47 protein-coding genes and 3 tRNA genes are annotated in these 57,671 nt (G+C 56.9%); 21 read left to right on the top strand and 29 right to left on the bottom strand.

Features of this window, described 5'->3' with window-relative positions; genetic code table 11:
- Positions 1-205: 205 nt before the first annotated feature.
- Positions 206-433, bottom strand: coding sequence for a YgdI/YgdR family lipoprotein (locus HX778_RS01875; protein ID WP_038479329.1), 228 nt, complete (start codon positions 431-433; stop codon positions 206-208).
- Between the two features lie 196 nt (positions 434-629).
- On the opposite strand from HX778_RS01875, the gene csdA reads away from it, so the two are divergent.
- Together csdA and csdE are read left to right on the top strand one after the other, a co-directional pair.
- Positions 630-1,835: a cysteine desulfurase CsdA gene (gene csdA, locus HX778_RS01870; RefSeq protein WP_176981167.1), complete on the top strand. Its 1,206-nt coding sequence runs from the start codon at positions 630-632 to the stop codon at positions 1,833-1,835.
- The gene (gene csdE, locus HX778_RS01865; protein ID WP_176981166.1) at positions 1,836-2,267 is read left to right on the top strand and encodes a cysteine desulfurase sulfur acceptor subunit CsdE; all 432 of its coding nucleotides are present in this window, start codon (positions 1,836-1,838) and stop codon (positions 2,265-2,267) included. It abuts the gene before it with no gap.
- Here csdE and tcdA read toward each other — a convergent pair whose 3' ends face one another.
- Complete coding sequence (gene tcdA / locus HX778_RS01860) at positions 2,268-3,077, bottom strand: tRNA cyclic N6-threonylcarbamoyladenosine(37) synthase TcdA (RefSeq protein ID WP_176981165.1); 810 nt, start codon at positions 3,075-3,077, stop codon at positions 2,268-2,270.
- 71 nt (positions 3,078-3,148) lie between these two features.
- Positions 3,149-4,255 (bottom strand): murein transglycosylase A, encoded by a 1,107-nt coding sequence (gene mltA, locus HX778_RS01855; protein WP_038479315.1) that lies wholly within the window; start codon positions 4,253-4,255, stop codon positions 3,149-3,151.
- A 210-nt stretch (positions 4,256-4,465) separates the two neighbouring features.
- Between mltA and HX778_RS01850 the strand changes: the two genes are divergently transcribed.
- From HX778_RS01850 to HX778_RS01840, 3 genes are all read left to right on the top strand, one after another.
- Positions 4,466-4,542 (top strand) — tRNA-Met (locus HX778_RS01850).
- Positions 4,543-4,601: 59 nt separating this feature from the next.
- Positions 4,602-4,678, top strand: a tRNA-Met gene (locus HX778_RS01845).
- A gap of 62 nt (positions 4,679-4,740) precedes the next feature.
- Positions 4,741-4,817 (top strand) — tRNA-Met (locus tag HX778_RS01840).
- Between the two features lie 85 nt (positions 4,818-4,902).
- On the opposite strand, the gene amiC is transcribed toward HX778_RS01840, so the two are convergent.
- Positions 4,903-6,153, bottom strand: coding sequence for an N-acetylmuramoyl-L-alanine amidase AmiC (gene amiC, locus HX778_RS01835; protein ID WP_038479312.1), 1,251 nt, complete (start codon positions 6,151-6,153; stop codon positions 4,903-4,905).
- 226 nt (positions 6,154-6,379) lie between these two features.
- On the opposite strand from amiC, the gene argA reads away from it, so the two are divergent.
- On the top strand, positions 6,380-7,711 hold the full coding sequence (argA, locus tag HX778_RS01830) for an amino-acid N-acetyltransferase (RefSeq protein WP_061274842.1): 1,332 nt from the start codon (positions 6,380-6,382) through the stop codon (positions 7,709-7,711).
- A 36-nt stretch (positions 7,712-7,747) separates the two neighbouring features.
- On the opposite strand, the gene recD is transcribed toward argA, so the two are convergent.
- From recD to rppH, 12 genes are all read right to left on the bottom strand, one after another.
- Entirely contained in the window at positions 7,748-9,589 is a 1,842-nt protein-coding gene (gene recD, locus HX778_RS01825) for an exodeoxyribonuclease V subunit alpha (RefSeq protein ID WP_176981164.1), read from the bottom strand.
- Positions 9,586-13,131 (bottom strand): exodeoxyribonuclease V subunit beta, encoded by a 3,546-nt coding sequence (gene recB / locus HX778_RS01820; RefSeq protein ID WP_176981163.1) that lies wholly within the window; start codon positions 13,129-13,131, stop codon positions 9,586-9,588. Before recB ends, recD begins: the two co-directional genes overlap by 4 nt.
- Entirely contained in the window at positions 13,131-16,016 is a 2,886-nt protein-coding gene (ptrA, locus tag HX778_RS01815) for a pitrilysin (protein ID WP_176981162.1), read from the bottom strand. The genes recB and ptrA overlap by 1 nt, the downstream gene beginning before the upstream one ends.
- 149 nt (positions 16,017-16,165) lie before the next feature.
- Positions 16,166-19,537, bottom strand: coding sequence for an exodeoxyribonuclease V subunit gamma (gene recC, locus HX778_RS01810; protein ID WP_176981161.1), 3,372 nt, complete (start codon positions 19,535-19,537; stop codon positions 16,166-16,168).
- A 7-nt stretch (positions 19,538-19,544) separates the two neighbouring features.
- Entirely contained in the window at positions 19,545-19,886 is a 342-nt protein-coding gene (locus HX778_RS01805; protein WP_038479294.1) for a prepilin-type N-terminal cleavage/methylation domain-containing protein, read from the bottom strand.
- Positions 19,868-20,302, bottom strand: a complete 435-nt coding sequence (locus HX778_RS01800; protein ID WP_038479291.1) for a DUF2509 family protein — start codon at positions 20,300-20,302, stop codon at positions 19,868-19,870. The genes HX778_RS01805 and HX778_RS01800 overlap by 19 nt, the downstream gene beginning before the upstream one ends.
- Positions 20,299-20,859, bottom strand: coding sequence for a prepilin peptidase-dependent protein (locus HX778_RS01795; RefSeq protein WP_176981160.1), 561 nt, complete (start codon positions 20,857-20,859; stop codon positions 20,299-20,301). Before HX778_RS01795 ends, HX778_RS01800 begins: the two co-directional genes overlap by 4 nt.
- The gene (locus HX778_RS01790; protein WP_176981159.1) at positions 20,853-21,320 is read right to left on the bottom strand and encodes a prepilin peptidase-dependent protein; all 468 of its coding nucleotides are present in this window, start codon (positions 21,318-21,320) and stop codon (positions 20,853-20,855) included. Before HX778_RS01790 ends, HX778_RS01795 begins: the two co-directional genes overlap by 7 nt.
- A 186-nt stretch (positions 21,321-21,506) precedes the next feature.
- Positions 21,507-22,301 carry a thymidylate synthase gene (thyA, locus tag HX778_RS01785; RefSeq protein WP_008458459.1) on the bottom strand — a complete coding sequence of 265 codons (795 nt, stop codon included), beginning with the start codon at positions 22,299-22,301 and terminating at the stop codon, positions 21,507-21,509.
- Between the two features lie 6 nt (positions 22,302-22,307).
- The gene (gene lgt / locus HX778_RS01780; RefSeq protein ID WP_038479282.1) at positions 22,308-23,180 is read right to left on the bottom strand and encodes a prolipoprotein diacylglyceryl transferase; all 873 of its coding nucleotides are present in this window, start codon (positions 23,178-23,180) and stop codon (positions 22,308-22,310) included.
- A gap of 175 nt (positions 23,181-23,355) precedes the next feature.
- Positions 23,356-25,602, bottom strand: a complete 2,247-nt coding sequence (ptsP, locus tag HX778_RS01775) for a phosphoenolpyruvate--protein phosphotransferase (protein ID WP_176981158.1) — start codon at positions 25,600-25,602, stop codon at positions 23,356-23,358.
- A 12-nt stretch (positions 25,603-25,614) separates the two neighbouring features.
- The gene (rppH, locus tag HX778_RS01770; protein ID WP_008458467.1) at positions 25,615-26,145 is read right to left on the bottom strand and encodes an RNA pyrophosphohydrolase; all 531 of its coding nucleotides are present in this window, start codon (positions 26,143-26,145) and stop codon (positions 25,615-25,617) included.
- Positions 26,146-26,831: 686 nt separating this feature from the next.
- Here rppH and mutH point away from each other — a divergent pair.
- From mutH to HX778_RS01755, 3 genes are all read left to right on the top strand, one after another.
- The gene (gene mutH / locus HX778_RS01765) at positions 26,832-27,518 is read left to right on the top strand and encodes a DNA mismatch repair endonuclease MutH (RefSeq protein ID WP_176981157.1); all 687 of its coding nucleotides are present in this window, start codon (positions 26,832-26,834) and stop codon (positions 27,516-27,518) included.
- Positions 27,519-27,677: 159 nt separating this feature from the next.
- Positions 27,678-27,896, top strand: coding sequence for a YgdI/YgdR family lipoprotein (locus HX778_RS01760; protein ID WP_008458470.1), 219 nt, complete (start codon positions 27,678-27,680; stop codon positions 27,894-27,896).
- A 139-nt stretch (positions 27,897-28,035) separates the two neighbouring features.
- A complete protein-coding gene (locus HX778_RS01755) occupies positions 28,036-29,079 on the top strand; it encodes an NADP(H)-dependent aldo-keto reductase (protein WP_038479271.1) in 1,044 nt (347 codons plus the stop codon).
- Between the two features lie 33 nt (positions 29,080-29,112).
- On the opposite strand, the gene lplT is transcribed toward HX778_RS01755, so the two are convergent.
- Entirely contained in the window at positions 29,113-30,309 is a 1,197-nt protein-coding gene (gene lplT, locus HX778_RS01750) for a lysophospholipid transporter LplT (RefSeq protein ID WP_176981156.1), read from the bottom strand.
- Entirely contained in the window at positions 30,302-32,461 is a 2,160-nt protein-coding gene (gene aas, locus HX778_RS01745) for a bifunctional acyl-ACP--phospholipid O-acyltransferase/long-chain-fatty-acid--ACP ligase (RefSeq protein WP_038479266.1), read from the bottom strand. Before aas ends, lplT begins: the two co-directional genes overlap by 8 nt.
- A gap of 661 nt (positions 32,462-33,122) precedes the next feature.
- On the opposite strand from aas, the gene galR reads away from it, so the two are divergent.
- Positions 33,123-34,133 carry an HTH-type transcriptional regulator GalR gene (gene galR / locus HX778_RS01740; RefSeq protein WP_038479263.1) on the top strand — a complete coding sequence of 337 codons (1,011 nt, stop codon included), beginning with the start codon at positions 33,123-33,125 and terminating at the stop codon, positions 34,131-34,133.
- 113 nt (positions 34,134-34,246) lie between these two features.
- Positions 34,247-35,278, top strand: a complete 1,032-nt coding sequence (locus HX778_RS01735) for a LacI family DNA-binding transcriptional regulator (RefSeq protein WP_176981155.1) — start codon at positions 34,247-34,249, stop codon at positions 35,276-35,278.
- Here the strand turns inward: HX778_RS01735 and lysA are convergent.
- Positions 35,270-36,532, bottom strand: coding sequence for a diaminopimelate decarboxylase (gene lysA, locus HX778_RS01730; RefSeq protein WP_176981154.1), 1,263 nt, complete (start codon positions 36,530-36,532; stop codon positions 35,270-35,272). The two genes, HX778_RS01735 and lysA, sit on opposite strands and share 9 nt — an antisense overlap.
- Before the next feature lie 249 nt (positions 36,533-36,781).
- On the opposite strand from lysA, the gene HX778_RS01725 reads away from it, so the two are divergent.
- Positions 36,782-37,705 carry a LysR family transcriptional regulator gene (locus HX778_RS01725; RefSeq protein WP_176981153.1) on the top strand — a complete coding sequence of 308 codons (924 nt, stop codon included), beginning with the start codon at positions 36,782-36,784 and terminating at the stop codon, positions 37,703-37,705.
- A gap of 1 nt (position 37,706) precedes the next feature.
- On the opposite strand, the gene HX778_RS01720 is transcribed toward HX778_RS01725, so the two are convergent.
- The 3 genes from HX778_RS01720 to HX778_RS01710 form a co-directional block, all read right to left on the bottom strand.
- Positions 37,707-38,873 carry an MFS transporter gene (locus HX778_RS01720; protein ID WP_038479251.1) on the bottom strand — a complete coding sequence of 389 codons (1,167 nt, stop codon included), beginning with the start codon at positions 38,871-38,873 and terminating at the stop codon, positions 37,707-37,709.
- A gap of 203 nt (positions 38,874-39,076) precedes the next feature.
- Positions 39,077-39,775, bottom strand: a complete 699-nt coding sequence (locus HX778_RS01715) for an aspartate/glutamate racemase (protein WP_176981152.1) — start codon at positions 39,773-39,775, stop codon at positions 39,077-39,079.
- A gap of 78 nt (positions 39,776-39,853) precedes the next feature.
- Complete coding sequence (locus HX778_RS01710; RefSeq protein WP_255483315.1) at positions 39,854-40,792, bottom strand: LysR substrate-binding domain-containing protein; 939 nt, start codon at positions 40,790-40,792, stop codon at positions 39,854-39,856.
- Positions 40,793-41,035: 243 nt separating this feature from the next.
- On the opposite strand from HX778_RS01710, the gene HX778_RS01705 reads away from it, so the two are divergent.
- Genes HX778_RS01705 through HX778_RS01690 form a run of 4 tightly spaced genes read left to right on the top strand, consistent with a single transcriptional unit; the run spans position 41,036 to position 45,422 of the window.
- The gene (locus tag HX778_RS01705) at positions 41,036-42,397 is read left to right on the top strand and encodes an MFS transporter (RefSeq protein WP_176981150.1); all 1,362 of its coding nucleotides are present in this window, start codon (positions 41,036-41,038) and stop codon (positions 42,395-42,397) included.
- Positions 42,398-42,423: 26 nt separating this feature from the next.
- Positions 42,424-42,927, top strand: a complete 504-nt coding sequence (fae, locus tag HX778_RS01700) for a formaldehyde-activating enzyme (protein WP_176981149.1) — start codon at positions 42,424-42,426, stop codon at positions 42,925-42,927.
- A gap of 9 nt (positions 42,928-42,936) precedes the next feature.
- A complete protein-coding gene (locus tag HX778_RS01695; RefSeq protein ID WP_038479242.1) occupies positions 42,937-43,980 on the top strand; it encodes an aldo/keto reductase in 1,044 nt (347 codons plus the stop codon).
- Positions 43,977-45,422: an NAD-dependent succinate-semialdehyde dehydrogenase gene (locus HX778_RS01690; protein ID WP_176981148.1), complete on the top strand. Its 1,446-nt coding sequence runs from the start codon at positions 43,977-43,979 to the stop codon at positions 45,420-45,422. Before HX778_RS01695 ends, HX778_RS01690 begins: the two co-directional genes overlap by 4 nt.
- 391 nt (positions 45,423-45,813) lie before the next feature.
- Here HX778_RS01690 and HX778_RS01685 read toward each other — a convergent pair whose 3' ends face one another.
- The gene (locus HX778_RS01685; protein WP_255483318.1) at positions 45,814-46,899 is read right to left on the bottom strand and encodes a multidrug effflux MFS transporter; all 1,086 of its coding nucleotides are present in this window, start codon (positions 46,897-46,899) and stop codon (positions 45,814-45,816) included.
- A 135-nt stretch (positions 46,900-47,034) separates the two neighbouring features.
- Here HX778_RS01685 and HX778_RS01680 point away from each other — a divergent pair, with 135 nt between their 5' ends.
- The gene (locus HX778_RS01680) at positions 47,035-47,808 is read left to right on the top strand and encodes a helix-turn-helix transcriptional regulator (protein ID WP_176981146.1); all 774 of its coding nucleotides are present in this window, start codon (positions 47,035-47,037) and stop codon (positions 47,806-47,808) included.
- Here HX778_RS01680 and HX778_RS01675 read toward each other — a convergent pair.
- A complete protein-coding gene (locus HX778_RS01675; RefSeq protein ID WP_038479230.1) occupies positions 47,805-48,425 on the bottom strand; it encodes a LysE family translocator in 621 nt (206 codons plus the stop codon). The genes HX778_RS01680 and HX778_RS01675 overlap by 4 nt on opposite strands.
- Before the next feature lie 64 nt (positions 48,426-48,489).
- Positions 48,490-49,128 (bottom strand): TetR/AcrR family transcriptional regulator, encoded by a 639-nt coding sequence (locus tag HX778_RS01670; RefSeq protein WP_176981145.1) that lies wholly within the window; start codon positions 49,126-49,128, stop codon positions 48,490-48,492.
- Positions 49,129-49,193: 65 nt separating this feature from the next.
- Between HX778_RS01670 and HX778_RS01665 the strand changes: the two genes are divergently transcribed.
- Complete coding sequence (locus HX778_RS01665) at positions 49,194-50,387, top strand: TCR/Tet family MFS transporter (RefSeq protein ID WP_176981144.1); 1,194 nt, start codon at positions 49,194-49,196, stop codon at positions 50,385-50,387.
- Here the strand turns inward: HX778_RS01665 and HX778_RS01660 are convergent.
- From HX778_RS01660 to HX778_RS01645, 4 genes are all read right to left on the bottom strand, one after another.
- Complete coding sequence (locus tag HX778_RS01660) at positions 50,384-51,061, bottom strand: NAD(P)H-binding protein (RefSeq protein WP_176981143.1); 678 nt, start codon at positions 51,059-51,061, stop codon at positions 50,384-50,386. The genes HX778_RS01665 and HX778_RS01660 overlap by 4 nt on opposite strands.
- A gap of 25 nt (positions 51,062-51,086) precedes the next feature.
- Positions 51,087-51,656, bottom strand: a complete 570-nt coding sequence (locus tag HX778_RS01655) for a TetR/AcrR family transcriptional regulator (RefSeq protein ID WP_176981142.1) — start codon at positions 51,654-51,656, stop codon at positions 51,087-51,089.
- Between the two features lie 104 nt (positions 51,657-51,760).
- Positions 51,761-52,612: an SDR family NAD(P)-dependent oxidoreductase gene (locus HX778_RS01650; protein WP_176981141.1), complete on the bottom strand. Its 852-nt coding sequence runs from the start codon at positions 52,610-52,612 to the stop codon at positions 51,761-51,763.
- Positions 52,613-52,968: 356 nt separating this feature from the next.
- Positions 52,969-54,132 carry a methyl-accepting chemotaxis protein gene (locus HX778_RS01645; protein ID WP_038479211.1) on the bottom strand — a complete coding sequence of 388 codons (1,164 nt, stop codon included), beginning with the start codon at positions 54,130-54,132 and terminating at the stop codon, positions 52,969-52,971.
- A gap of 276 nt (positions 54,133-54,408) precedes the next feature.
- Between HX778_RS01645 and HX778_RS01640 the strand changes: the two genes are divergently transcribed.
- The 3 genes from HX778_RS01640 to HX778_RS01630 are packed head-to-tail and all read left to right on the top strand — an operon-like array spanning position 54,409 to position 57,553.
- A complete protein-coding gene (locus tag HX778_RS01640) occupies positions 54,409-54,951 on the top strand; it encodes a helix-turn-helix domain-containing protein (RefSeq protein ID WP_038479208.1) in 543 nt (180 codons plus the stop codon).
- Complete coding sequence (locus HX778_RS01635) at positions 54,951-55,994, top strand: HlyD family secretion protein (RefSeq protein WP_255483314.1); 1,044 nt, start codon at positions 54,951-54,953, stop codon at positions 55,992-55,994. The genes HX778_RS01640 and HX778_RS01635 overlap by 1 nt, the downstream gene beginning before the upstream one ends.
- Positions 55,991-57,553, top strand: a complete 1,563-nt coding sequence (locus HX778_RS01630; RefSeq protein ID WP_176981140.1) for a DHA2 family efflux MFS transporter permease subunit — start codon at positions 55,991-55,993, stop codon at positions 57,551-57,553. The genes HX778_RS01635 and HX778_RS01630 overlap by 4 nt, the downstream gene beginning before the upstream one ends.
- Positions 57,554-57,671 lie beyond the last annotated feature (118 nt).

Here is a 57,671-nt window from a genome sequence, read left to right as displayed (position 1 = left end):
TCGGAACGAAAAGTTGTCTGGAATGCGTGTTCTGGAGGGCTTTTGGCTTACGGTTGTGATGTTGTGTTGTTGTGTTTGCAATTGGTCTGACATTTCGGACCACGGTAGCTTAGCTACCCCTTTTCACTTCCTGTACATTTACCCTGTCTGTCCATAGTGATTAATGTAGCACCGCCGAATGCGGTGCTTTTTTTTGCCTGCAGTTTTACTTCTTCAGTTCAACCATCTCTTTCACATCCGAGCGGTTAATCTGCTGCATATTGCCGTTAGCATCCTTGTACTTGATCATCCCGGTTTCGTCATCGGTCTTCGGTTTACCTTCGGAGACAATGGCGCGCCCGTCATTGGTATGCATGATGTAGTTCGGGCTGGAACAGGCTGCAAGTGCAAAGGTCATCATACAGGCAGAAACGATAGCGGTTGCTTTGTTCATTATTCTTCTCCTTGTGGATAGAGTTTAATGCTACTTAAATCTCTTCTACTAACATGCTTAAATATTAGTCCAACAATAATTAGCATAACCTGCTTTCCCGATTCTGCCAGGAGAAACAGACGATTCCGAGAAAGACGGAAACCTTGTGCCAACGTCAGTTTTGCGCGACGATCTGTGCATTGAACAGAGGATCACCATGACAGCATTTAACCCCTCCCATTTTCGCGCCCAGTTTCCCGCGCTGGCAGACGCAGGCGTCTATCTCGACAGCGCGGCCACGGCGCTTAAACCCCAGGCAGTGATCGATGCCACCCAGCAGTTTTACAGCCTGAGCGCCGGTAACGTTCACCGCAGCCAGTTTCCCGAAGCGCAGCGTCTGACGGCTCGCTATGAAGCGGCGCGCGACCTTGTGGCCCGTTTGCTCAACGCCGAAAGCGGTAAATCCGTGGTCTGGACTCGCGGCACTACTGAAGCTATTAATCTGGTTGCGCAGTGCTACGCCCGCCCTCGCCTGCAGGCCGGGGATGAAATTATCGTGAGTGAAGCAGAGCATCACGCCAATTTTGTGCCGTGGTTAATGGTGGCCGAACAGACCGGTGCGAAAGTGGTGAAACTGCCGCTGGATAGCCAGGCTTTGCCTGACCTGAGCCTGCTGCCAGCGTTGCTCAACGACCGCACGCGTATTCTGGCGTTGGGACAAATGTCTAACGTGACAGGCGGCTGCCCTGACCTCGAAAAAGCCATCAAGCTGGCACATGAAGCGGGGGCAGTCGTGATGGTCGACGGCGCGCAGGGCATCGTTCACTGCCCGCCGGATGTCCAGGCGCTGGGTATCGACTTTTACGCCTTCTCCGCCCATAAACTGTATGGCCCAACCGGCATTGGGGCGCTCTATGGCAAGGCTGAGCTGCTTGAACAGATGTCGCCGTGGCTCGGCGGCGGCAAAATGATCACCCATGTCTCTTTCGACGGTTTTAAAACTCAGCCGGTGCCTTATCGCTTTGAAGCCGGGACGCCAAACGTCGCGGGCGTCATCGGCCTAAGCGCCGTGTTGGAATGGCTTGAGGCTATCGACCTGCAACAGGCGGAAAGCTGGAGCCGCAGCCTGGCAACGCTCGCCGAGTCCGAACTGGCGAAGCGCCCTGGTTTTCGCAGCTTCCGCTGCCAGGACTCAAGCCTGCTGGCGTTTGATTTTGCGGGCGTGCACCACAGCGATATGGTCACGCTGCTGGCAGAATCTGGCATTGCGCTTCGGGCGGGCCAGCACTGTGCTCAGCCTTTAATGGCGGCGTTAGGCGTCAGCGGCACGCTGCGCGCTTCTTTTGCGCCGTACAACACGCAGCAGGACGTGAACGAGCTGCTCTCAGCGGTCGACCGCGCCCTCGACATTTTGGTGGACTGAATGCTGGCTAACCATCCTTTTGGCACAACCCTTAACGAAGAGACCCTGCGCGCCACGTTTGCAACGCAGCAGCAGTGGGAAGACAAATACCGCCAGCTGATTTTATTGGGAAAAAAACTCCCCGCGCTGCCGGAGACGTTAAAAACCGAGAGCATTGAAATCAGCGGCTGCGAAAACCGCGTCTGGCTGGGCCACGAACGCCTGCCGGACGGCACGCTGCACTTCTATGGCGACAGCGAAGGACGCATCGTTCGCGGATTATTGGCGGTGCTGTTGACCGCAGTAGAAGGGAAAACTGCTCAGCAGTTGTTGGAAAACGATCCGCTCAGCCTGTTTGACGAGCTGGGGCTGCGCCATCAGCTAAGCGCTTCCCGCAGCAGCGGGCTTACGGCGCTAGCTGCGGCCGTTCAAGAGGCCGCGCGCCAGGCGTGATCAGGAGGCGGTTCGCGCCGCCTTCGCCATCATCTTCTTCAGCACATGGGACACCGCCACAAAACCAAAGCTGGCGGTCACCATTGTTGCCGCGCCAAACCCCGAAGCACAGTCCATGCGTTTTGGGCCTTCAGCGGTGCTTTTCATGGCGCAAACTGAACCGTCAGCCTGCGGGTACACCAGCGCTTCGGTGGAAAATACGCAGTCCACGCCCAGCTTCCCTTTGCTGTTTTTCACCACGCCAAAGTCACTTTTCAGGCGCTCACGCAGCTTGGCTGCAAGCGGATCCTGAATGGTTTTCGCCAGATCGCTAACCTGGATCTGCGTCGGATCTATCTGCCCGCCTGCGCCGCCGGTGGTCACCAGCGGGATCTTGTAGCGACGGCAATACGCGATTAACGCCGCTTTTGGGCGAACGCTATCAATCGCGTCAATAACATAGCTAAACCCTTGATTCAGAAGCTCAGCGGCGTTATCGGCGGTAATAAAGTCATCCACCACCGTGACGCGGCACTCCGGGTTAATCTCTTTAATACGCGCCGCCATAACTTCCGTTTTCGCCTGGCCAACGCTGCTCTTTAGCGCGTGGATTTGACGGTTAGTGTTGGTCACGCAAACGTCGTCCATATCGATAAGCGTGATGGCCCCAATGCCGGTACGCGCCAGCGCCTCTGCCGCCCATGAACCCACGCCACCGATGCCAATCACGCAAACGTGAGCCTCAGCAAAAAGCTGTAGCGCCGCCTGGCCATACAGACGAGCGGTGCCGCCAAAGCGTTGCAGCCAGGCATCAGAGAGAACGACAGACATCGGGGAATTCCTCAGAAATAAAAAACGGGCTGATTATACAGCCCGCAGTAAAAGGTGGAAACGTTGCAGCATTAACCGCTAAAAACGTTACCGCTGCTGCCAGCCCCCGGTGCCGGCTTCAGCACCCAGACGCGGCCGTAGTGGTTGTACCAACCCGCGCGATGCCCGGCATCCGGGCCAATGCCCTGATAGATATCGAAATGTTGGCCTTTAATCGCGCCGCCAACGTCCAGCGCTACCATCACGCGCAGCTCGTACTGGCCGGTGAATTTGCCGCTGTTATCCAACAGTGGGACTTCAGTCAGCAGCGTGGTGCCCGCAGGGATAATAGAGCGGTCAGACGCTACGGAGGCGCGGCCAATCAAAGGTACCGCGCTCGCGCCTTTAACCGGCGCATAGCTTGCGGGCTTGAAGAAGACAAAAGAAGGGTTCTGCTCAAGCAGCTCGCGCACTTGTGCTTCGCTGTGGGTTTCCCCCCAATGGCGAATCGCCTGCATAGACATATCTTCTTTCTTCACTTCGCCACGGTCGATAAGCACCTTGCCGATGCTGCGGTAGGCGTGGCCGTTTTTCCCGGCATAGCCGAAGAAGGTCAAAGGCTGGCCGTCGCCAAAATCGATATAGCCGCTGCCCTGCACGTCCATAATGAAGTTATCCATCAGGGAGTTGCTGTAGGCGAGGATGTAGCTGTCGCTCAGCGCGCCGCTGTAAATTTCCGCGCGAGAAGGCAGGCGGCCACGTTTGGGCGGCATGCGGTAAATCGGGTACTGGAATTCGCCCTGGCGGGTATGGCGAGCCTGGATAACCGGCGTGTAGTAACCGGTAAACTGGACGTTGCCATAGTTGTCAGCCCCTTCCATCTGCCAGGCATCAAGGCCAAACTGCTTTAGCTGACGAGTATCGCCGCCCGCGCGCAGCCATTGCTGCACCGCGTTATAGATATCGCTGCCATTATTATAGAGGCGCGGAGAAGCGGAACGAATCTGATTAACCTGCTCAGCGTAGTCGCCGCCATTTATCGGCGCACCAACCGCATCAGGCTGATTCACCAGTGAGAAAGGCTGGGAGAATTTCCCGTCTTTATATTGTTGACCGCGATCGGTCGGTTTTGATGAACAGGCGGCCAGCATGGTTAACATGGCTCCCGCTGCTATATATTTAATCCAACGTCCTTTCATTACTCTCTAGCCCTGCTGGTTGCCTCTGTATGCCTCGCCGAAGATAGCAAACGCGTCGCGAGAATTAAACGAGTTGAACGGCCTGGGCAGCAAAAACGTCTGTTTAGGGCCATTGTGCGGGTAAATTCAACAACCAATGGGAAATTCAGGCATTTCTGCCAAAAAAGGGTTGCAACAAAAAGCGAGCAGAGTATAGTGCGCATCCACGGACGCGGGGTGGAGCAGCCTGGTAGCTCGTCGGGCTCATAACCCGAAGGTCGTCGGTTCAAATCCGGCCCCCGCAACCAACTAAAAAGTCGCTGATTAAACGGCGCAATGATGAATAATCATTAAGAAGTATGACGGACGCGGGGTGGAGCAGCCTGGTAGCTCGTCGGGCTCATAACCCGAAGGTCGTCGGTTCAAATCCGGCCCCCGCAACCAATTAAAAGTCGCTGGTTTAACAGCGCAGTGATGAAAAATCATTAAAAAAGTAGTATGACGGACGCGGGGTGGAGCAGCCTGGTAGCTCGTCGGGCTCATAACCCGAAGGTCGTCGGTTCAAATCCGGCCCCCGCAACCAACATTGAGAACACCCTTACGGGTGTTTTTTTGTTTCTGCCGTTGATAAAAAATAAGGCAGGTTTTCCCCGCCCTTATCAGATATTTTAGCCTCGTCTTGCCAGCCGTGAGCTGTCCGAGAAGTAGGCCTTAATCCCCGCAAGGATCGACTCCGCTACCTCCTGCTGGAACTTCGCCGTGCGCAGCTTACGCTCCTCCTCCGGGTTACTGAGGAAGGCGGTTTCCACCAGAATGGACGGGATATCCGGCGCTTTAAGCACCGCGAACCCGGCCTGATCGACGCTGTTTTTATGCAGTTTGTTCACCCGCCCCAGCCGGTTAAGCACCTCTTTGCCAAACTTCAGGCTGTCGTTGATGGTCAGCGACTGCACCATGTCGAACATCGTGTGGTCCAGATAGCGATCCCCGCTCTTGCCCACGCCGCCAATTAAGTCCGCGGCGTTCTGCGTTTGTGCCAGATATTTCGCCGCCGTACTCGTGGCTCCTTTCGTGGATAACGCAAAGACCGACGAGCCGCGAGCTGCCGCGGTGGTGAACGCATCCGCATGAATAGAAACAAACAGGTCGGCACGCTGCTTTTGCGCCTTGGCAACGCGCACTTTCAGCGGGATAAACACGTCTTCGTTACGCGTCATGTAGGCCTTCATATTGCCCTCTTTATCGAGCAACGCCTTCAGCCTGCGCGCAATGCTGAGCACAATATCTTTTTCGCGGGTCTTATTCGGGCCAATGGCTCCCGGATCCTCGCCGCCATGGCCGGGGTCAAGCATGATGACAATCGGGCGATCTCTACCGGCCTTGCCCGGCTGCGGCCCTTTCTCCGCCGGCATTTTCTTATCCAGCTGGCCGTTGTTGTAATCTTCCAGTAACGCCAACAGCGGATCTTGTTCGCTATTCATATTGGCGGGATAAAGATCCATCACCAGGCGCTCTTTAAATTCGGCGACCGGTGCCAGCCCGAACAAATGCGGCGTTACGTTTTGTTTCAATTCAAAAACCATGCGTACGGTCTTTGGATCGAACTGGCCCACGCGAGCGGACTTAATAAACGGATCGTCGACGCGAACCTGGCTGCCGATACCTTTTAAAACTGAATTTAAATGCGCCCCTTCGATATCCACCACCACCCGCTCCGGGTTACTGAGGGCGAACTGGCGATATTTCAGCTGATGGTTCGACTCCAGCGTCACGCGGGTATAAGACGAGGCCGGCCAGACGCGCACGGCAATCACCTGGCTTGAGGCAGCAAAACCGACCTTGCTGACGCTCAACAGCCACATTGCTCCTGCACCCTGAAGTAAACGGCGGCGACTCATTAACGAACTGGAATCTGGCATGGCTCCCCTGAGAGGTTGTCACTAAATATGATGAAATTTTTTTTGAGCCAAAAACTTTAGCGAAACACGCGGTTACTGTCATCTATAAAAGGGTAAACGTTCGGAAAAGGTCATAAAAAGCCGGGAGCAGGGAATTTTATCCTGGATGAAAATTGGCGCTTGCACCTGGCGCCATAAAAGAATAAAAATACACAAATTACGAATAAAAATGCAATGAGGGTGTGCCGTGGTAAAGGAACGTAGAACCGAACTGGTCCAGGGATTTCGCCATTCTGTTCCCTATATTAATGCCCACCGGGGAAAAACGTTTGTCATCATGCTCGGCGGCGAAGCCATTGAACATGAAAACTTTTCCAGCATCGTCAACGACATCGGCCTGCTTCACAGCCTGGGCATTCGCCTGGTGGTGGTGTACGGAGCACGCCCGCAGATTGATGAAAACCTGGCTGAGCACCATCACGAACCGGTTTACCATAAACACACTCGCGTCACCGACGCTAAAACCCTCGAACTGGTTAAGCAGGCTGCCGGGTTGCTGCAGCTCGACATCACCGCACGGCTTTCTATGAGCCTCGGTAATACGCCGCTGCAAGGTGCCCACATCAACGTGGTTAGCGGGAACTTCATCATTGCGCAGCCTTTGGGCGTGGATGATGGCGTGGACTACTGCCACAGCGGGCGCGTACGCCGTATTGATGAAGAGGCCATCCACCGTCAGTTAGACAGCGGCGCTATCGTGCTGATGGGGCCGGTGGCGGTTTCCGTGACGGGGGAAAGCTTTAACCTCACCTCTGAAGAAGTGGCCACCCAGCTTGCGGTTAAGTTGAAGGCAGAGAAGATGATAGGGTTCTGCTCCGCTCAGGGCGTGACCGACGATCTGGGTAACGTGATTTCCGAGCTGTTCCCGAACGAGGCCCAGCAGCGTATTGAAGCGCTGGAAAGCGCCGGCGACTACCACTCAGGGACCGTGCGGTTCCTGCGTGGCGCGGTGAAAGCCTGCCGCAGCGGCGTACGCCGCAGCCACCTGCTCAGCTATCAGGAAGACGGGGCGCTGCTACAGGAGTTGTTCTCACGCGACGGGATCGGCACGCAGATTGTGATGGAAAGCGCCGAGCAAATCCGCCGCGCCACCATCAACGACATCGGCGGTATTCTTGAGCTGATTCGCCCGCTGGAGCAGCAAGGCATTTTGGTTCGCCGCTCCCGCGAGCAGCTGGAAATGGAGATCGACAAATTCACCATTATTCAGCGCGATAACCTGACGATCGCCTGTGCCGCGCTCTATCCGTTCCCGGAAGAAAGCATCGGTGAAATGGCCTGCGTGGCCGTTCATCCTGACTATCGTAGTTCGTCTCGAGGTGAAGAGTTACTTAACCGCGTCGCTAACCAGGCGCGGCAAATGGGGCTAAGCAAGCTGTTCGTGCTGACCACCCGCAGCATCCACTGGTTCCAGGAGCGTGGTTTCCTGCCGGTGGACGTTGAGCTGCTGCCTGCGAGCAAAAAAGAGATGTACAACTATCAGCGCAAATCTAAAGTGCTGATGGCCGACCTGACTTAAAAAAGGGAAGGCCTTGATTGTGCCTTCCCTTTACTCTTATTCCCCGGAGAAAATCGCCATTAGCCCGCTGCGGCGCTCCGTACGCGTGGCTATAGCTTTATTCAAAACGCGTTCGTCGGCATACAGCGATAGCTGCTTACGGGCGCGTGTAATTGCCGTGTAAACCAGCTCGCGCGTCACCACCGGCACAAACTGGTTTGGCAGCACTAATGCGGCATGGTCAAACTCAGAGCCCTGAGACTTATGCACCGTCATGGCGAAAGCCGTGTCGTGTGCTGGCAGGCGGCTTGGCTGAACTGACTTCACCTTGCCGTCGGGCATCGGGAACCAGACCCGAAGCCCCTCTTCACGCAGCAAAGCAATCCCGATATCACCGTTAAACAGCCCAAGCGAGCTGTCATTACGGGCAATCATCACCGGACGCCCGTCGTACCAGCGCGAAAGCGCCTGAGAGGGCCGCTGAATCAGACGCGCCTGTACAAACGCCTGTTCAATGCGCTCATTCAGGCCGCTAACGCCAAAGGGACCTTCACGCAATGCACACAGCAGCTGATAACGACCGAAAGCGCTAAGAATTTCGGCTGGCTCGGCTTTCTGCCGCACCTGCTTTAAATACTCTCCGTAGCCGCTCACCACGTCGGCAATCATCGCCGTGTAATCTTCAGGTTCAAGCAGCGGCTGCAGCGAAATGTCGGTGAATCCCTGTCCAAACGCGGCCTTAACCTGCCTGCTGTCGCTCGCATTGACTGCAAATGCCAGCTGACCGATGCCGGACTGGCTGTCGAATCGGTAGCTTTTACGCAGCAGGCAAAGCCCGTCACGCAGCGAGCTTGCCCGGTCGCTATCGCCGACGGGCACCTCACAGCCCGTGAGCCGCTGTAATTGCTCCGCACGCTGCGCCGAATAACCGTCATTCACGTAATGGCAGATATCGCCCAGAACCGCGCCCGCCTCCACGGACGCCAGCTGATCTCTGTCTCCGAGGAAGATGACCCTTGCTCGCTCAGGCAGAGCATCGATAAGCCTGGACATCATCGGCAAGTCCACCATCGACGCCTCATCCACCACCAGCACATCAAGGTGCAGTGGGTTACCGGCGTGGTGCCGCAGACGCTGGCTGTTTGGCTGCGCCCCTAACAGGCGATGCAACGTTGAGGCCTCATCCGGCAGGCGCTTTTTCTGCTCGTCGCTCAGCGGCAGCTGGCGCAGCGCGCTGCCTAATGACTCCGTTAAGCGTGCGGCAGCCTTGCCCGTTGGGGCCGCAAGCTGAATGCGAAGTGGCTGACCATCGGTAAGCTGCACCAAAGCGGCCAGCAGTTTTGCTACCGTCGTGGTTTTGCCGGTGCCCGGCCCGCCGGAGATAACCGAGATACGCCGGGTCAGCGCGACCGCCGCGGCCACCTTTTGCCAGTCCGTCTGCTGGCTGCTGCCAAACAGCGCGTCGAGGCTATCCCGAAGTCGAGCTTCATCTACCGCGACCGGCTGATTATGCTCGCCAAAAAAGGCGGCTACCCGCTGCTCGTTACTCCACATGCGGTTGAGGTACAGACGATTGCCGATCAGTTTTAACGGCGTGGCTTCATCGTTCGAACTCACCGAATGAGAAGCCAGTAATGCGCTTTCCCAGCCCATGGCCGGCTCTGCCTCAGCGAAGAGTTGAGCCACCAGCTCAGGATGTTTGCCGGCGAAGACAAAGGCAGGCGTTATCCGCTCAAGCGGCAGGCACACGTGCCCTTCCCCTGACTCGTGGCTAAGCAGCGCGGCGGCCAGCATCACGGCGGGCTGCGCATCGTTAGCCACCATCATGGCAAACTGCGAGTCCAGCGGCCTGAGGGCTTTCAGCGTCACCGCCTGGTTGAGTAACTGTGACATGCTCACTGGCCCATCTCCTCTGCTGTCCCGGCAAAGAGCGCGTCCATCGCATCAATCAGCTTGATGTCCGGGCGCGTAGAAAAAATACCCTGTTCAGGTTTGCCCTGCTCCACGCCGCGCAGGAACAGATAAATTACCCCACCGAAGTGCTGCTGGTAGTCATAACCTGCCATGCGATGGCGCAGGTATCGGTGCAGCGCCAGCGTATAAAGCTGGTACTGCAGGTCATAGCGGTGGGACTGCATCGCCTGAGCCATGGCTTGCCGGGTGTAGGCGCTGCTGTCTTCGCCCAGCCAGTTAGATTTGTAGTCCAGCAGGTAATAACGCCCTTCCCAGCGGAATACCAGGTCGATAAATCCCTTCAGCATCCCCTTCACCTGGCGGAAGTCCAAAGGCGGACAACCGGCGGAAAGCGAATCGTAACGGCGAATCAACGCGTCCAGCGCAGGAGCCTGCAGCTCATGGTCGATCGGTAAATAAAACTCCAGCTCAACCTGTTTTTCCTTCGGCGGAAGCAGATTCAGCGCAACCCCGGTGTCATTGAGCGGCGCGGCGAGCACCTCTTCCAGCCAGCGGCTAACCACCGGGCACCATTCGCTGCCAAATCCGTTGGCAAGCAGCTGCTGTGCCGTTTTCTCGCTATCTACCGGCTGGGTAAAATCAACCTCTTCAAACAGGCTGTGCAGGAAAGTGCCTGGTGAAGCCCCGCGCGGGAATGTATGCGGCGTAAGTGACGGCTCACTTTGCTCCGGCGCTTCCCCCACGGCATCCACGTCAAGACGTGGCACCAAATCCAGCACCCGGCTGCTGCCGTGCTGCTGCAGCCCGGAGTAGCTGGTCACGCGCCAGTTATCGGCAATTCGCCGTTTAAGCTGGCGAGCGGCAAGCTCAGGCAACGCGCTGGAGACCGGCTGCCACGGAGAATCCTCACCCGGAGGCAGCGTTTCAACGTCAATGGCTTCGCTCTTGAGGACGTCCAGCGCCTGACGCAGCCCTTCGGCATCAAGCGCTTCGCCTTTTTGCAGCAAATAGCCCAGCGCGCTGAGGTGCAAGTCGCTGTTGCCTTTTTTTGCCCGGGAACCACGGAACAGCGGCGCCACGCCCAGGCTGCAGTGCCAGACGGAGCGGGTCAGCGCCACATACAGCAACCGGAGATCCTCGGCAAGGCGCTCTTCTTCGGCAAGCCCAAGGCTTTCCGCATCATTGCTTAAATCCAGCAGCGAGGTAAAAGTGGTTCGATCGTGATACAGGCCGCTGCTCTGCGGGCGATAGTTGGCCACGAACGGCAGCCAGACCAGCGGGTACTCCAGCCCTTTGGATTTGTGGATGGTCACCACCTGCACCAGATGTTTATCGCTTTCCAGACGCAGCTGCTGGCTGGAGGCATTGCTGTCCGGCTCGGCAATACGTTGCGCCAGCCAGCGCACCAGCGCGTGCTCGCTTTCCATTTCTGCCGAGGCTTCCTGCAGAAGCTCGCTGATGTGCAGGATATCCGTCAGCCGGCGCTCTCCGCCCGGCGTGGCCAGCAGGTTTTCAGCAATATTTCTCGCGCCGATCAGTGCTCTTAGCATCGGCATCACGCCGCGCTTCAGCCACTGTTCGCGGTAGCCGAAAAACTCTTCAACCAGGTTGTCCCAGGCTAGCTCGTCTTTGTTCAGCGCCTCAATAGTCAGCGCATCCAGCCCCAACATGCCCGTCGCAATGGCGCTGCGCATGGCGGTTTCAATTTCAGGCGTTAATACCGCCTGCAGCAGCCACAGCAGCTCGCGTGCCTCTACGGTTGCAAACACCGAATCACGGTTTGAGAGGTACACCGAAGGAATATTGAGCGCGCCAAGAGCATCGCGCACGATGGCCGCCTCGCCACGGCTGCGCACCAGAATCGTCATATCCGATGCCCTGAGCGGGCGGGAGTCATCCCCTCGCCAAAGCAGCGCGTCGCCCCGCTGCCCGGCGGTTAGCCAGTCGCGAATTTGCCGGGCGCACTGCGTGGCCATCGCTTGTTGGTAATCACTTACACCGACACCTTCGCCCGGCTGGAGCCACATTTTTACCGCAGCCTGGCTTTCACCATGGACGGTAAACCGCAGGCCGCCGTTGCGCGGCGCTGACTTGACTGGCAGGAACGGGATCTGACGGAATAAGAACGGATTCTCGACCTGCTGGAACAGCGTGTTCACGCCGTGGATCATCGCCGGAGCCGAGCGCCAGTTGGTGTCCAACGAGTAGTGGGCGCTCACCTCATGGCGTGCTTTCATGTAGGTAAAAATATCAGCGCCGCGGAAAGCATAAATCGCCTGCTTCGGGTCGCCAATCAGCAACAGTGCGGTGTCCTGCTGCCTGATATACAGCCGGCGGAAGATGCGGTACTGCTGCGGGTCGGTATCCTGGAATTCATCGATCATCGCCACCGGAAAACGCCCACGGATAGCCGCAGCTAAAGCATCGCCACCGGGCTGATGCAAAGACTCATCGAGCCGGCTCAGCATATCGTCAAAGCCCAGCTCACCGCGGCGGCGTTTTTCCTGCTGCACGATGTAGCGAATTTCGGCCATCGCCCTGGCTATCACCAGGTCGCGCAGGGTCAGCGGCTCGGCCAGCAGGGCGTCTATTGCATTGAACAGGCTGTGCCGGGGCACTTCACCTTTCCTGGTTTTTTCTTCCAGCGTGCTTTGTGCAAACTTAGCCAGCGCGTCAGGGAGCTGATAGCTGGTCGTTTCCAGCTGTGCCCACTGGCCCACAATCTCCAGCCAGTTCGGTAAATGTTTGCTACTGTAGCTGCGCTTATCCACGCCAGAATCGCCAATCAGGCTCGCCAGCTCACCTGCGGCAGCTCGCCACTGGGCTTTTACCCCGTCGATAGCGGCGATTATCTTTTCATGGCGGGCCAGCAGCGTTTCGTCATCGGCCGGCGGCTGTTTGAGCTGCGGCTGCTCGCCCTGGAGCCAGCTGTTGATGTCCCGCAGGAGCGCTTCCGGCCCCGACCACGCTTCACTCATTGCCTGAGCCACCGGTTTTGGCAGCGGATAGCAGTGACGGCGCCAGAAGTCTGCGCAGGCGTGGCGGCGCAGCACGGACTCATCTTCGAGAAGCTGCTGTTCAAACAGCATGCCGGACTCAAAAGCATTCAGGCTGAGCATCCGCTGGCAAAAGCCGTGGATGGTGAAAATAGCGGCCTCATCCATTTGCTGCTCGGCTAACAGCAGGGTACGGGCAGCAAGCTGCTTGTCCGCAATCTGGGCAAGCAGGCTCTGAATTAGTGGGTTTTTGCTTCGATTACGTATGCAGGCGATACGCAATTCGTGGATATTGGCCCGAATACGGCCACGCAGTTCTTCCGTGGCCGCTTCGGTAAAGGTCACCACCAGCAGTTCTTCTACGCCGAGCGGGCGAGGGAAAGCATTTTCTTCCCCCAACCCCAGCAGCAGCCGCAGGTAAAGCGCGGCGATGGTAAAGGTTTTACCGGTACCCGCGGAGGCTTCTATCAACCGTTCACCAAACAGCGGCAAACTTAAAGGATCAAGGGGCTGCGCGGTTACATCGGTCATTATTTCTCGCTTACTAGTGGTAACGTCTGCTGCAGACTGCGTGCCCCCTCCCAGGTTTTCCACCCTTTTGGTGCCGCATAGTCTGCTTTGCCGTTATGGCTGCCGGAAATTTGTGACAGCACCGCCATCCCCTGGGGAGCTATCACCGCCTGGTGGAAGAAATCAGCCAGCTTCTGCGGCGTTAATTTCTTAATTTCGGCGATCACTTTATCACGGGAATCAAACGCCATGTTTCGGCGATCGAAATCTTTGCTCAGCTGCGATGCCTCTTCCGCGAGGGTTTGCGGTGCCTGCTGCATCTGGGCAATCATCCCCTGCTGGATTTGGGCAAACTCGGCGTCGCTCATGCCGCGCAGCTTTTTCTCGATAACCGGATAAAACGCCTTAAATCGCTGATACAGATAGGCTGGCTGCTTGTCGCTGCTTTGCAGCAGGAAACCCACCCCCCACTGGCGGCCAATGGACATCGGGAAAGCAAATACCGCGTAGCCTAGCTGTTCCTGCGTTCTCAGCTGATTATAGAACCATGGCTGAATAATTTGCCCCAGCATTGAGCCATAGGCCGTGCTGGTCGCTTCGTTATAGCCTTTTGGTACATAAACCGCCGCCAGCGCTGAGTCCGTGCTGCTTCCGGCCTTTTCAAACATCGCCAGATGCTGCTTATCGATCAGCACATCATCATTGCGGCACCATTCGCCGCCCTTCGGTGCCAGCTGCGCTTTGACGTTTTCCGCCAGCCGTTTGGTCTGCTCTGGAGACATGTTGCCGATAACCATAAATTCAGGCCGGGAGTTGGTTTTCAGCCGCGCACGGTAATCAAGCACGTCTTTCAGCGTCAATTCAGGCAGCAGTGCGCGGCGGGTACTACGCTCAAAATAAGGCACCTGCGAAACCATCTGCACCGGCGAAATAGCCTGCTCAAAAGCTTTGCCTTTTTCCGCCGAGTCCATCATCTGCGCATACCAGGACTTCGCCTGATCCAGCTGTTCCTGCGTTGGCGTATAGCTAAAGTAGCCCTTCAGCAACGCCTCAAACAGCTGCGGCAAGCGTTGGGTATAGCCGTTGGCGTTGATCATCAATCCGCTATTGGCGTTTGAAGAGAAACTGATGCCACCGACCGATGCCTGATTGCTCAGCTCATCAAGCGCGATGCCCGCCAGATAATCGTTGATGGCAAACAGCACCTGATTCTTCGCGCTGTCCATCACCTGCGGATTACGCAGCACAAGGGTTACGTCCGCTTTTGGCTCGTTGCCAAAATAGCGGCTGGGCATATACACCACGCGCAGATCCGGCTCGTGTATCAGCAGCTCAGGATGCTCGTACTGCTTCTCCGGCTTATAAAGCGTGAAGTCGTCGGGAATGTAGGGGTTCAGCTGAGGCAGCTCAAGCTTGATGGCATCTGCCTTCTGCTGCCAGTCGGCAAAGGTCTGCGCAGGAATTTTGTCCACTTCATAAGGCGCATCGACGAAATAGGCCGTTTTATTGTGCGGCTCCTGCGGGCTGATAAACCACACGCGGGCATTTTGCGGCGTCATCATGTCCAGACGCGCTTTAATCGCATCAGGATCGTACTGGTCGGCAAGGTTAGCCGCATCAAGAGTATGGGCAACCGGGACGCGCAGCATGGTGTCCGCCAGCCATTCGATATAGTCCATATCACGGGTGATGGACGGGTAGCGGAAATCGAGATCCAGCACGTGGGCCAGCTCATCAAAATAACGCTTGTCGATCCCCTTAGCACGCAGCTGATTGAGATAGCTGAATACCGCCGCAACCACCTGATCACGGTTGGCCAGACCTTTGTCCGTCAGCGACACGGAAATAGCAAAGACGCCGCTATTGCCGGTAACCATCGGGTCAGAATCAGCCCGCACGCTCTCGGCAAGCCCCTGCTTTTGCAGCCAGTCTGACAGCGTATCGTGGCTGCGGTTGCCAATCAGGTAGCCGATAAGTTCATCGGTTTTACTGCGGAATTTATCGCTATCGTTATCAATGCGAAATTCAACCCGAACCACCTTACGCGGCATCACCGGCACATAGTGGATAAAAATCCCTTTTTGCGCGTCGGTCACCACCGGCACGTCGATAACCGGTTTTTCGATGTTTTTATTGGGTACGCGACCATAGGTTTCAGCGGCAATCTTCGCCAGCTCAGGCAAGGGCTTGTTGCTGTAGATAACGGCCTTCATCAGGTTTGCGGAATAGTATTTATTCCTGAACGTCACCAGCGCATCAAGCAACTTACTGCCGGGTTTATCACGCAGGGTTTCAAGATTACCGCCGGAGAAACGCGAACCAGGGTGAGCGGGGTTGATCGTTTCGGCGCTGACCTGCGCCATACGCATCCCGTCGCGCGCGCGGGCCATCGTCAGCTCGGCATTGACCGCATTACGCTCACGTTCGGCATACTGTGCCGCAAGGTTAGGCTCCGCAATCGCGTCAGCCAGGCGGTCCACGGCCCCGTCGAGCGCATCGTTTTCCACTTCCAGATAAAACGCGGTGCGGTAGGTCGCGGTGCTGGCGTTGTGGCTGCCGCCGTGTTTTTTGAGGTACTCAGACAGGCTATCCGGGTCCGGGTATTTTTTGGAGCCCATTAGCGTCATGTGTTCGAGGAAGTGAGCAAGCCCGAGATGGGTATCAGGATCTTCCAGCGAGCCGACGGGCACCACCAGCGCAGAGAGCGATTTCACCGCCTGCGGATCGGAAACCAACAGCACGGTCATACCGTTATCTAAACGAATAGCCTGATACTGACGAGGATCTTTTTCACTTTTACGGATGGTGTCCTGAATCGGTTGCCATCCGTTATCTGCCTGACTGAAAGGTGCCCAAAGAGCAACGAACAAGAAAAGCGCGGTAAACCAGGTGCTGCATTTAGGCATTCACAAACCTCGTCTTCACTAACTTACTCATCATTAACAACTTTTCGAAGCTATCCGTCGAACGCCGTTGTTATACTTCGCCAGCCCTGAGCAAGAAATCGCATCATAATTGAACTCACCGGGCTGTGCAATTTTTATACAACCCTTGTTCAGGGTTGGTTGAAACGGAACAGAGGAAGCAGGTAGCGCTCGGCCTCTGTAAGTATCGCTTCGTAGTACTGGGCATCAAGGGTACGGTACAAACGTTGCAGCCAAATATCAGCGCCTTCCCCTTCAACCATATGGTTTCCTTCCCACGCAGCCAGCAGCTTAGTGCGCGCCTTCTGCTGCGTCTCCTCATCCCATAAAATGGCATTATTTAGCGGGTCATAACAGGCTTTTATCCACGCCCCACCGCTGTTATGCAGCAGCAGCAATGGCTGACGAAGCCCTTCTTTATAGCCCGCAATCAGTTGCGACAGCCAGGCCTTTGCCTCACCACTTTCCATCGCAGGGAAGCGCCACTGCGAATCTTTGCGGCCGTACAGCCGGCTTTCGCCAGCATAGCCGCTGGCACAGTGGACCAGGTGCTCAATCCACAGCTGCATACCGTGGGCTACGTTCAGCACCGAAGGGCGCCAGCGTAATAGCCCATCTGCCTGTACGTCCGACAGCCAGCCCGTCACTCTGGTTCCGTCGATATGAAGATCAACTTCACGACTCTCCCCTTTTTGTCGCTCTGCCAGCACTTTCTCAGCCAGCGTGTTCATTTCATTGCGCTGATTTTCCCAAAGGATTTCACCAAAAGCACCGTACGGCAGAACACCTGCGGCCCTATAACGCACAAACAGCTGGTGCGGATCTTCTTGCTGGACAAGGGTATTAAGCAGGTGCTGGTTTAGCTGAAAACGATCGAGCACGTCGAGGGTAAAGGGCTCTTCATCCGGTAATTCCGTATCTTCCAGACGGAAATTAATCCCCAGGCGCATTTGGAAAAATGCCCGCACCGGGTGCCGCCAAAAGCGCTGTAGCTGCTCAAGGGATATTTCGTCGCAGGGCTCAGCAGCCAGAGGTTGAATAAAGTGAGCATGTGCCTGCCCGTTGCCGCTGGCCGCTGGCAGCCACTCCTGAGCAAAGCTCTGCTGCTCGCCTTCGGCAAAGTAGTTACTGCTGTCGAAAGGCGTGCGGGCATGAAGCGTGACCAGGTGCTTTCTAACATGCTCGCTGCTGTCATCGGCGTTGCATTCGGCATCACCGGGGAGGTAATGGCTGCGGGCTACATAGTCCAGCAACTCCTCCACCAGCACTGACGGGTAGCGCCGGCTGTTATCCTGAATCGAACGGCCGATATAGCTAATGTACAGCCGCTGCTGCGCGGAAATTAACGCTTCCAGGAACAGGTAGCGATCGTCGTCCCGGCGGCTGCGATCGCCGCGCTGCGGATGCTGGCTCATCAGGTCAAAGCCCAGTGGCGCAAGCGTTCGCGGGTAGACGCCGTCATTCATGCCAAGCAGGCAAACGACCTTAAACGGAATGGCACGCATCGGCATCAGAGTACAGAAGTTTACCGGCCCGGCGAGGAATCGCTGGCTGATACGTTCCTGATCGAGACGCTGAGCCAGTTCATCGCGCAGCAAGGTTAAAGGCACAGGCTGCTGGTAGGCGGCCTCGGTTCCTTTCTCAATCATCTCCTGCCACTGCTGCTCAATCAGCGCCAGCGCCGCTTCAGTTTCACCGTCAGGCAGGAAGAAGCTGCTCAGCATTTCCCGGCACAGCGGGAGCCATTCATCCAGAGGGCGTTCCTGAGTCAGCAGCAGACGCCAACGGTTAAGCTGCATCAGCAGTTCCGCAAGCTGCCCTACCAGCTCGGCAATCAGGCCGCTGGACTCATCGTAGGGCAGGACCGAATCCCAAACCCCGGCCTGGCTTTCCATGGCATAGCCGAGCAGCATACGGGTCAGACCAAAACGCCAGGTATGCTGCCCGGTAGCCGGCAGCTCTAACTCACGCACGTTGTCGTCGTCAATGCCCCAGCGAATACCGGACTCATTCACCCATTTACGCAGGTAGCGCAGCCCTTCTTCATCAATAGAGAAGCGCGCCGCCAGCGCTGGCACTTCCAGCAGCGCCAGCACATCCTCTGCCGCAAAGCGGCTTTCCGGTAGTCCGAGCAGTAAAATAAACGCCTGAAGCGCCGGGTGCGCCTGACGTGCCCGTCGGTCAGAAATAGCAAACGGCAGCCAGCGCTCATCACGTGCGCTGCCAAACACGGCCTGAATAAACGGGCTGTAGCTATCAATATCTGCCACCATCACGATGATATCGCGCGGCGTTAGCTCAGGGTCAGCTTCCAGCATCGCCAGCAGTTGGTCATGCAAAACTTCAACTTCGCGCTGCGGGCTGTGACATTCATGAAACGTCAGGGAACGATCTTTAAGGTCCAGCAGCCGTTTGCCGTCGCTGCGCTCGTACTCATCAACCGTCAGCCCCAGGACCTGCGAATCTTTCAGCTCCAGCAGATCGTGCTGCAGCCCGTGCAGGAGATTATCTGGCTCTAAATCGACAAAAACATCGACCTCTTCAAAGCGTTCCAGCTCGGAAAGCAGGAAGGAGTAGTCGCGCCCCAATTTCCCCCAGGAAGCCAGCAGGGAATTGCCCACATCCTGCTCGCCAAGTTCATTAAACAGCGAAGAGGCTTTGTCGTTATCTTTAAACAGCGTCTGTTTCCGATCGGCCTGATGCAGGCGACGACGACGGCTAACCAGGCGGGCAAGGAACGCGGGATCTTTGATGTCCCCCCAGTAGTAACGGCAGGGGTTGGTAAACAGCACGTGGACGTCAATATGCTTACCCAGCGCCTGCAGGGCCTGAAGGTAAACCGGCGGCAGAGCGGAAATACCACAAATAAAGACGCGAGGCGGAAGTCCCGAAGGGCAAACATCGCTGTTTCCAAGAGCACTAATGAAACGCTGGTAGAGGTTGGCACGGTGCCATTCGGGCTGACCCAGCTCGGCCGTGTAGCGTACAAGCTCTGCCCACAGCGGAGCCTGCCAGAGCTGAGACTCTCCCGCACCATCGACAAGCTCTCCCTTTTCCCAGAGGCTCAGCCAGCCGGGACGATAGACGAGGTACTGGTCATAGAGGTCGGCAATGCGGGAAGACAGTTGGAACAGCTTGCGGCTGCTGTCATCCTCCCGCAGATAGTGGCTGAGCAGGGTAAATTCCGGTTTGTCGAGCATGTTCGGGATAAGCGTCATCAGCTTCCAGCTCATACTCTGCTTGTTGAAAGCACTTTCTTTAGGGATATCCGGCAACACCCGCACGAACATGTCCCAGATAAAGCTGGCCGGCAGCGGGAATTCAATGTTTGCCGCGATGCCAAACTTTTGCGCCAGAGTCATTTGCAGCCACTGCGCCATCCCGGTGCTTTGAACCAGCACGACCTCCGGCTCAAAAGGATCCGGCAGCGGCTGGCGCTCTACAATGAACTCCATGATAGCTTCCAGCACATCAAGGCGGTTGGAATGGTAAACACGCAACATGAAATCGCTACTCCTGACGTTGTTCTGACCGTGGGCAATCCAGCCTCAAAAGCTGTGCGGCTCGGCCCTCTGGGCTTGTTACAGTAACGTCGATGCTGACACATCCCAGGGAAGATGTCTGCTGTTGGCGTACATTCCATGAATCAGAAGGTGGCAGAGCTTCAAGTTCAGTCTGCTCGCGGGCCACGCGCCAGAGCTGCCTTAGCTGCCATTGACTTGTAAAACCCTGCTGCAGGACGCGGTGGTAACCTAGCAGCGCAGTCATCACAACGCCAAACAGCGCGAGGGCGCACAGAACTTCAGGCAGGCTGAACCCGCCCTGCCGGGGAATTATCGGGGCAGCTTGCATAAGTCATCATCCGGTAAAGGGCAAAAGTCGAGCCAGCCCTGGGCTGAAGCCACCAGTTCACCTCCCTGAAGTACACCCCAGCGCCACAGCGTGAACGGCACTTCATTTCCGGGAATGGAGCCGAATGCAGCAAGCAGCGCTTCGCCTTTGTCGGTTTGATGAAGGCACGCCTGCCAGTTATTACGAGCCTCAAGCCGGCACTGCCACGTTCTCTGTGGCCGCCAGCTTTGCTTTTCCCCCCACGCCAGAGCGGACCTCGCGGCAGTATGGTTTTTGATAAACTGAATTTCAGCGGCAACCTCAAAGCGCTGGGCACTCAGTTGCTGAGATAGCCCGCTCAGGATCAAAGAGCCCACGGCTAGCAGCATCAATACCATCAGCAAGGACGCACCGCCTTTCTCACGTTTGCCGCTCATAAATTTTCCCCGCTCACCACGTAGTTCACTTCGGCAGCACGCCCGCCCTGTTTTAAACTCGATGCAAGCTTGATGAGAAATAAAGGTCTGCCAGTTTTGCGATTTTGACGAGTAACGGAGAAGTGCTGCACGGTCGACTGCGCCGGGTCAGACATTCTTTCCCAGCCGCTCCCCTCGCAATGCTCTACGCCTTTTTGCGTTTCCAGGTTGCCGTTACGTAGGCGATAGCCCGTCTGTTCATTTTGACTATCCTTCGCGGTGTCCCATCGACCATTATGGTTAGCATCCCACTGCACCACCACGCAGCCTCCCTGATTCGTTAACTTCACGCCTTCGCCCTGGCACTGGCCTCGGCAATAGCCAGCCCGCTGCAAATTCTTGCCAATCGCAAACGCCATCTGCCACAGCGCCTCCTGCTGAGCGACATAGCCGTACTGCCGTAAAACCTCCAGTTGTAAAGCCGGAAACAGGCGCGAAGTACCCAGCAACAGCACGCTGCTCAGGGCCATCGCAATAAGCATTTCCAGTAGCGTAAATCCTTTCTGAGCACTCAGCATGGCTTACCTCCGGACAGTTCACACAGCCGCGTGCGCCCCCAGACTGATACCGTCACCCTCCACCGCCCGGCCTGGCTTTTCAGAACAATATGGCCGGGCCAGGCAGTGCTGCGTACACCGTAAAAACCTAAACCAGCCGTCATATCCTCCACGATGATGTCGTCAAATTCAGGTATAAAAGCCAGTCGTGGGTTAGACGAACAGTTTTCAGATACGCCGCGGCTTGCCAGACACCAGCTTTTCCCGCTCTGGTGCAGCGCTAAAAGATGGGTCTGATTGTTCCAGTTTGCGTCATTTCTCAGGCCTGAGAGAAAGTGGCTCAGCCGCTGGGCTGTCTGCCAAAGCTGCACTTTCTGCTGCCACTGGTGCCAGCCATGAAGGCCTCCGGCGCTGAGTGCGGCAACGATGGCTATCACCACCATTAGCTCAATAACGCTAAAACCACGTTGATTAATGTTCATGGCCGACAGTGTGACCAGCCGCGTTTAGATGAGCCAGCAGGCATACGCGAGGATGCGGCAAATGCCGGAAGATAACTGGAGGGTTGCAGGAATTTTCACTGCGGCCGGAAGCCGTGCCGAAGAAAAGAAATCTGGGCAAAAAAAACCGGCGCACTCAGGCACCGGTTCTGTCACGCTGGCTGTGAACTATATGGCCACAGGCGCTTTGATAGCCGGATGCGGATCGTAGCCTTCAATCTCGAAGTCTTCGAAGCGGTAGTCAAACAGCGACTCGGGCTTACGTTTGATAACCAGCTTAGGCAGCGCGCGCGGCTCACGAGTCAGCTGCAGGCGAGTCTGTTCCAGATGGTTGCTGTACAGGTGCGTGTCGCCCCCGGTCCAGACGAAGTCACCGACTTCAAGGTCGCACTGCTGCGCCATCATATGCACCAGCAGCGCATAGCTGGCGATGTTGAACGGCAGCCCAAGGAAGATATCGCATGAGCGCTGATAAAGCTGGCAGGAGAGCTTGCCGTCGGCCACGTAGAACTGGAAGAAAGCGTGGCAAGGCGCCAGCGCCATTTTATCCAGCTCGCCCACGTTCCATGCAGAAACGATGATGCGACGGGAATCCGGGTCGTTTTTCAGCTGGTTCAGTACGGTGGTTAGCTGGTCAATATAGCGCCCGTCAGGCGTTGCCCAGGAGCGCCACTGCTTGCCGTAAACCGGGCCGAGATCGCCGTTTTCATCCGCCCATTCGTCCCAAATCGTCACCTTATTTTCTTTCAGGTAGGCGATATTGGTATCCCCGTTGAGGAACCACAGCAGCTCATGAATAATCGAACGCAGGTGACATTTTTTGGTGGTAACCAGCGGGAAACCTTCCTGCAGGTTAAAGCGCATTTGATGCCCAAAAATAGACAACGTGCCGGTACCGGTACGGTCCGCTTTCGGCGTGCCCTCTTCGAGCACTTTTTTCATCAAATCAAGATACTGTTTCATGTCACCTCACGAAAGTTGCTGCTGTGGACGGCGGTAAGCCCAGACCATCATGGCGATACCGGCAACAATCATCGGAATCGACAGAATCTGCCCCATGCTGATGTACTGCACCCAGGTGCCGGTGAACTGCGCGTCCGGCTGGCGGAAGAATTCCACGATGATGCGGAACGCGCCATAGCCGATCAGGAACAGGCCAGATACCGAGCCCATCGGGCGAGGCTTACGAATAAACAGGTTCAGAATGATGAACAGCACAACCCCTTCCAGCGCCAGCTCATAAAGCTGCGACGGATGGCGCGGCAGCACGCCGTAAGTATTGAACAGCGATTGCCATTCCGGGTGCGTTGCCAGCAGGCCAACGTCTTCACTGCGCGAACCAGGGAACAGCATGGCGAAGCGGAAGTTAGGGTCGACGCGGCCCCACAGCTCACCGTTGATAAAGTTGCCGAGGCGACCCGCGCCAAGACCAAACGGGATAAGCGGAGCAATAAAGTCGGAGACCTGGAAGAAGGTACGTTTGGTGCGGCGTGCGAACCAAATCATTACGCAGATAACACCGATAAGCCCGCCGTGGAAGGACATACCGCCGTCCCAGACTTTAAACAGGTACAGGGGATCGGCAAGGAAGACCGGCAGGTTGTAGAAGAAAACATAGCCCAGACGGCCGCCCAGGAAGACGCCAAGGAACCCTGCATACAGCAGATTTTCTACTTCATTTTTCGTCCAACCGCTGCCCGGACGGCTGGCGCGGCGTCCGGCAAGCCACATGGCAAACACGAACCCAACGAGGTACATGAGTCCGTACCAGTGCAGGGAAACCGGCCCGATGGAGAAAAGCACCGGGTCAAATTCAGGGAAACGCAGATAGCCACTATTCATCTGTCACCACAAGCTATTGTTACCCCGCCAAAAAATTAAAGGCGGGTTGCAAGTACGCACCGCTATCGATGCGCTCCGAAAGCAGCGGATCATAGCACAAACGGCCTGAGTGATTGATTATGGAAGTTGTAAAAGATGTGTAATGTCCCGGTGATGCCGGGACATCTTGAATAAATTAGCGCCCGCCGCGGATCAGGCCACCCATGCCACGCCGTTCCATAAACGCCGCGACCTGGTGGCGTACTTCCGTCGCCATTTGTGCCTCAAGGCTGCGCTGAGCAAGTACTTCGGCTTCTTCCAGATGGATATGGCGCAGCAGGTATTTAATACGTGCGACAGAGCGGCCGTTCATCGAAAGATGGCGGTAGCCCATCCCTACCAGAATCGCGACGCACATCGGGTCGCCGGCCATCTCACCGCACAGGCACAGGTCGATGTTATAGCGCTCCGCTTCGCGGGCAATCAGGTTTAGCGTGCGCAGCATTGCCGGGTGCAGGCTATCGTAAAGGCTAGCCACCCGCGTGTTATTACGATCGACCGCCAGCAGATACTGGGTAAGATCGTTCGTCCCCACGGAGATAAAATCAACGCGCCCGGCCAGGTGACCCAGCATGAACACCATCGAAGGAACTTCAACCATCACCCCAAGCCTTAGCCCGGGCAGTTGATAACCTAATTCTTCTTCAACTTCCCGGCCTGCGCGATCGATCAGCCTGCGGGCATCGTCAATCTCATCAATGCTGGTGATCATCGGCAGCAGAATGCTGAGATTCCCCGTCGCCGCGTTCGCCCGCAGCATCGCACGAACCTGGATCAGGAAGATCTCTGGCTGATCGAGCGTGATGCGGATCCCTCGCCAGCCAAGGCAAGGATTTTCTTCGCTGATGGGCATGTACGGGAGCTGTTTGTCGGCCCCAACGTCGAGCGTACGCAGCGTCACCGGCTTGTCGTTAAACATCTGCAGCATGCCCTGATACTGCGCGACCTGCTCTTCTTCTGAAGGGAAACCGCTTTGCAGCATAAACGGGATTTCGGTGCGGTACAGCCCGATGCCGTCGATACGGCTGCCAAGCTGTTCTTCATGCTCGGGGCTAAGGCCCGCATTAAGCATCACCTGCACACGCTCACCGCTTTTTAGCGCAGCGGGCTGCTCTACGTCGTCTTCCGCCAGGCGGCTGAGTTCGTTTTCCTCGCTCACCAGGCGCTGGTATTCCTGCAGCAGTACCTGCTCAGGATCCACCAGCAATTCGCCGCGATAGCCGTCCACCACCAGCATGCGGCGATGCAGCACCGAAGGCTGAATATCCGCCCCCATAACGGTCGGAATACCGAGCGCACGCACCATGATGGCAGCATGAGAGTTTGCCGCACCGTCGCGCACGACTACGCCCGCAAGGCGCTTCTGCGGCAGCTCGGCAAGGGTGGTGGCCGAAAGCTCATCCGCAACCAGAACAAAGCGCTCGGGCCAGGTATTCGGGCTCTGAATAGTGTCGTCGAGGTGGAACAGCAGGCGCTGCCCCAGGGTTTTGAGGTCTCCCGCCCGCTCTTTCAGGTAGCTGTCAGAGAGGCTGGCAAACTGTTCAGCAAACTTCTCAACAACCGTTTTTACCGCCCATTCGGCCACCGAGCCTTTGTCCACCTCGGCAAAAAGCTCACGGCGAAGGCGCGCATCGGTTAACAGGTGAGAGTAAAGATCGAAGATAGCCGCGGTCTCTTTCTGAGCCCCGGCGGCAAAACGCTTGCTGTAGCGGCGAAACTCCCCGGAAGCCTCTTCCAGCGCGGCGGTAAGACGCTCACGCTCAAGTGCGGTATCCAGGGTTGATGCCTCAAAGACCTGCTCCATCAGCGGGACGGTGGTGTCCATCCAGCCTTCTGCAATGGCAACGCCAGGCGATGCCGGAAGCGCGCGGATGCGGGTCTGGCGGTACTGCCCAAACAGCGCCGCTAACTGAGACTGGGACAAAATCCCGGCCATCTGCGTGGCCAGCGTAACGAGGAAAGACTCTTCGCTCTCATCGTACTGCCGGTGTTCACGCTGCTGGACAACAAGCACCCCCAGAAGCTGACGGCGCTGGATAATAGGCACCCCAAGGAACGCACGAAAACGCTCCTCTTTTACGGCGGGTACATATTTAAAGCTGGGGTGTTTTTGCGCATCGGCCAGGTTAATCGGCTCCGCGAGCCGCCCAACCAGGCCAACAATACCTTCATCAAAGGCAAGCGTAACGGTGCGACCACGCGGTTTTTTTAACCCACGGGTCGCCATAAGGTAAAAACAGCGGCGCTCATGATCGGCGAGATAAACCGAGCAAACCTCGGTATCCATCGCAAGGCAGATATCAGTCACCAGGATGTCCAACGCCTCATTGAGGCGCGGGGCACTAGCGACCTTTTCGACTATTTCTCGCAGACGGGTGAGCATTTTTCGCGTGACTTAACCTCTTTTACGTCGCCAGGCCGGCGAGTTATTGCGTGGTGGCGTAACTTCCTGCAGTGGCATAACCACGCTGGCAAACTCTTTCATTACGCGGCGGTAAACATCGCGCTTAAATGAAACAACCTGACGAACCGGATACCAATAACTGACCCAGCGCCAGCCATCAAATTCCGGCGTGCTGCTGGTTTGCATATTGATCTCACCGTCGCTGCTCAGCAGCTGCAAAAGAAACCATTTTTGTTTTTGGCCGATACAAACCGGCTTTGTGTCCCAACGCACCAAACGTTTAGGTAATTTGTAACGCAACCAGTTTCGGGTCGAGGCAAGAATGCGAACGTCTTTTCTCTGCAAACCGACTTCTTCGAAAAGCTCCCGGTACATTGCCTGTTCAGCGGACTCGCCAGGATTAATGCCCCCCTGAGGAAATTGCCAGGAATGTTGGCCAAAACGCCGCGCCCACATCACCTGTCCCTGCCGATTACATATTACGATCCCAACGTTGGGGCGGTAGCCATCATCATCGATCACCGGACTACCTCAAAACAAACTTAGATTGCATCGATTGTTTCATACAAGTGTCAGGCGGTAAACCACTCTCTCGGCGGCGTTTGCATGGAATAACATTTGAATAACTCACAAAAGATAGCCGGGTTATAAACAGGGGCAGCCAAAACCAGCCGTTTTATTCACTTTTTCTGTGGATATAACTGTGAAGAACTAACGAATTACATCGGGACAACTCGGGACAAGTAAAATCAGGAGCAATCCGAACACATATTAAAGTCTTTATATATCATAACCATAATACTATAAAAATGACACATCGCTTTCATAATGTGACGATCGTCACATACGAAGATCGTCGACTGATGAAAGATCGAACAATGTCGTTTTTATCCACAGATTGTGCAAACAAGTTAGGCACAAATCGGTGAAAAATTGGTTTTTACCGCCCCGTCAAGGCTGTAAATGGAACCAGTAGTCGAGCTTTTTCCCAGTTATCCCATTTTTCTGTGGATAACATGGTGTAAGATCCTGTTCATTGCCAGTGACCAGATTTGGAAAAGCTTTTTTCATGCCGCCACAACGAAACGGCTGACTTAAAAAAATCATTATAAATCAGAATATTGTTAATCTTATCCTCAGACGACTAAACTAAACTTTCGCTGTGAACAAAGTGCGTTCATTTTTTAACCAAAAAACATCAACGAGCTATGCAACCGATACGTCCCCTAATTACGCCCCCAAAGAGTGAAGCCGAACTGCTCCAGCAGGCCCAGCAGGTAGCCGGTTTTACCCTGGGAGAACTGTCGGCCTGCGCCGGGCTACAGACGCCGAAAGACCTGAAAAGAGACAAAGGCTGGATTGGCGTTTTGCTGGAGCTGTGGCTGGGCGCCAGCGCGGGCAGCAAGCCCGAGCAGGACTTTGCTAATCTCGGCATCGAGCTTAAAACGATCCCGGTGGATAGCCTTGGCCGCCCGCTGGAAACCACTTTTGTGTGCGTCGCGCCACTAACCGGTAATAGCGGCGTTGTCTGGGAAACCAGCCACGTGCGGCACAAGCTCAAGCGCGTGCTGTGGATCCCGGTGGAAGGTGAAAGGCAAATTCCACTCGCCGAGCGGCACGTTGGCTCTCCTCTGCTCTGGAGTCCCTCAGAAGAAGAAGAGCGGCAGCTGCGTCTGGACTGGGAAGAGCTGATGGACTTGATTGTGCTGGGCCAGGTCGAGCGTATTACCGCCCGCCACGGCGAAGTGCTGCAGCTGAGGCCCAAAGCCGCCAACAGCCGGGCATTAACCGAGGCCATCGGCGCCGATGGTGCGCCTATTCTCACGCTGCCACGCGGCTTTTATTTGAAGAAGAACTTTACGGCTGCGCTGCTCGCACGGCACTTCACGCTCTAAGCGCTGCGGTAGGGAAAGGCAATCCAGGTTTATGTCAGTACACGCCGGAGAATGTTACATTTCCCTCGCCCTAATAAGAATTTGCTGCTTTCCTTCCCCTGTTCATCAGGTTATTACTAGACTTATTAACGGGATCCCTTCCTGACGAGGAACACAACGATGACTAAATGGGCAGTAGCAATCTCCGCCATTGGTCTTGCCTTTGCCGTTTCAGGCTGCAGCAGTGACTATGTGATGGCAACCAAAGATGGACGAATGATTTTGACCGAAGGTAAACCTAAGGTTGATGAAGACACCGGTCTGGTCAGTTATCGCGACCAGCAGGGTAACGAAATGCAGATCAACCGCAACGACGTTTCCCAGATTATCGAGCGCTAATCTCAGGGTCAGCCCACCGGCTGGCCTGGTGACTTTTCTTGCCTCCCCTCTTTCGCTTTGCCTCGGCCTCTGCCATGTTTATAGACCTTTTGTCGGGTAACGATGCCTGACGTATCAAAAGAACAACAGGAAGCCGGCTATGCACTATCACCGTATCCCCCACAGTTCACTTGAAGTCAGCACGCTGGGGCTGGGAACCATGACCTTTGGTGAACAAAACAGCGAGGCCGATGCCCACCAGCAGCTCGACTATGCCGTCAGTCAGGGCGTGAATCTGATTGATGTCGCGGAAATGTACCCGGTGCCCCCGCGCCCGGAAACTCAGGGCTTAACGGAAAGCTATGTAGGAAGCTGGCTGAAAGCGCGCGGCAACCGCGAAAAGCTGGTCATCGCCTCTAAAGTTAGCGGCCCGGCCCGTAATAACGACGCGGGCATCCGCCCTAACCAGATCCTCGACCGCAAAAACATTCGTGAAGCGCTGGACGCCAGCCTCAAGCGCCTGCAAACCGATTATCTGGATCTTTACCAGGTTCACTGGCCGCAGCGCCAGACCAACATGTTCGGCAAGCTCGGCTACACCTGGAACGACACAACGTCGCTGCCGGTAACGCTGCTGGAAACGCTCGAAGCGCTTACGGAGTGCCAGCGTGCCGGGAAGATTCGCTATATCGGCGTCTCGAACGAAACGGCCTGGGGCGTGATGCGCTACCTGCAGCTTGCTGAGAGACACGATCTGCCGCGCATCGTCACGATTCAAAACCCGTACAGCCTGTTAAACCGTAGCTTTGAGGTTGGCCTGTCTGAAATAAGCCAGCACGAGGGCGTGGAGCTGCTCGCGTATTCTTGCCTCGCCTTTGGCGTACTGTCGGGCAAATACCTGAACGGGGCAAAACCGGCTGGCGCCCGCAACACGCTCTTTAGCCGTTTTACCCGCTACAGCAGCGAACAGTCACAGAAAGCCGTTGCGGCCTACGTCGAGATAGCGAAACGCCATAATCTGGATCCGGCGCAGATGGCGCTGGCCTTCGTTCGCCGTCAGCCGTTTGTCGCCAGCACGCTGCTCGGCGCCACCACGATGGAACAGCTTAAGACCAACCTTGAAAGCCTGAATCTGACGCTAGGTGAAGAGGTGATTGAGGAGATTGAAGCGGCGCATCGGATTTATACTTATCCGGCTCCGTAAGAAAGTTCGGCCCTCCAAAAGAGGGCCTTACTGCTATTTCTGCTTGATTTGCCACAGCCAAAGCGCGCTAATCGCCAGCGCAAACACCGCACCAAACCCGATCCCAATCCCAACAATCGACGCCCCGGTTTTCACCGCCAGCGAGAACAGACCGAGCATCAAAAGCATGGCGGTATTTTCGCCCAGATTCTGCACGGCGATCGCGTTGCCCGCGCCAACGGTGTGCTTGCCGCGTTCCTGGAGCTGCGCGTTAAGCGGCACCACAAAGAAACCACCCAGCAGGCCTATCAGCACCAGTAAGGCATAGGATGGAAGCAGAGCGTGCTGGAGAGCAAAAATAAGCACTCCGACGCCTATCAATATTCCGGCAGGCATGCAGCGGGCAACGGTTTCGAGCGTCACCAGCTTCGCTGCGGCCCCGGCCCCCACCACAATCCCGACCGCAACCATCGCATTCAGGTAGGTAGGCGTGGCGTTATCCGTGATCCCCAATGCAACCGGCACCCACAGCACCAGCAGGAAGCGCAGCGTCACGCCCGCCCCCCAGAACAGGCTGGTACCCACCAGCGAGAATCGCGTTTCCCCGCTGCGCCACAGGCTGCGGCAGGCGAAAAAGAAGCTGTGGGTCATCGGCTTAAAGCGCCAGGACTGACCGGGACGCGCCGCGGCAAGTTTAGGGATAAAGACGTTGGCTATCACCGCCCCGCCGTAAACCAGCGCACAGACCACCAGCGCCGCCGTCAGGTTCCAGTCCGCCAGCACCCCACCAGCCACCGACCCAAGCAGGATAGCGGCAATGGTCGAGGACTCCATCAGGCCGTTGGCTTTCACCAGCCTGTCCCCGGTCGTTAACTCGCCGAGAATGCCGTATTTAGCCGGGGAATAGGCCGCCGCGCCAATGCCTACGAGCGTGTAGCCGACAAAAGGATTCAGCCCCACCGCAATCACCGCTGCGCCGACAAGCTTCATGCTGTTGGCCAGCATCATCACTCGCCCTTTGGCGAAACTATCGGCCACCTGCCCCACAAAAGGTGCAAACAGGATGTAGGCGCCGACAAACACCATCTGGAGCACCGGCTGGCTCCAGTCCGGGTAGAACTGCTGCTTGAGCACCGCGAGCGTCGCAAACAGCAGCGCATTGTCGCCAAAGGCCGATAAAAACTGCGCCGCGGTCACCGCCATCATGCCCCGGGACCACAAAGAACCGCTATTGCCAGCCTGTTCAGCCATGGGCCTTCTCCGCTTCATCAACCTGTGCTTTCAGGGTGACAAAATCTGGTTTTCCGCTGCCCAGCACCGGCAGCTGTTTGAGGAAGCGAATATCGCGCGGCACCGCCAGCTCGGGCACGCCGTGCTCACGCGCATAGCGCAGAAGTTTTTCGCGGTTAAGCTCGCTGTCGGTGGTAAACATCACCAACGCTTCGCCTTTGGCCGCATCGTGCTTAACCACCGTGGCATGCAGTTTGTCAGGCGAAATACCGATCGCCATCTGCTCAACCATCTCAAGTGATACCATCTCCCCGGCGATTTTGGCAAAGCGTTTCGCACGCCCCTGAATCACGCAGTAGCCCTGCTCATCAAAGGTCACGATATCGCCGGTGTCGTACCAGCCTGGCTCCATTTCGCCGAGACTGTTCTCGGCTTCTGGCCGCTCCAGCACGCCTGGATTTTCAACGCGCAGATAGCCGTTCATGATGTTTGGCCCCTTGAGCTGCAGCCTTCCGCCCTGCTCAATGCCGGGCACCGCCAGCAGGCGAGCGTCCATCGCCGGGAGAATACGCCCCACCGTCCCCGGCTTCGCCGCCATCGGCACGTTAATAGAAACCACCGGCGCGCATTCGGTCACGCCGTAGCCTTCCAGAACGCGCAGGCCAAACTTGTCCTGCCACAGCTGTTTGGTGCTTTCCTGCAGTTTTTCTGCCCCGGCGACCACATAGCGCAGGCGGAAGAAATCATAAGGATTGGCAAAGCGCGCATAGTTACCGAGGAACGTCGAGGTGCCAAACACGACCGTACAGTTACGGTCATAGATAAGTTCAGGCACCACGCGATAGTGCAGCGGGCTTGGATAGAGGAACACTTCCGCGCCGGTCAGCAACGGCGTGAACAACCCCACCGTTAGCCCAAAAGAGTGGAACAGCGGCAGCGCGGACATAAAGCGATCGTCAGCGGTAAAGTCAGCGATGGTGCGAATCTGCTCGACGTTGGCCAGCAGGCTCTTATGGCTGTGCACCACGCCTTTCGGGTTGCCCTCCGAGCCGGAGGTAAACAGCACCATCGCCGCGTCTTCGGGCTGCTGTTTCACCTGCGCCAGGTGCGGCGCAAGCAGATGGGCAAAGATCCAAACTTTGTCCTTCATGGTGACCGTAGATTTCAAATCTTCCAGATACACCCAGCGCACCTGCGTCAGTTGTTCCGGCAGATGCCACAGTTTGCCCTTTTCCAGAAATTGGCGAGAGGTGAAGACAGTTTTGATTTGCGCTGCGGTAATCGCGCTGGTCAGCCCTTTTACGCCGGCCGTGTAGTTCATCATCGCCGGAATACGGCCGCGGGAAGAAGCGCCAAAAATTACCGCCGCGCTGATAGCCGCATTCGGCAGCATTAAACCAATAGTTTCGCCCTGCTCGCTGTATTTATCGAGGATTCGGCCCACAAACAGAGTTTTAGTCAGCAGTGAACGGTAGGTATCTGGCTTAAAGTTAATGTCTTCAATGCAGTTTTTGCGTGAACCATAGCGATCTTTTGCCGCCAGCAGAGCCTCAAAAAGCGTCTCGCGCGGGCGCACCGCCATTCGCGCTTCCATCATTATCTGATGCAGCATCTCGCCGGCCATTTTGCGGCGATCCCTTGCCCGTGGCGCTTCCGGCATTGCAATGGCGGTTGGCGGCAACAAATGCAGGCTAATACGTGGGAAAGCCCGACGTTTTACCAACCCTTTCAGGCGACTAAAGAAGGTCAGCTCCGCGCCGTCGATACGTAAAGGGACAACCGTTGCCTGGGCTTTTGCCGCCACAAACCCGGCTCCGTCGTAGATTTTCATCAACGAGCCGGTCAGGCTGATACGTCCTTCCGGGAAAATCACTACCGGACGGCCCTGCTCCACCAGGCGAACAAGGTGCTTAATCGACATCGGCTTGGTCGGGTCAAGGGGCACAAAGTCAATCAGCGGCTTGAGCCAGCGCATAAACCACTGCTCGCTGATCGAAGAGTAGACCGCAAACACCGGGCGCACCGGCAGAAACAGCGCGACGAGGATCCCATCCAGAAACGACACGTGGTTTGGAACAATAAGCACCCGCTGTAAATGAAGAACCTGCGGATCGCCGGAAAGGGTTACCCGGAACAGAATGCGGAATAGCGCGCGGAAAAAAGCAAAAAGCATAGCGACTCTCTTTGTCGTCTGTCGGCAAGCGTTAAGTGTAGAGTCGAAGAGTACACCAGATGCGTTAAGTGCGGGAGGGGGCTCAAAAAATGGCAAAAAAAAACCTGCGCATCTGCGCAGGTTGGTGCAAAAGAATTGTACTCAGCAGAGTACCAGGAATTCTCACCAATCAATACCTCTGGGATCTGAATTGTCTCGCGCCACTGGCGGTGAAACCAGCGGCAAAAAGCAAGGGAATGAGCCCAAGTGCAACCAGGTGTTTAAATTCTCGATTCTTGTTACAGGCGGCGGGATTCAGGCAAAAAAAAACCTGCGCATCCGCGCAGGTTGGTGTAATTCATAGGATCAGCAATTAGTCGCTGACTTCACCTATCAATACCTCTGGGACAACAAATGTAGCAGCGACGCCTTCATTTTAGCTACGCTGAAATCGCAACAGCCGACTGCAAAATGTAAGCAAAAATTTGGGCAGAAACGTTTAAAAATCCGCAAGATGCACTAAAAAGAGGCAGCTCGTTGAGACAGGTGTAACCGTTACACGCTTTCGCCTTGATTTTGTTCCAGTTTGCGAGGCATTCGTCAGTTGTTGCCTTGCAGTCACAAGGGTTTTCCGTAACACTAAACGCTGTGTAAACGATTACCCCTAACAGGAAGGTATTTGATGGCGACAATTAAGGATGTAGCTCGGCTGGCTGGTGTCTCTGTTGCCACGGTATCACGCGTTATTAACCACTCTCCAAAAGCCAGCGAAGCCTCAAAGCAGGCGGTGAACAGCGCCATGGAAGCGCTAAACTATCATCCTAACGCTAACGCCCGAGCGCTGGCTCAGCAGGCCACTGAAACCATTGGGTTGATCGTCGGCGACGTTTCCGATCCCTTTTTTGGTGCCATGGTGAAAGCCGTTGAACAGGTCGCCTACCGCACCGGCAACTTCCTGCTGATCGGCAACGGCTACCACAGCGAACAAAAAGAGCGCCAGGCCATCGAGCAGCTTATTCGTCACCGCAGCGCGGCGCTGGTCGTTCACGCCAAAAAGCTCCCGGACGAAGAGCTTATCTCCCTGATGAAGCAGATCCCCGGCATGGTACTGATCAACCGCATCGTGCCAGGGTTCGAACAGCGCTGCGTTGCGCTGGATGACCGCTACGGTGCCTGGCTTGCCACCCGTCATTTAATTCAGCAGGGCCACACCCGCATCGGCTATATCTGCTCAAACCACCAGATTTCAGACGCAGAAGACCGCCTGCAGGGCTACTACGACGCGCTGCGCGAACACAATATTCCGATTAACGAACGCCTGGTGACCTTTGGTGAACCCGATGAAAGCGGCGGCGAGCAGGCCCTGACGGAGCTGCTGGGGCGTGGCAAAAACTTCACCGCCGTGGCCTGTTATAACGATTCGATGGCCGCAGGGGCAATGGGCGTGCTGAATGACAACGGGATTGATGTTCCAGGCGAGATTTCGCTGATTGGCTTTGATGACGTGCTGATTTCACGCTACGTGCGCCCGAAGCTGACCACGGTTCGCTACCCGATTGTAACCATGGCAACTCAGGCGGCGGAACTTGCGCTGGCGCTGGCCGAAAACCAGCCGCTACCTGAAATTACCCACATGTTCAGCCCGACGCTGGTGCGTCGTCACTCGGTCGTTTCCCCGAACGAAAATAGCTAAAGCGTGATCTGGTACGACAATTTGCACGGCCAAACGGCAACGCCGCTTGCGCGCCAAACTCCTGTGATAAACTGCTGTAAAATCGCGACAGCGTCCAGATCGGGAAGGAAACAATGGTAACAATGTTAGATGTCTCGTTACGCGCAGGGGTTTCCAAAGCGACGGTATCTCGCGTGTTAAACGGCACCGGACAGGTTAAAGCAAGCACCCGCGAACAGGTGTTTAAGGCCATGGAAGAGCTGGGCTATAAGCCTAATTTTCTGGCACGTTCGCTCGCCAACCGCAGCAGTAACAGCATCGGGCTGGTTGTCTCCACTTTTGATGGTTTTTACTTTGGCCGCCTTCTGCAGCAGGCTTCACGCCGCACGGAATTCTACGGCAAACAGCTGATCGTCACCGACGGGCACGACACGCCTGAAAAAGAGCTGGACGCCGTGCAGATGCTGGCGGACAGGCACTGTGACGCTATCGTTCTCTACACCCGTTTTATGAGCGAGCGGGCGCTAATGTCGCTGATGAACGCCATCCAGGTACCGCTGGTGGTAATTAACCGCGATGTCACCCAGGCACGTGAACGCTGCGTCTTCTTCGAACAGCAGGATGCCGCCTTTCAGGCCACCGAATATCTGATTCAGCAGGGGCACAGAGAGATAGCCTGCATAACCGTGCCTATCTCCACGCCAACCGGCAAAGCGCGCCTGATGGGCTACCGCAAAGCGCTGCAAAAACACGGCATTGCGTGGGATGAAAACCGGGTGAAGTACGGGGATTCGACCATGACAGAAGGGCACCATTTGTGCCAGGAATTGCTGGCCAGCGGCGTAACCTTCAGCGCCTTGTTCTCCTGCAACGACGATATGGCGCTGGGCGCATCCAAAGCGCTGCACCAGGCCGGGATTCGCATTCCGCAGGATATCTCGCTGTTTGGTTTTGATGACGCGCCAAGCGCGCAATGGCTGGAGCCGGCGCTGTCATCCGTCTATCTGCCCATCGACAACATGATTATTACCGCCATCGATCGGGCCATTAAGCTCTCAAGCGGCGAGCCGTTAGAGCCAATCCCGCCGTTTGTAGGTACCCTGGTGCTGAGAGATTCCGTTGCACCCGGCCCCTGGTTCGAGGCCGGAAGAAAGATCTCAAAGTAGCTCGAGCGCCAGCAGCTCCTGAATAGTCTGGCGGCGGCGAATCAGGCGCGCGCTACCGTTATCAAACAGCACTTCAGGCAACAGCGGGCGACTATTGTAGTTGGACGACATAGAAGCCCCGTACGCGCCGGTGTCGTGCAGCACCAGGTAGTCACCCGGTTTTACCGGCGGCAGCAGGCGGGTTTCAACCTTGCCGCCTTCCTGCTGGGTAAACACATCCCCGGACTCACACAGCGGCCCTGCCACCACGGTCTCTCTCGGCTGCAGTGCAGCAAGCTCGCGACCATCTCCCGCCAGGGCGGAAATATGGTGATAGCTGCCGTACATAGAAGGACGCATAAGATCGTTAAAACCGGCGTCGATCAGCACAAAGTGACGGGATCCCATATCTTTCACCGCGCGCACCTGCGAAACCAGCACCCCGGCTTCAGCCACCAGGAAACGCCCGGGTTCGATCTCCAGCTTCACCGGGTGCCCCAGATGAGCAGCAATTTTCTCGCGCGCGGCATTCCACAGGCCGTAGTAATGATCGGTGTCGATCGTTTCCTCGCCTTCACGGTAAGGAATAGACAGCCCGCCGCCCGCGGAAATTGCCTCAAGATCCTGCCCGAAGTCGATCACCTGCTGCACCATCGCGCCGCACACCTGCTCGAGGTGGCCATAGTCCACGCCTGAGCCAATATGCATATGAATACCGACCAGGTGGATGCCGTAGCGCTGCATTGCTTCCAACGCTTTGGGCATATCGCTCAGCCAGATACCGTGCTTGCTGTTTTCGCCGCCGGTGTTGGTTTTTTGGCTGTGACCGTGGCCGAAGCCCGGGTTAATGCGCAGCCAGACGCGGTGGCCCGGCGACACTTCACCGAGCTGGTGCAGCATATCCACGGACCCGATATTGACCGGGATTTTCTGCTCTGCCACCAGCGCCAGCGTGGCGTTATCAATCACGTCGGCGGTAAAAACGATATCGTCCGGATTTTCCAGCGGCTTATAGCCCGCCGCCAGCGCACGCTCGATTTCCCCCTGCGACACCGAATCCACCTTCACGCCCTGCTCGCGCATCAGCTTTAGGATATGAATATTGGAGCACGCCTTCTGGGCGAAACGAATCACATCAAACTGGCGCAGCTGAGCAATCTGCTGGCGAATAATTTCAGCGTCATAAACCCATACCGGACAGCCGAATTCGGCGGGCAGGGTCAGCAGGTTTTGCGCATTCAGCGCGGTGGTGGTGTCGTGCAGCGAGCGAGGCATGGTGAACTCCGGGTAACTGTCATTTGCCTCTATTACGCCACAGAGCGTGAGTGATAAAAAATATCGTTTTCGAGCAAGTCTATTCAAATATGATATGGTTTAGAGATTATCCCCTCACCCTAACCCTCTCCCCAGAGGGGAGAGGGGACAATTCATCCCCCTCCCCCTCATGCAGACCAGGTCTTCCCCCTCGCCCTTCCAGGGAGAGGGCCGGGGTGAGGGTAAAACAACGCCAGCGGACAAAAAAATATGCCAGCCATCAACCTGCGCCACATCGAAATCTTCCACGCCGTGATGACCGCCGGCAACCTCACCGAGGCCGCCGGGCTGCTGCGCACCTCCCAGCCCACGGTCAGCCGTGAGCTGGCGCGCTTTGAAAAGCTCATCGGCCTGCAGCTGTTCGAGCGCAGCCGTGGCAGGCTTTACCCCACGGTGCAGGGGCTACGGCTGTTTGAAGAGGTTCAGCGATCCTGGTACGGGCTGGACCGCATTATTAATGCAGCGGAAAGCCTGCGCGAATTCCGCCAGGGCGAGCTGTCTATTGCCTGCCTGCCGGTCTTTTCACAATCGTTTTTACCGCGCCTGATACAGCCGTTTCTTGCCCGCTACCCGGATCTCAGCCTGAACATCGTGCCGCAGGAATCCCCGCTGCTGGAAGAGTGGCTTTCCGCCCAGCGCCACGACCTGGGGCTAACGGAGAACGTCAGCACGCCCGCCGGAACAGAACGCCAGACGCTGTTAACCCTGAACGAAGTCTGCGTGCTGCCCGCCGGGCACAGGCTGGCCGGGAAAGAGGAGCTAACGCCGCAGGATTTTGCCGGGGAGAATTACATCAGCCTGTCGCGCACCGACAGCTATCGCCAGCTGCTGGACTCGCTGTTTCAGGAACATGACGTAAAGAGGAGGATGGTGGTTGAAACCCACAGCGCCGCGTCCGTCTGCGCGATGGTTCAGGCGGGTGCTGGCGTGTCTGTCGTCAATCCGTTAACCGCGCTGGATTACCACGAGCGGGGCGTGGTGGTGCGCAGATTCAGCGTGGCGGTGCCTTTTACCGTCAGCCTGATTCGGCCTCTACACCGCCCGGCTTCTGCGCTGGTCAGCGCGTTCAGCGACCACCTACAGCGCAGTATGCATCTGTACAGTGACCCGCTAAACGCGCTGCTCAACCGCTAGCTTATTGCTCTGTTACCGGCTGCTGGTGACCGGAGCCGTTGCTGAAGTTAATCAGGCAAATAATCAGCCCGACAACCGCCAATCCGGCGGCGGCCACCGGTACCGCCGTCAGGCCATAACCACGTTCAATCACCGTCCCGCCAACCCAGGCACCAAGCGCATTGCCCACGTTAAAGGCGGCGATATTGAGCGTGGAAACCAGGTTCGGCGCCTCTTTACCGTGCAGCACCACGTTGATTTGCAGCGCAGGCACGGTGGCGAACGCCGCCATCGCCCACAGGAACAGCGTGATTTCCGCGAGCCATGCGCCGTGGCTGGTCCAGCGGAACAGCAGCGAGAAGACGGCAATCAGGCTAAAGCTAAGAATCAGGCTGAACGACACGCGCCAGTCCGCCAGCCGCCCGCCCAGGATATTACCCACCGTCAGCCCCGCACCAATCAGGAACAGCGTCCAGCTCACGCCCCTCGGCGTGATCCCGGTGACCTGCAGCAGCATCGGCGCCACATAGCTGAACAGCGCAAACATCGCGGCGGAGAAGAACACCGTCATGCTGAGAGACAACCAAAGTTTGCCGTGCGCCAGCGCCTTGATTTCGCTTTTCAGGTCGGTAGCTTCTTCATCCTTCTGCGACGGCAGGCTGACCACCAGCGCGAGGAAGGCAATCACCCCGATAACGGCCACGCCCCAGAAGGTCGCGCGCCAGCCGTAAAGCTGCCCGAACCAGGTGCCAATCGGCACGCCAAGCACGTTCGCCAGCGTTAAGCCGGTGAACATCAGCGCCACCGCAGACGCCTTGCGCCCGGCCGGTACGAGGCTTGCCGCCACGACGGCACCAATCCCGAAGAACGCCCCGTGGCACAGCGCCGTAATAACACGCGCCAGCATCAGGAAGTTGTAGCTAAGCGCAAGGGCGCACAGCAGGTTACCGACGATGAAAATCACCATCAGCAAAGTTAACGACAGCTTGCGCGGCAAGCGAGCGGTGAGCAAAGCCATGATTGGCGCGCCGATGGCAACCCCCAGCGCATAGCCGCTGATAAGCCAGCCGGCGACGGGAATGGAGACCTGAAGATCCCCCGCCACTTCGGGCAGCAGCCCCATAATCACGAACTCCGTCGTGCCGATGGCAAACGCACTCATCGCCAGCGCCAGTAAGGAAACAGGCATTGTATAACTCCGGTTGCAGACATGATGAAAAGCCATTGCTGGGCGCAATCGCCTGTAGTGTGAGGTTTTCAGAGGAGCAGCTTTTTAGAATAATGTGCGCTACATAACAAATTTATAACACATAAGCGGCCGGGCATGACCCGGCACGGCGTGGGGGTAAAGCTGAAGTAATATTTAATTTATTGATAGAAAAAGAAAAATGCTTATTCCTCACCGCACATAAAGAGAACTGCATCGGCGGCGTGGATCGCAGCGGTATCAAACACCGGCAGCGGGCAATCCTGCTGGCCGAGCAGCAGGCCAATTTCGGTACAGCCGAAAATAACCCCTTCTGCGCCGAGCGCCTGCAGCTCCTGAATAACCTGCTGATAGTAGCGCTTCGAGTCCGGGTTAATCACCCCGAGGCAAAGCTCATTAAAGATTATCTGATTAATACGCTGGCGCTGGGATGCGTCCGGAATAATAGAGTGGATGCCGAACTGCGCCTGCAGGCGGCCACGATAAAAGTCCTGCTCCATGGTATAGCGCGTGCCCAGCAGAGCGACCTGGCTTACCCCGTGCGCCGCAATCACTCGCCCGGTTGCGTCGGCGATATGCAGAAACGGCAGCGCGCAGCGGGACTCAATGTGTTCCGCCACTTTATGCATGGTGTTGGTGCACAGCACAATGCCTTCTGCGCCGGCCTTTTGCAGCCCAAGCGCCGCCTCGGCCAGCATCTCACCGGCCTTGTCCCACTCGCCGGAGGACTGGCAGGCCTCTATCTCGTGAAAATCGACGCTGTGCAGCACGATTTTGGCCGAATGCAGCCCACCCAGACGCTGCTTGATCCCTTCATTGATTAACCGGTAGTAGGGAATCGTCGACTCCCAGCTCATGCCGCCCAGCAGCCCAATCGTTTTCATCGTCATCCCCTTATGTCGTTTCCTCCGGTTATAACCCGTATCCCGGCAAGAAAAAAGCCTCCATCAGGAGGCTTCTACTTACCCGACGGCCAGCGCGTCAGGTATGACAGGCGCACCCGGCACTACAGGATCTTCTTCACCCCAGAAACGGGCGACCTCCGCCTGAATCCAGTCACAAAAATAGCCGACCCGCGGCAGATCAAGCTTCCCCTGCGGGATCTCCAGCCAGTAGCCGTTGCCGCTTTCAAGCTCCAGCTCGGCCAGCGGCACCAGTAATCCCCCACGCAGCTCGTTGCGGATCATCATCCGATCCAGCACCGCATAGCCCGCGCCGGTCACGCAGGCGTTGATCACCTGATCCTCGGTGCTGAACTCCAGCCCGCCGGAAAGCAGGCTGTCGTTTTCTCCCGTCGCAGCGAGCCAGCGCGACCAGTTATCCAGCCGGATATCGCCGTTAAGAATATGCAGCTGCGGCTGCGAGGCCAGCGGCGGGAAAACGCCGTCAATCATCAGCAGCGGGCTGGCAACCAGCAGCAGTTTTTCATGGCACAGCCACTGCCCTCGCCCTTCGCTTTCCTTACGTGTGCCAAAGCGGATAGCGCAGTCAAAATCGCTGTATTTCTGCCGGGTTTCGCTGATAAGGGCAATTTGTAGCTGGCCGTTACGCTGGCGAAGCGCCACCAGCCTCGGTGCCAGCCAGCGCGTGGCAAAGGTCGGCGCCACCTGCAGGCGCAGGTGCTGTAAAGGGTTACGCAGCTGAACGTGGCATACCCCTTCTTCCAGAATATCCAGCGACTGGCGCACCACGGGCAACAGCAGCATCGCGTCCTGGGTCAGCTCCAGCCCGCTGTGGGTACGCACAAACAGCAGCTTGCCGAGAAACTCTTCCAGCAGTTTGATTTGCCGACTGGCGGCGCTCTGGGTAATACACAGCGCCTGGGCCGCCTTGCTAAAGCTAAGCGTCCGGCAGGTCTCTTCAAAGACTCTTAACATACTGAGTGACGGGAGTTTTCTCATTATTGTCGTTATCCACGGGCAAGCGCCAGCCATGTTAATAATATGTTATTAACCTGCCCTGAAACACCATCCCCCGCCGCCCCTATTTCTGTAAAACAGGAGGGCGATCACATGCGTTTTTCGCCTGGGGGTATGACTAAAACGCACTCGCCTGTCGGCGTACTTTGCTGCCACATTGTTAACGCACTTGAAACATAAAAAATACAAATACCCTACAAAAATCCCCTCACAGGAGGATGCGTTATGTCCCACCTGACACAACAGTACACCCGTATGGATGACGTGCCGTTAAACCGTTTCCATCTCAAAATCGCCGGCCTCACCTTCGGCGCGCACTTCACCGACGGCTACGTGCTGGGCGTGATCGGCTTCGCGCTGGCCCAGATAAAACCGCAAATGGGGCTGACCCCCTTTTGGGAAGGGATGCTCGGCAGTTCGGCGCTGGTAGGCCTGTTTCTCGGCAGCCTGGTGCTCGGCTGGATCTCCGATTACGTTGGTCGCCAGAAGATCTTCTGCTTCAGCTTCGTCGTTATCACGCTCGCCTCGGCGCTGCAGTTCTTCGCGACCACGCCAGAACAGTTGTTCTTCTTACGGGTAATGGTCGGTATCGGCCTCGGCGGCGATTTCTCCGTCGGCCACACCATGCTGGCGGAGTTCTCCCCGCGTAAACATCGCGGCGTGCTGCTCGGCTCATTCAGCGTGATCTGGACCTTCGGCTACGTGGCCGCAGGCTTCGCCGGGCATTTCTTAACGGCGCTTGGCCCGGATGCCTGGCGCTGGCTGCTTTCCTCTTCGGCGCTGCCTGCCCTGATTATTCTGCTGATGCGCATCGGCACGCCGGAATCTCCACGCTGGCTGATGGGTAAAGGACGACGAGAACAGGCGATGGCTATCGTCCACAAATACTTCGGCCCTAACGTGCTGCTGGTAGACGAAGCCCCGGTCGCCTCAAAGCAGCGCTTTATGTCGCTGTTCGGCCCGAAATACCGCCGCCGCACCGCCTTTAACAGCCTGTTTTTCGTCTGCCTGGTTATCCCTTACTTCGCCATCTACACCTTCCTGCCGTCGATTTTGCAGGTGATGGGGCTGAACAATAACTTCACCACCGACCTGCTGCTGAACGGCCTGCTGATCGTCGGCGCGCTGACCGGGATCCTGCTGACCATAGTGTGCTCACGCCGTGGTTTCCTGATCGGTTCCTTCGTGTTCCTCGCCGCCTGCCTGGTGATGCTCAGCGTCATCCCGGTGAGCCAGTCCGGCTGGTTAATTCTGTTTTTTGCCGCCTTCACGCTGGTGATGTCGGCGGTCAGCAATCTGGTGGGCGTCTTCCCGGCCGAAAGCTTCCCAACGGAAGTGCGTTCGATGGGCGTGGGTTTTGCCACCTCTATGAGCCGCCTGGGCTCTGCCATCGGCACCGGCTTGCTGCCGCTGGCCATTCTGAATTACGGCATGCAGGCCACCACCGGCATGCTGGCGCTGGTGCTCGTCATCGGTGCCGTTGTCTCTCTCGCCTGGGCGCCTGAAACCAAAGGGCTAACCCTTGTCGATGCCGCTCACGACCCGGCCCAGCGCCACGGCAATGCCGCCGCTGAACCGGCTAAATAACGCTCACGCTTAACAGGAGATGTCTCGTGGAAATGTATATCGGAGAAGGGTTTGAAGGTAACGGCGTTAACGCCTCGCACATCAACATTATGATTGGCCCGCGCAGCGGCGTGGTTGGCCAGGCGTTTTCCAGCAGCCTCGCCTCACCAAGCCAGGGCCACTGCCCGTTTATGGTGGTGATTAAGCCTAACGTCCCGGCCAAGCCGATGACGCTGTACGTCAACAAAGCGGAAATCAGCGGCGAGCTGCACGGCAATGCCACCTGGGGCGCGTCCCAGGCCGCCATCGCCAAAGCGGTAACCGAAGCGCTGCTGGACGGCACGCTGCCAGCGGAAGCAGAAGACGAATGGTGCATCGTCACCGCCAACTGGGTGAACCCAGGCTGTAACGACATCGACGAGGTTTACCACAATAACTACAACGCCTGCCGCCAGGCCATTCGCGCAGCGATGGGCAAATTGCCGCAGCGCAGCCAGATTGCTGACGCCCTGCCGCAGCTCGGCAACCCTTTCTACACCCCAAAAGCCTGAGGAGGCGAAATGGAATACGTCAACCTGGGCCACAGCGGCCTGAAAGTCTCTCGTCTGTGCCTCGGCACCATGAACATGGGCAGCAAACAGTGGAAACCGTGGATTTTTGACGAATCACAAAGCGAGCCGCTGATCCGCCACGCGCTGGAGTCAGGCATCAACTTTATCGACCTCGCCGACTTCTACTCCAGCGGTGCCGGGGAAGAAGTGGTTGGCAACGTATTAAAACGTATTGCCCGCCGCGACGACCTGGTGCTCACCACTAAAGTGGGCTACCCGATCGGCACCGGCTTTAATAACCAGGGCCATTCACGCAAGCACATTATGGAGAGCATTGACGGCAGCCTGAAGCGCCTCGGCACCGACTACGTCGATATTTACATGCTGCACTACTTCGACGTGAACACGCCTATTGAAGAGACCTGGGCGGCAATGAACGACATCGTGCGCAGCGGCAAAGCGCGCTACGTCGGCGTCTCCACCATGTACACCTGGCAACTGGCGAAAATCCTCTGGTGCTGCGAGCGCAACGGCTACGCAAAACCTATCAACATGCAGCTGCAGCTGAACTGCGCCTACCGCGAAGAAGAGCGGGAAATGATCCCCTTCTGCCGCGACCAGGGGCTCGGCGTGTCGGTGTTCAGCCCGCTCGCCCGTGGCCTGCTGAGCTGCGACTTTACCTCCGTGCGCAACCAGACCGACTTCTTCACCCAGGAAATGTATGCGGATGCCACCTCCCGCAACGTCGCCCAATCCGTGAGCCACGTGGCCCAGCTGCGCGGCCTGCCTCCGGCGCAAATCGCGCAGGCCTGGGTCCTGAACCATCCAGGCGTGGACTGCATGCTGGTTGGCGCGGATTCCGTGCAGCAAATTGACAGCGCTATTGCCGCACTCGGCACCCCGCTCGCTGAAGACGAACGCTACGAGCTGGAGCGCAACTACACGCCGTGCGACGTCATCAATGACTACACCGCAGGCAAACGCATCGCGCGAGAAGGCCGTGCCGCCCGCGGCTTGTTTATCGATAACGTAACGACAAGGAATATCGCATGAGCAACTTTGACGCCCTGGTTCGAACCGGCTGGTACTGCAACGGTGAATGGCGGGATGCCGCCGAGCGCTACGCTGTTTTAAACCCGGCAACCGATGAAGTTGTTGCCCAGGTGGCAAACGCCGGAGCAAAAGAGACCGAGGCGGCGATTGCCGCAGCCCATGCCGCCCTGCCCGCGTGGAGAGCGCTAACGGCCAAAGCCCGCTCGCAGATCCTCCAGCGCTGGTTTGCGCTGATCATGGAGCATCAGGCCGAACTGGCGGAACTGATGGTGACCGAACAGGGCAAAGTGCTGGCGGAAGCCAAAGGCGAAGTGGCCTATGCCGCAAGCTTTATCGAATGGTTTGCCGAAGAAGCCAAACGTGCCAACGGCAAAACCATTCCGTCGCCGAAGGCCGGAAACCAAATCCTCACCTTCAAAGAGCCGGTTGGCGTCGTGGCGGCCATCACCCCGTGGAACTTCCCGCTGGCGATGCTGACCCGCAAGCTCGGCCCTGCGTTGGCGGCTGGCTGTACCGCCGTAATTAAGCCAGCAAACGAAACGCCGCTCTCCGCCTTCGCGCTTATCGTGCTGGCAGAACAGGCTGGCGTCCCGGCAGGCGTAATCAATGCCGTGACCGGCGACACGGTAGCTATCGGCAGCACGCTGATGGCAAGCCCGACGGTGCGTAAAATCTCTTTCACCGGCTCAACGCCTACCGGCAAGCTGCTAATGCGCCAGGCGGCGGATACCGTGAAAAAGCTGTCGCTGGAGCTGGGCGGCAACGCGCCGTTTATCGTCTTTGACGATGCGGACATTGATGCCGCCGTGGAAGGCGCCATGGCGGCTAAGTTCCGCAACAGCGGGCAAACCTGCGTGTGCGTCAACCGCTTCTACGTCCAGGACGGCGTGTATGAGCAGTTTGTTGAGAAACTCGCCGCCGCCGCGCAAGCGCTGAAAGTTGCGCCGGGTATGACGCCGGGAGCCCAGCAGGGGCCGCTGATTCACCAGAAAGCGGTTGAAAAAGTGGAAGCCCACGTGAAGGACGCTTTGCAGCACGGAGCACGCCTGCTGTGCGGCGGCGAACGTCACGCTCTCGGCGCATCGTTCTTCCAGCCAACCGTGCTGGCGGATGCCACCGAAGCCATGCTGCTGGCGCGCGAGGAAACCTTCGGCCCGCTGGCGGCCTGCTTCCGCTTTAGCGATGAACTGGAGGCTATCGAACGCGCCAACGCCACGCCGTTCGGCCTTGCGGCCTATCTCTACACCCGCGATCTGGCTCGCGCCTTCCGCGTCACGCAGCAGTTAGAAAGCGGTATGGTCGGCGTAAACGAAGGGATTATCTCCACGGAAGTGGCACCTTTCGGCGGCGTGAAGGAATCCGGCCTCGGCCGCGAAGGCTCCGACTGCGGGCTGGAAGAGTACCTGGAAACTAAGTACGTGAATCTGGGTGGGTTGCTGTAGCCGCGAATACGGTTTGGATCGGCTATGGTCTGTGTTAGATCGGCTAAGGTTCCGTTCACTACCAGTCCTGTTTTATATGCAGGCGCCGATTTAAACCACAACATCACTTCCTACCCTCACCCTCTCCCTGGAAGGGAGAGGGAATAAAAAATGTTCCACGTTGGCTGTTTTCCCCCTCTCCCTCTGGGAGAGGGCCGGGGTGAGGGTCGGTTTACCGCTTCAGCGGCGATGAGCTCGCCGGGCGCCGGGGCTGTTCGGGGGATGGCGTAATGCCACCTGACACGTTCACCGTGCTCTGAATGTGCATGGGAAATAGAGAAATGGGTGAACGGAATCTAAGCTGGTTTTACATAATCGTGACTATCTCCGACTAAGAGGCAATCGGGCAGCGTTAACTCCCCCTATACCTCCATCCCACAAGCACAATCCCCACGGCGCAAACCACCAGCGTAATCCCAAGCTGTTGGCCCCAGCCGGATACCATCAGCCCGCTGCCAATCAACAGGTAATAGGCGAAGCCGAACAGCGCCCCGGCCGTCCCCCGGCAATCGGTATAAGCGCCAAGCGCAGTGCTAAGCACCACCGGAATAGCCATCGAGAACGCGACCATAACCAGAAACATCGGTGCCAAAAACCAGATGCTGTGCATCAATCCCCAGACGCCAACACTTCCCGCCAGACCTATGCCACTGGCTAAATTCAGCAACGCTTTGGCGTTCAGACTCCGTTTCATCAGAATATGATTAAGCTGTGCCCCCACCAGAGAACCCAGCGCCAGCACGCCGCCCGTCAGCCCAAAAGCGGCGGGCCCAAAGCCTAAGGACTGGAACAGAAACGGCGCCAGGCTGTAGTAGCTGAAAAGGCTGATATTGAACAACGCCACCAGCCCGGTTGCCCGCCAGATTTCCGGGTCTTTCAGCATACGTTGCACAACCGCGCCAAAAGCATGTCGGGCGTGCTGCGACGGCCTCGTTTCCTCAAGCTGTCGCGCACTCCAGGTCAGCAGAATAACGGCCAACCCGAACAGCAGGTAAAATACCCCCTCGTAGCCTGCGGCGGAGACAATAATGCCGCCCAGCCAGAGGCCCAGCGCCGGGCTCACAGCCAGCGCAATGCCCATAAAAGAAAATATCCGCGCCAGCTCGCCGCCGCTAAAACGGTCGCGTAAAACCGTCTGGGTCACCACGGAGCCGGTGGCCGCGCCAAAGGCCGCCAGCATCCGAGCCGCCAACAGCAGCATAAAATGCGAAGTCATCAGGGCCACCGCCGCGCCTGCCGCATAGCACAGCAGCCCAAGCAGCAGCGCCGGTTTGCGGCCTAAAAGGTCACACATTCGCCCCCAAAACAGCACGCCTGCGGCAAAGCCAAAAAAGTACAGCGAGAGCGTCCAGCCCGCATCCTGGGCGGTAACAGAAAAATGCCGGGCGATATCGGTCAGCGCCGGGCTATAAAGGGTTTCCACAATCTGCGGAAACATCAGCAGCGCGGTTAATAGCGCTATTCCACGGTGTATGTTCACCCTGCGTCCTCCTTCAAAAGAGGCGCTATTGTAGGAAAACGGCGAATGCACCATTATAAACATCAGGACATTTAATAGCGGAAATCGGACATTATGAGCTGGCTAAGCGCGGACGCGGAATTTAACCCTGATACGCTGGATAACAGCGTGATTGGCGTGCAGGCTGAACTTGGGGATCATGATTCCGGGCTGCATCGGCACCGTATGGGGCAACTGCTGTTTACCCGGGAAGGCTGCGTAAAGCTCACGCTGGATGAAGGCCGGATGCTCTCTTTACTGCCGCCGGGAAAAGTCGCCTGGCTGCCGGGAGGCGTGAGCCACCGCGCCGAAATGAAAAGTAGCGTGGCCTACCGCTCAATCTGGTTTAACACGGAGCGTTACCCCACGCTGCCAGCCAACGCGCTGGTGCTCAACGTCACGCCGTTGCTCAATGAACTGCTGGAAAGGATCTCGGCCAGCCCGTGGGCAACAAATTGGGAGCAAGGCGCGCCGATGCACATGGCCGCCTTGTGCGTAACAGAGCTACAGGCAGCAAGGGAAGAGCCGATGACGCTACGCTTCCCGCAGGATAAACGCCTGCGACACCTGGCGGGTGACACGCTGCCGCCACGACTCAACGAACTGGCCGCCGTGACCGGTGCGAGCGAGCGCACCATTGGCCGTATTTTCCGCCGGGAAACTGGCCTCTCCTGGCAGCAATGGCGGCAGCAGTGGCGCTTAATGAAAGCCGTGGAAATGCTGGCAAGCCACGCGCCAATTACCGCCGTGGCCGGAGAGCTTGGCTTTTCAAGCGACAGCGCCTTTATCTACTTTTACCGCAGCATGACCGGGCAAACGCCGGGCATGCTGACGGCAAAACAGGCTTAGCGTCGGCTAATTGCCAGCTTCGCGGCAAACAGCAGAAACACGCAGCCGGTGACGCGATCCATCCACATCACGACCCCTGGTTTTTTGAGCACGCCCGAGGCATAGCGCGTGGCAAGAATCAGGGTCAGTGACCATAGCGTGCCGAGCACGACGTGAATGGAAACCAGCAGAAAAGTCCAGAGGATAGGGGAGTGACCGGAGGGAATAAACTGCGGCAGGAAGGAGACGTAAAAGACGCCCATTTTCGGGTTAAGCACGTTGCCCAGCATCCCGCGAAGAAACCAGTTATTGGCACGCGTTGGCTCCCCGGCAGCAAGGCTAAAGCTCTGGCGAGGACGCAAAAGCAGCTGAATACCCAGCCAGCATAAATACGCCGCACCGCACCACTTCAGCAAGCTGTAGGCAAGTTCAGACACCGCTAACAAAGCGCCAAGCCCAAAGGCAACCAAAGCCCCCCAGACAAAACAGCCCACGTCGATACCGAGCGCGGCATGAAGGGCTTTTTTGCCACCTTCGGCGGCGGCGGTTCGCAGGATAAGTGCGGTATCAAGGCCGGGAGTCAGCGTGAGCAGCGTGGCGGCAAGCGTAAAGGCGATAAGAGCATCGGTGACGGACATTTTTCTAACTCCGAAAACGATAAATCTACTGAAATTCCCTCAGCCCGGCAACGCCCTGATGGCGTTATTTTTTGCCGTAAACCGTGCCGCTCATCGCCGCGATAACGCCAGCGATTCCTCTGTCGATCATCTCAAGAAAAACGGCTGCAGCGGCTGCGTTGTCCAGCGTTTGGCCAAAGGTTCGGTGCGCCTGAATCAGCGCCGCACTCCAGGTCGCCAGCACCAGCGCTGCCGCCAGCTGGGTTTGTGCGTCATGCTTTTCAAGGCCAGCGCCAGCGGCCAGCTCTTCGGCAAGCACCTGGGTAAACTCGTCTCGTATCTCTCTGGCCCGGGCCTTAAGCGCCGCGCTGTTTTCAATCGTCGAGACAAACCCCTGCCCCGCGACGGAGAAGGCCACCACCGGGCTATTCTGCGCGACAAGCTGATGGGCAAAACGGCGCAGCGCTTCCAGCGGGCTGGCGTTTTTATCACTCTGATTCAGAGCAGTACGCAGCATCTCCAGCCCCTGTTCTTCACGATCAAAGAACATGTCTTCTTTACGCGGGAAGTGGTTAAACACCGTCATCCGCCCCACTTTCGCCGCCGCGGCAATCTCATCAATCGTCACCTGCTCAAAGCCCTTTTCCAGAAACAGCCGGGTTGCGACGTTAGAAATTTTTTGGCGGGTGGCGAGACGGTTAAGCGTACGGCGATCGAGAGACATTGACAGGATCCTGATGAATGGATAATTATGTACCGAGTATATATTGGTACTTAGTACAGGTAAACATGAACAAAGCGCTGGTTGTTATTTTCTCCGCCATTTGCCTGGATGCCGTCGGCATCGGCCTGGTGTTTCCCATTCTGCCGCGCCTGCTGGAAGAGGTGACGCATACGCCGGATATTGCCCACTGGATAGGCATCATGACCGCGCTGTATGCCCTGATGCAGTTTATCTTTGCCCCGCTGCTGGGCGCGCTGAGCGACAACTATGGTCGTCGACCGGTGTTGCTGGTGTCCCTTGCCGGGGCCGCCGTGAACTACCTGATCATGGCCTTTGCGCCGCAGCTGTGGATGTTGCTGTTGGGCCGGGCCATTGCCGGACTCACCAGCGCCAACGTCTCGGTGGCGATGGCTTACATCACCGACGTCACGCCGGCGGATAAACGCGCCCGCCGCTTCGGGCTGTTTAACGCCATGTTTGGCGCCGGGTTTATCATCGGGCCGGTGCTTGGCGGCCTGCTCGGCGATTACTGGGTGCGGCTGCCGTTTATCGCCGCGGCGGTACTGAACACCTGTAACCTGCTGATGGCGCTGTTTATGCTGCCAGAATCCCGCACGCCGGAACGTCAACGATTTAGTTTTGCGGTGCTTAATCCCTTGCAGCCCCTACGCCGGATTTTCACCCTGAAAGGGCTCATCCCGATAGCGATGGTCTTTTTCATCCTGAGCGCGACGGGAGAAGTGTACGGCACCTGCTGGGCGCTTTGGGGGGCTGATACCTTCGGCTGGAACGGCCTGTGGATTGGGCTTTCTCTGGGCGCTTACGGTATTTGCCAGACGCTCACGCAGGCGTTGCTTCCCGGCCCGATTACCCGCTGGCTGGGCGAGCGTGGCGCGGTGCTGTTTGGCATCTTTAGCTCGTGTATTGCGCTGGCGATGCTGGCCTTCGTGCAGCAGGGCTGGCAGGTATTTGTGATTATGCCGCTGTTCGCGCTGGGCGGCGTTGGGGCTCCTGCCCTGCAGGCGTTAGCCACCCGCAAGGTGGATGAAGCCAGCCAGGGGCAACTGCAGGGCATTCTGGCTTCAGCGGTCAGCCTGGCGTCTATCATTGCTCCGTTGGGGTTTTCAAGCTTCTACTTTGTGGTGCAAAAAGCGTGGCCAGGCGCTATCTGGCTGTCGGTGATTGTGGTGTACATCATCGCCGTCCCGCTAGTGTTACTCAGTACCCGCCGCAGAAAAGCGGCCGAAAGCCCGGCTTAGCTGCGGCGGTCGGCGCAGGCCACTATGTCCGGCTTCGCCATGATGGTTTTATTCACGCCAAAACGCGTGATGTTCAGCATCGCGTTGCCGATGTCGATAATCGACAAAAAGCGCTTCCCGGTGGTGGCGCTGATAAGGCGCATCACTGGGGCAATGACGGTATATAAAGCCCGGTATGCAGGAGTACGGGACTGCACTTCCGGCGTCGGCAGAATAAACGCCGGACGGAAAATGGCAGCGTTGCCCGGGAACAGCGCCAGCAATTTGTTTTCCACTTCTCCCCGCACGCGAGCCCACATCTGCGAACTCTTTCCGCTGCTGTCTGCACCCGCGCCGGAGACATAAACAAACTTCATCTGCGGGCTTTGGGATTTCAGCTGCTCTGCAACCTGCAGCGTCATGTCGTAGGTCATACGTCTGTACACCGCTTCACTGACGCCAGAGGAGCTGATCCCAGCGCAGAAGAAACACGCATCAACGTCGCTGAACAGCGGGTCGGCAGCATCGAAATCCATCAGATCGCCGTTCACCACATAGTGGATGCGGGAGTCATGCTCACCTTCAGGCTGCTTCCTGACGAGCAGGATAATGTCGCTGACGTCTTTTGCCGCCAGGCTTGCCAGCAGCACGCCCTGCCCGACCATACCGCCGGAACCTACAATCACAATTTTCATGGCTCTTTCCTGGAAACTTGATGAGTTAAGCCGCAATCGCGTTCCACATCATGCGAAAGCCAAGCTGCAACAATGTCTCTTTATCTGCCGGATGCCTGGCGATTTGCTCGCTGGTGGCATCGGAAATATTTTGAATAATGGCGTAGATAAACGTTTTACTGTCGGTGACAAACAGCGACTGCTTTATCGCCTCATCAAACATTTTATCCGCCTGATTCAGCGCCTCTGGCGTGCTGGCGAGCGTTTCCGGCGTCAGCAGATCCGACACCGTCAGCAGCCTGAGCACCTGTTTGCCCTGAGGATTTTTCAGCGACCATTCCGTATAACCTCGCCAGATGTGCGCCATTTGCGTGCGGAAGTCGGCATCTTTTGGGTAGCCGGTCACCAGCAGGTCGGACATATCCTGCTTCAGCATTAAATAGACTTCGTTTAGCAACTGCTCTTTGGTGGGGAAGTAGGTAAACAGCGTGCCAACCGCCACCCCCGCCCGTTTTGCAATGCTGGCCGTTGTAGCCGACAGACCGCTCTGCGCAACAATTTCTACCGCTGCATCCAGAAGTGCCGCCTGTTTTTGCGGGCTTAGGGGTCTTGCCATTCCAACGTCTCCGGGGTTAATAAAATCTCCGCACAGTGTAATAGATTTCGCCGCCAGGGTTTGAGCTTTGCCCCCGCATTCACACCCGGCGGGGGCCGAAAACATTACTCGGGAATAAATCCGGTTTTGCCTTCAATCACCACCGAGACAGACATCGCTTTTTGCTCCTCCAGCGACTGCAGGCTCTTCTCATAGCTGCCTTTGAGGATCTGGAAAGCATCGGCACCCAGCACGGTTCTCAGCGGCGGTTCGGCCTGCTGGCTCAGCGTATAAATAGCATCGGCCATTTTCTGAGGGTCACCGGCGTTGCTCTCTTCACCATGCTCGGCAATCCAGCGGCGCAGCTGGCCCACGGTGCCATTTTTGTAGGCGTCGGACTCTTCGGTCCAGCGCACGTTCGCCTGGAAGTTAGTTTTGATCGAACCGGGCTCAATGATTTGCACCTTGATATTGAACTCCGCCACTTCCTGCGCCGTGCTTTCGGCAAACCCTTCCAGGCCATATTTTGCCGCATGGTAGAAGGCTCCACCGGGGAAGGCAACACGGCCGCCCATGCTGGTGATATAGATCAGCCGCCCTTGTTTTTTAGCACGTAACGCAGGCAGGAATGCGCGGGTGATGTGCACAGGGGAAAGCAGATTCAGGGCAAACTGATGCTCGATTTCCTGCCCGGTGAACTCTTCCATCGCCCCGATAATCGCCCCGCCGGCGTTATTGACGATGACGTCGCTATCGCCATGCTTTTGAGCGATGGCAGGCAGGCTGGCATAGTCGGTCACGTCCAGTTTTTCAACGATGAGCTGCCCGGCAAACTGCTGCTGCAGCTCGGCCAAAGCGGCAGGGTTACGTACCGCGGCCACGACGGTATTGCCCGCCTCCAGCACGCGACGGGTCAGCGCCAGGCCCAGGCCACCGGAAGCTCCGGTAATAAACCACTTTTCAGTTTTAGACGTCATCTTTGTATCCTCGGTTGATAAGCGCGGCGCGTGGCCTGGCGGCTGTCTGTTGTGAATGTTGCGGCCACCATTAAATGACTGACCACTCACTCAATTATAGAGTTGGTGATTTAATTTGCAATACGCGGGCGTGAACTTTATCCATTGGTTAAGCCAGGCAGAGAAGAAAAGACTGGTTTATCAATCCGCTGAGACAAGATTTTTTTTGATGTGGCAGCGAGCCTGGCCGATAAAACGGCACATTGGTCTGGAAGGCATCCTTCAACGCTACCCACGCCACAATAAACAACGCATCAATAATAAAAGCCCCGGAGCAGTAATACCCCAGGGCTTTTTTTTCGAAAAAAGACTAAATTTTAAAATGTCTGCCAGTGTTCTTCTTCTTTTTTTAACATTCTGCGCGGCGCTGGCGGCGTCGGTAATATTACTCTCGCCTCATCGCTGTCGCCCAGATGTAAACCGTTAGTTCTTTTTTCCAGCTCGAAGACCTGTTTATTCAGCACTTCTGAAGAACCCGCCAGCTCTTCGACAACCGCGACGTTCCCCTGGGTGACTTTCTCCAGTTCGGACAACGCCGTGGTAATTTGCTGAATCCCTTTTTCCTGTTCGTTAGTGGAAATAAATATATGGCCCATCAGGTCGTCGATATTTTCTGAGCCGGAAACAATATCCTTCATATTTTTTTCCGCTTCGGAGACGAGGCTTGCGCCCTGCAAAACATTTTGGTTGGTAATATCAATTAACGACTTGATGTTCTTGGCCGATTCCGAGCTTTTATGGGCCAGGTTTCTGACCTCACCGGCGACCACCGCAAATCCTTTGCCATGCTCACCGGCACGGGCCGCTTCAACCGCCGCATTCAGCGCCAGAATGTTGGTCTGGAAGGCGATGCTGTCGATGATGGTGATAATTTCCGTCATCTTGTTGGCACAGTCGGTTATTGAGGTCATGTTGGTGGTCAGCTTCTGCATCAGGTCGCTGCCGTGATTAGCCGAGCGATGCGCACCGCTGGTAATCCCGCTCAGCTGGCGGGTGCTGTCGGCATTATTTTTAGTCCCTGCCGAAATTTGCTCCATGCTGGAGGCCGTTTGAATCAGCATTGCTGACTGCTGCTCGGTTTTGACCGACAGCGTAGCGCTTTGCTGCGCCAGGCTTTCGGACAGCAGTTTGGCCGACTGAGAAGATTTACGAATATCCATCACCAGGGTCGTAATTTCAGCCGAAAGCGTATTTATGCCAGGTATTAATCGCCCGGCGCAATTATTACCAAACTCAGGGATATGTACCGATAAATTCCCCGAGTTAATTTCATCAATACTTCTCTTAACATGATTAATCGGCCGTACAAGATATATCGTCATGTACGTCCAGAGAGTGAAGAGTATCGCCACCCATGCAATATTAAGCATGGCTAAAATTGTAACATTTGCGGATAAAGCGAACGCCAAAAGATCAATAACTAAAAAGGATACAGCCAAGAAAAGGGCAATGACGCTTCGAACGCTTGCATTCTTAAGCATAGGTAATCCTGTAAATGGCTCGGGCGGGTATATTATTTATTACCTGGATTTATGGAAAATCCATCCAGCAAAAAAGATTAGAGTTATATCTCGACATAAGGCAACTGGAAGGGTTTTAAAGCCGCACTTTTCGTTTAAGAGCGACGACTTTCTGAATATATCCGCGACGTTATGACACCAACAATGTAGCACAGCTGTCAGACCCTTAGTGACTTGCATTTTGATAGTCACTATGTCAATTTGTCGCCAGACGATAACCCGCCATCGGATCGATCCATGAAAAACGAACCTCTTTGCAGCGCCCCCTGCCCCATCGCCCGCAGCCTCGGCCGCATCGGCGACAGCTGGAGCATCATGATCCTTCGGGACGCATTAGCCGGTTTTACCCGCTTCGACGAGTTCCAAAAAAGCAGTAACGTCGCGCCCAATATTCTCTCGCGGCGCCTGAAGGAGCTGGTCGACGACGGTTTGCTGGAAAAGGTTTGCTACAGCAGCTCGCCGCCTCGCTATGAGTACCATCTCACCCAGCGCGGGCGCGACTTCCGTATGGTGCTGCTGGCGCTGGCTGAATGGGGAAACCGCCACTTCGCCCCAGAAGGGCGGCAGATGCAGCTGGTAGAAAGCGAAACCCAGCGCCCGGTGGAACCCATCCTCGCCGACAAAGAAACCGGGGAGCCGATTGTCCCCGGAAAATACACCATGGTGCCGGGCCCGGCCGCCTCGCCAATGATGAAGTACCGCCACGACTACCTGCAGCGCAAGCACGCCGGTGATACCGGGCTTAAATTCCAGCCAGAACCGTACAGAGAACCCCAGTGATGAACGCCGCCCATAAGAAAAAATTGATTACGCTGACCGTCCTCGGCGCAGCGGTGTTAGCGGCGGCAGGCTACGGCGCCTGGTGGTGGCACAGCGGGCGTTTTATTCAGTCCACTGACGACGCCTATATCGGGGGCGATATCAGCGCCATTTCCACCAAAGTGTCCGGCTATATTCAGCAGATTGCCGTGCAGGACAACATGGCGGTGAAAAAAGGCGACCTGCTTATTCGCATTGATGACCGCGACTACCAGGCCGCGCTGACAAAAGCCCAGGGTGAAGTTGCCGCTCAGCAGGCCGCGCTGGCGGATATTGCCGCGACACGCCAGCTGCAGCAGGCCACTATCCAGGGTTCGTCCGCCTCGGTCGCTGCCGCAGCGGCGGCCACGGAGAAGTCAGCCAACGACAACCGCCGCTATAACGCGCTGGAAGCCTCAAGCGCGATTTCAGCCCAGATTCGCGATAACGCCTCTGCGGATTATCGCCGGGCGCGGGCCGAACAGGGCAAGGCTCAGGCGGACAGAGCCGTTGCCGAGCGCCAGCTGGCCGTGCTGGACGCGCGCGAAAAACAAACTCAGGCCGCGCTGGAACAGGCGCAGGCTAATCTGACCATGGCGAAGCTGAATCTCAGCTATACGGAAATTCGCGCGCCTTTTGACGGCGTAATCGGCAACCGCCGTGCATGGTCAGGCTCCTTCGTCACCAGCGGCACGCAGTTGCTCTCGCTGGTGCCTTCACACGGGCTGTGGGTCGACGCTAATTTCAAAGAGAACCAACTGGCAAATATGCGTGCCGGTTTGCCGGTGACCGTCGTCGCCGACGTGCTGCCGAACCGCACTTTTAAAGGGCATATCGCCAGCGTGTCACCTGCCACCGGCTCTCGCTTTAGTATTCTCCCGGCGGAAAATGCGACGGGCAACTTCACCAAAATCGTCCAGCGCGTGCCGGTGCGGATCGCGCTGGAAGGTGACGGCGCAAAACTGGATGTGCTTCGTCCAGGACTCTCGGTCATCGTGACCGTCGATCAAAAGAGTACGCGATGAGCACCGCCCAGGCCGCACCGATGCCGCAGGGCATCTCTATGCCGATGGCAAAAAAGATCTTCGCCTTTGCCAGCATGTGCGTGGGGATGTTTATTGCGCTGATTGATATCCAAATCGTTTCTGCTTCGCTGCGGGACATCGGCGGCGGCCTTTCTGCGGGGGATGACGAGACCGTCTGGGTGCAGACCAGCTACCTGATCGCCGAGATCATTATTATTCCGCTGTCCGGCTGGCTCTCAAGGGTGATGTCCACCCGCTGGCTGTTTGCCGCCTCGGCGGCAGGCTTCACGCTGATGAGCCTGCTGTGCGGCTGGGCGTGGAATATTCAAAGCATGATTGCGTTTCGCGCCCTGCAGGGGCTGGCGGGCGGTTCAATGATCCCGCTGGTGTTTACCACCGCTTTCGCCTTCTTCCAGGGCAAACAGCGGGTTATTGCCGCCGCGACCATTGGCGGACTGGCTTCTCTGGCACCGACGCTGGGCCCAACCGTGGGCGGTTGGATCACCGAAAACTTTAACTGGCACTGGCTGTTCTTTATTAACGTGATCCCGGGGATTTATATCGCCGTAGCCGTCCCGCTACTGGTGAAGGTAGATACCCCAGATTTTTCCCTGCTGCGCGGCGCAGACTATTTCAGTATTTTGCTGCTGGCGGCTTCGCTCGGGTGCCTGGAATACACGCTGGAAGAAGGCCCGCGCTGGGGCTGGTTTGATGACAGCACCATCGCCACCACAGGCTGGATAGCGCTGCTGTGCGGTATCGCCTTTATTATCCGAACCCTGCGCCATGCGCAGCCGGTGATGGATCTCCGGGCGCTAAAAGACAGAACGTTTAGCCTGGGCTGCTATTTCTCATTTATGGCCGGGGTGGGCATTTTCGCCACGATCTATTTAACACCGCTGTATCTCGGCACCGTGCGTGGCTTTAGCGCTCTGGAAATCGGCCTCGCCGTGTTTTCTACCGGCCTGTTCCAGGTGATGTCGATTCCGTTTTATTCGTGGCTGGCCAACCGGGTGGATCTGCGCTGGCTGCTGATGGCAGGGCTTATTGGCTTTGCTATTTCGATGTACAGCTTTGTGCCAATTACCCACGACTGGGGTGGCGATCAGCTGCTGCTTCCGCAGGCGTTTCGTGGCCTTGCGCAGCAGTTCGCCGTCGCACCGACCGTCACGCTAACCCTGGGCAGCCTGCCGCCTGCGCGACTTAAGCTCGCCTCCGGCCTGTTCAATTTGATGCGTAACCTGGGCGGCGCTATCGGCATCGCCCTGTGCGGCACGGTGCTGAATGACAGAACCAATCTGCACTACAGCCGCCTGGCAGACCATCTCAACACCGCTAACCTGGCGATGACGGATTTCGTCCAGCGCGGCGCCGCAAGCCTCACCGCGCAGGGTTTATCGCCGGATGCCACTACCAGCGGGGCGCTAAAAAACCTTTCTGCCCTCGCGCTGCGCGAGGCGCGAACGCAGGCGTTTTCGGATGCTTTTTACCTGATCATGATCGGTTTTTTGATTGCTGCGATGCTGGTTCCGTTAATGAAAAAACCGCCGGCACACTGATAGATGGTTCCTCTCCTGGTGAGCTGTCTCTTAGTCACAAATAAGCATTCTGAAAGATCGGCTAAGGTTCCGTTCACTTCCAGTACAGTTTCATATGTCACCACCGAACCGGTGAACG

Origin of the sequence: Cedecea sp. P7760 (genome assembly GCF_013386425.1) — a bacterium.
GTDB lineage: Bacteria > Pseudomonadota > Gammaproteobacteria > Enterobacterales > Enterobacteriaceae > Cedecea > Cedecea selenatireducens.
Note: the sequence above shows the minus strand (reverse complement) of the source record. Positions and strands in the feature narration are given on the sequence as shown.

Excerpts from the sequence above, each read along its gene's own strand:
- HX778_RS01875 (WP_038479329.1), bottom strand. The coding sequence starts at position 433 with ATGAACAAAGCAACCGCTATCGTTTCTGCCTGTATGATGACCTTTGCA.
- csdA (WP_176981167.1), top strand. The coding sequence starts at position 630 with ATGACAGCATTTAACCCCTCCCATTTTCGCGCCCAGTTTCCCGCGCTG.
- csdE (WP_176981166.1), top strand. The coding sequence starts at position 1,836 with ATGCTGGCTAACCATCCTTTTGGCACAACCCTTAACGAAGAGACCCTG.
- tcdA (WP_176981165.1), bottom strand. The coding sequence starts at position 3,077 with ATGTCTGTCGTTCTCTCTGATGCCTGGCTGCAACGCTTTGGCGGCACC.
- mltA (WP_038479315.1), bottom strand. The coding sequence starts at position 4,255 with ATGAAAGGACGTTGGATTAAATATATAGCAGCGGGAGCCATGTTAACC.
- amiC (WP_038479312.1), bottom strand. The coding sequence starts at position 6,153 with ATGCCAGATTCCAGTTCGTTAATGAGTCGCCGCCGTTTACTTCAGGGT.
- recB (WP_176981163.1), bottom strand. The coding sequence starts at position 13,131 with ATGACCGATGTAACCGCGCAGCCCCTTGATCCTTTAAGTTTGCCGCTG.
- ptrA (WP_176981162.1), bottom strand. The coding sequence starts at position 16,016 with ATGCCTAAATGCAGCACCTGGTTTACCGCGCTTTTCTTGTTCGTTGCT.
- recC (WP_176981161.1), bottom strand. The coding sequence starts at position 19,537 with ATGTTGCGTGTTTACCATTCCAACCGCCTTGATGTGCTGGAAGCTATC.
- HX778_RS01805 (WP_038479294.1), bottom strand. The coding sequence starts at position 19,886 with ATGCAAGCTGCCCCGATAATTCCCCGGCAGGGCGGGTTCAGCCTGCCT.
- HX778_RS01800 (WP_038479291.1), bottom strand. The coding sequence starts at position 20,302 with ATGAGCGGCAAACGTGAGAAAGGCGGTGCGTCCTTGCTGATGGTATTG.
- HX778_RS01795 (WP_176981160.1), bottom strand. The coding sequence starts at position 20,859 with ATGCTGAGTGCTCAGAAAGGATTTACGCTACTGGAAATGCTTATTGCG.
- HX778_RS01790 (WP_176981159.1), bottom strand. The coding sequence starts at position 21,320 with ATGAACATTAATCAACGTGGTTTTAGCGTTATTGAGCTAATGGTGGTG.
- thyA (WP_008458459.1), bottom strand. The coding sequence starts at position 22,301 with ATGAAACAGTATCTTGATTTGATGAAAAAAGTGCTCGAAGAGGGCACG.
- lgt (WP_038479282.1), bottom strand. The coding sequence starts at position 23,180 with ATGAATAGTGGCTATCTGCGTTTCCCTGAATTTGACCCGGTGCTTTTC.
- ptsP (WP_176981158.1), bottom strand. The coding sequence starts at position 25,602 with ATGCTCACCCGTCTGCGAGAAATAGTCGAAAAGGTCGCTAGTGCCCCG.
- mutH (WP_176981157.1), top strand. The coding sequence starts at position 26,832 with ATGCAACCGATACGTCCCCTAATTACGCCCCCAAAGAGTGAAGCCGAA.
- HX778_RS01760 (WP_008458470.1), top strand. The coding sequence starts at position 27,678 with ATGACTAAATGGGCAGTAGCAATCTCCGCCATTGGTCTTGCCTTTGCC.
- HX778_RS01755 (WP_038479271.1), top strand. The coding sequence starts at position 28,036 with ATGCACTATCACCGTATCCCCCACAGTTCACTTGAAGTCAGCACGCTG.
- lplT (WP_176981156.1), bottom strand. The coding sequence starts at position 30,309 with ATGGCTGAACAGGCTGGCAATAGCGGTTCTTTGTGGTCCCGGGGCATG.
- aas (WP_038479266.1), bottom strand. The coding sequence starts at position 32,461 with ATGCTTTTTGCTTTTTTCCGCGCGCTATTCCGCATTCTGTTCCGGGTA.
- galR (WP_038479263.1), top strand. The coding sequence starts at position 33,123 with ATGGCGACAATTAAGGATGTAGCTCGGCTGGCTGGTGTCTCTGTTGCC.
- HX778_RS01735 (WP_176981155.1), top strand. The coding sequence starts at position 34,247 with ATGGTAACAATGTTAGATGTCTCGTTACGCGCAGGGGTTTCCAAAGCG.
- lysA (WP_176981154.1), bottom strand. The coding sequence starts at position 36,532 with ATGCCTCGCTCGCTGCACGACACCACCACCGCGCTGAATGCGCAAAAC.
- HX778_RS01725 (WP_176981153.1), top strand. The coding sequence starts at position 36,782 with ATGCCAGCCATCAACCTGCGCCACATCGAAATCTTCCACGCCGTGATG.
- HX778_RS01720 (WP_038479251.1), bottom strand. The coding sequence starts at position 38,873 with ATGCCTGTTTCCTTACTGGCGCTGGCGATGAGTGCGTTTGCCATCGGC.
- HX778_RS01715 (WP_176981152.1), bottom strand. The coding sequence starts at position 39,775 with ATGAAAACGATTGGGCTGCTGGGCGGCATGAGCTGGGAGTCGACGATT.
- HX778_RS01710 (WP_255483315.1), bottom strand. The coding sequence starts at position 40,792 with ATGAGAAAACTCCCGTCACTCAGTATGTTAAGAGTCTTTGAAGAGACC.
- HX778_RS01705 (WP_176981150.1), top strand. The coding sequence starts at position 41,036 with ATGTCCCACCTGACACAACAGTACACCCGTATGGATGACGTGCCGTTA.
- HX778_RS01695 (WP_038479242.1), top strand. The coding sequence starts at position 42,937 with ATGGAATACGTCAACCTGGGCCACAGCGGCCTGAAAGTCTCTCGTCTG.
- HX778_RS01690 (WP_176981148.1), top strand. The coding sequence starts at position 43,977 with ATGAGCAACTTTGACGCCCTGGTTCGAACCGGCTGGTACTGCAACGGT.
- HX778_RS01685 (WP_255483318.1), bottom strand. The coding sequence starts at position 46,899 with ATGTTTCCGCAGATTGTGGAAACCCTTTATAGCCCGGCGCTGACCGAT.
- HX778_RS01680 (WP_176981146.1), top strand. The coding sequence starts at position 47,035 with ATGAGCTGGCTAAGCGCGGACGCGGAATTTAACCCTGATACGCTGGAT.
- HX778_RS01675 (WP_038479230.1), bottom strand. The coding sequence starts at position 48,425 with ATGTCCGTCACCGATGCTCTTATCGCCTTTACGCTTGCCGCCACGCTG.
- HX778_RS01670 (WP_176981145.1), bottom strand. The coding sequence starts at position 49,128 with ATGTCTCTCGATCGCCGTACGCTTAACCGTCTCGCCACCCGCCAAAAA.
- HX778_RS01665 (WP_176981144.1), top strand. The coding sequence starts at position 49,194 with ATGAACAAAGCGCTGGTTGTTATTTTCTCCGCCATTTGCCTGGATGCC.
- HX778_RS01660 (WP_176981143.1), bottom strand. The coding sequence starts at position 51,061 with ATGAAAATTGTGATTGTAGGTTCCGGCGGTATGGTCGGGCAGGGCGTG.
- HX778_RS01655 (WP_176981142.1), bottom strand. The coding sequence starts at position 51,656 with ATGGCAAGACCCCTAAGCCCGCAAAAACAGGCGGCACTTCTGGATGCA.
- HX778_RS01650 (WP_176981141.1), bottom strand. The coding sequence starts at position 52,612 with ATGACGTCTAAAACTGAAAAGTGGTTTATTACCGGAGCTTCCGGTGGC.
- HX778_RS01645 (WP_038479211.1), bottom strand. The coding sequence starts at position 54,132 with ATGCTTAAGAATGCAAGCGTTCGAAGCGTCATTGCCCTTTTCTTGGCT.
- HX778_RS01640 (WP_038479208.1), top strand. The coding sequence starts at position 54,409 with ATGAAAAACGAACCTCTTTGCAGCGCCCCCTGCCCCATCGCCCGCAGC.
- HX778_RS01635 (WP_255483314.1), top strand. The coding sequence starts at position 54,951 with ATGAACGCCGCCCATAAGAAAAAATTGATTACGCTGACCGTCCTCGGC.
- HX778_RS01630 (WP_176981140.1), top strand. The coding sequence starts at position 55,991 with ATGAGCACCGCCCAGGCCGCACCGATGCCGCAGGGCATCTCTATGCCG.